The sequence below is a fragment of the Sphingomonas sp. Leaf22 genome (assembly GCF_001421715.1).
In the GTDB taxonomy this organism is placed as follows: domain Bacteria; phylum Pseudomonadota; class Alphaproteobacteria; order Sphingomonadales; family Sphingomonadaceae; genus Sphingomonas.
The window spans coordinates 213199-269887 of sequence record NZ_LMKP01000012.1 but is presented as its reverse complement, the minus strand read 5'-3'; the positions used below and the strand labels follow the sequence as shown (position 1 = coordinate 269887).

Here is a 56689-nt window from a genome sequence, read left to right as displayed (position 1 = left end):
CGTACAAGGACATGGAGGCGCTGCCGTTCCGCGCGCCCGCCGGCATCCGCATGGTCCGCATCGATCGCGCGAGCGGCCGCCCGGTCTATGGCGCGTGGCCGACCACCGATCCCAAGGCGGCGGTGATCTGGGAGGCGTTCAAGCCCGAGACCGAGGCGCGCCGCGCCACCGGGCGCCTCGGCGAAGCGCGCGCGCCGGTGACCCGCGATCCGACCCGCGCCGTGCCCACCCAGCAACAGGCGCAACCGCGCGACAGCGACTTCTTGCAACGCGAAGGGGGAATCTACTAGCGCGCCGCCCATATCGGCGGCATTCCCCCTGATTACGCTTATTCCCGGAGTTTCCCCATGCGCGCCGAAGCGCAAGCCCATGTAGACAAGATCAACGATGCGCTCTCGCTGCTGCGCCGCTTCCTCGACTGGGACCGCGCGCTGCGTCGGCTCGACGAGCTGAACGCGCGCGTCGAGGACCAGGCATTGTGGAACGATCCCAAGGCCGCGCAGGACGTCATGCGCGAACGTCGCCGGCTGGACGAGGCGATCACCGCCACCCGCACCATCGAGCGTGAACTGTCCGACACCGTCGAACTGATCGAGATGGCCGACGAGGAAGGCGATGCCGAGATGGCCGACGAAGGCGTCGCCAATCTCGCCGAACTCGCGAAGCGCGCCGATCACGACAAGGTACAGGCGCTGCTGTCGGGCGAAGCCGATGCCAACGACACCTATATCGAAATCAACGCCGGCGCGGGCGGGACCGAGAGCCAGGACTGGGCCGGCATGCTGCAACGCATGTACACCCGCTGGGCCGAACGACGTGGGCTGAAGGTCGAACTGGTCGACCAGCATACCGGCGAACAGGCCGGCATCAAATCGGCGACGCTGCTGATCAAGGGCGAGAATGCGTACGGCTTCGCCAAGACCGAAGGCGGCGTCCACCGGCTGGTCCGCATCAGCCCGTATGACAGCGCCGCGCGCCGGCACACCTCGTTCGCGTCAATCTGGGTCTATCCGGTGATCGACGACAATATCGAGGTCGACTATAACGAAAGCGACCTGCGCATCGACACCTATCGCGCGTCGGGTGCCGGTGGTCAGCACATCAACACCACCGATTCGGCGGTGCGGATCACCCATATCCCGACCGGCATCGTCGTGCAGTGTCAGAACCAGCGGTCGCAGCACAAGAACAAGGCCGAGGCCTATAACCAGCTGCGCGCCCGCCTGTACGAACGCGAACTGGCGATCCGCGAGGCGGAGGCCAATGCGGAGAACGCGACCAAGACCGATATCGGCTGGGGCCACCAGATCCGGTCCTATGTGTTGCAGCCGTACCAGATGGTGAAGGACCTGCGCACCGGCGTGGTCTCGACCGCGCCGGGCGACGTGCTCGACGGTGCGCTCGATCCGTTCATGGCCGCCGCCCTGTCGCAGCGGGTGACCGGCGAAGCGGTCGAAGTCGAGGATGTCGACTGAGATGCGCCGCGTCCTCCCGGCCCTGCTGTTGCTGCTGGCCGGCTGCGATGCGACGCAGCCGAGCGCGGGTGCCAATGCGCAGCGGGAGGACCGGCACGACTTTCCGAAGGCCGACCGGCCGGTGGCGACGATCGTGTCGGCCCGTTGGTCGACCGAGGAAGCGCGCGACCGGCTGAACGAGGCCGAACTGGTGATGGACCGCGCCGGCATCGCGTCCGGCATGACCGTCGCCGATATCGGCGCGGGCGAGGGCTATTACACCATCCGCATGGCGCAGCGCGTCGGCCCGGACGGGCGGGTGCTGGCCGAGGACATCATTCCGCAGATCCGCGATGCGCTGGCGCAGCGCGTGGCGCGCGAACGGCTCGACAATGTCAGCGTGCGGCTGGGCGAACCCGATGATGCAAAGCTGCCCGCGAACAGTTTCGACCGGGTGCTGATGGTCCACATGTACCACGAGATCGCCGAGCCCTATGCGTTTCTGTGGAATCTGCGCCCGTCGCTGCGCCCCGGCGGACAGGTGGTGGTGGTCGACGCCGACCGTCCGACCCAGGATCACGGCACCCCGCCCGCGCTGCTGAAATGCGAATTCGAAGCAGTCGGATACCGCCAGGTCGAGTTGCAGCGCATGCCCTCGGCCGGCGGCTATATCGCGATGTTCACCCCCGAGGGCGCGCGCCCCGCACCGGACAGGATCGTGCCGTGCCGGGTGCCGGTGCCCACCGCGAGTCCGAGCGGCAACCACAAGGGCTGACGAGCGCTCTTCCCTTACCTCGGCACCCGCACCAAACCCGTTCAGTTCGAGCAGTTTCGAGCTTGTCGAGAAACGTCCGTCGAGAACCCGGCCCGCTTGGGGCACCCCCTTTTCGACGACGGTTCCCGACAGGCTCGAAGCAAACGGAGCGGGAAAGCCAAGCCCGATCGACATTCAGTAGCGAGGTCGGCGAAGTTGCTCCCCTACCTGACAAGGGAGAGGTTAGGGGTGGGTAGGCCCGCGAGGAAAGGCCACGTCCGCCAACGGACCAACCCACCCCCAGCCCCTCCCTTCTCAGGGAGGGGAGAGATCAAATCGGCCCTCGATGGTCGATCGGGCCTAACCGTCACCCCAACAACACCGGTGCCAACAGCAACAGCAACTTCACATCGACCGCCTTCCCCGCCGCCCGCTGGTCCGCCACGAACCCGGCCAGTTCCGCCAGCGCCACCCGGTGGACGATGATGTCCTCCCCCGGCACCCCGCCGCCGTCGCCGACCCGCGTCAATGCGCCCGCGCGGAACAGCGTGAAGCTTTCCGACACCATCCCCGGCGACGAATGATATTCGCCGAGCGCGGTCATGCTGCCCGCGCGATAGCCGGTCTCTTCCTCCAGCTCGCGCGCCGCGGCGACCGCCGCCGCCTCGCCGGCGCTGTCGTCGCCGACCAGCCCGGCGGGCAGTTCGATACACGCCCGGCCCAGCGGCACGCGATATTGCTCGACCAGCAGCACATGGCCGTCGTCGATCGCCACGATCACCGCCGCGCCGATGCCGTTCGCGCGCCCGACATATTCCCATCGCCCGCGTTTCTTGGCGGTGATGAAGCGTCCCGCCCACATCACTTCTTCGGGAGCATCGCTGTCGATCATCGAACGTCCTGTCATGGCCCTTGCGCGTTGCCACCGTATCGAAGCAAAACAGCGGCCTCAACCATGGGGAGATGGTCATGGGAATGATCAAGGAATTCCGAACCTTCGTCGCGCGTGGCAACGTCCTCGACCTCGCGGTCGGCGTCATCATCGGCGCTGCGTTCGGTACGATCACCAAATCGCTGACCGACGACATCATCATGCCGGTGATCGGCTATCTCTTCGGTGGTTTCGATTTTTCCAGCTATTTCGTGCAGCTCGGCCCGATCCCGGCCAGCTATACCGGTTCGCCCGACAACTACGCGGCACTCAAGGCGGCAGGTGTACCGCTGTTCGGCTATGGCGAATTCATCAGCGTAATCATCAACTTCCTGATCCTTGCCTTCATCGTCTTCCTGCTGGTTAAGTTCGTGAACCGCGCGATCGCGGTGGTCCATGAAGAACAGAAGACCGGCGCAGCCGAGCCCGCCGCCGATCCGGTCGACGTCGCGCTGCTCCGCGAAATCCGCGACGAACTGCGCGCGGCGCGGGCGCGGCCGGAAGCCTGACCTTCCTCCCCTCCCTGACAAGGGAGGGGCCGGGGGTGGGTCGGCCCGCGAGGAAACGATCCCGCGCCACAACCGGCCAACCCACCCCAACCCCTCCCCTCCGGGGAGGGGCTAGATCAGGCCGCCGCCAATTCCAGCGCCGCCGCCTGCGCCAGACTCGTGCCGTCCAGAATCCGCGCGGTCTCGTCGCGCACCCGCGCCATCGCGTGGCGGATCGCGCAGCTCGCTTCGTCCTTGCAGTCGCCGCAGGGGCGATAGGCAGTGCGGCTGACGCACGGCACCAGCGCCAGCGGTCCTTCGATCACGCGGATGATCTCGCCCAGCGAAATCAGATGCGCCGCGCGTGCAAGGTGATAGCCACCGGCCTTGCCCCGCGTCGACGACAGAAATCCCGCCTCGCGCAGGTCCGCCAGGATCAGTTCGAGGAATTTGCGCGGCACGTTCGCGGCGGTGGCGATGCGGTGCATCGGCATGGGTGCCTCGCCCGCGGGTTGTTCGGCAAGGAACAGCATCGCGCGCAATGCATAGCGGGAACGCTGGGTCAACATCGTCCCCTGCCCATGCCACTTGCGCTCCGGCAAGGGAAGTACGGTTCTTTTCAAAGCAGGGACAGTCGCCTATATGGGTCGGTGTCGGCTTCCAGCCGGCTATGACGATAAACTGCGGCGTGCAATAGACGCAGCGGACCCGGGGGCAGTACCCGGCGGCTCCACCATAAGGTGGTGTTTCTGGACACCGTTTCTGACGGGGCCGAACCAGGATCGACGTGTGTTGAAAAGCGCTGTTTTCGTTCGGAATGGGACCACCGCAACGGCCCATACACACAAGTGCCAACGATAACGAAGCACTCGCGATTGCGGCGTAACTAAGGGCCTCGCGGCCTGAAGTTACTCCAAAATAGCGCGGTTGGACCGAACCGGGCAACAGAATCGGATTCCAGCGGTACGGGGGGCACCGGGCAACAGAAGCTCCCCACCTGTCCCGAACATCCGATGTCGTTCCCGCGAAGGCGGGAACCCATAACCCATGCCGTCGCGCCCCCATCATTGGCCCCGGCGTCTATGGATTCCCGCCTGCGCGGGAATGACGAAGGGAAAGCGACGGGAGGTTCCCCACCACCAGGATCCCCGCTACCGGCATCGCATGGACATCGACCTCATCGCCCTGCTCATGCTGGTCGCGTTCGGCGCGGCGACGCTCGATGCGATGGCGGGTGGTGGGGGGCTCATCACCCTGCCCGCGCTGCTCGCTGCGGGGGTGCCGCCGGTCGCGGCGCTGGGTACCAACAAGCTGCAAAGCGCGTGCGGCACGGCCGGCGCGACCTTCGCCTTCTGGCGCAAGGGACATATCGACCTGCGCCGCTTCACCTGGCCCGCGCTTGCCTCGTTCACCGGGGCAGCGGGCGGCGCGGCGCTGGTACAGGCGATCGACCCGCATTTCCTGTCGGCGGTGCTCCCGGTCCTGCTGATCGCGATGGCGCTGTATTTCCTGTTCGGGCCGCGCCTGTCCGACGTCGATACCCATGTCCGCCTCGCGCCCGCCGGCCTGCTGCTCGCGATCGCGGCGATCGGGACCTATGACGGATTTTTCGGACCGGGCACCGGATCGTTCTTCACCCTGTTGCTGGTCACCGCCGCCGGCATGGGCGCGACGCGCGCGGTGGCGCATACCAAGCTGCTGAACCTCGCCAGCAATCTGGCCGGAGTCGCCGTGCTGGTCGCGGGTGGCCATGTGTGGTGGACGCTCGGCCTCGCCATGGCGCTCGCCAGCCTGGCGGGTGGGCAGGTCGGTGCGGCGCTCGCCATCCGCTGGGGCGGGCGCGCGATCCAGCCGCTGCTGGTCGTCCTGTCGCTGGCACTGACGGTGAAGCTGCTGGCCGACCCGGCCAATCCGCTGCGGATGTGGCTGGGAATCTGATCTCTACTTTACCCGTTCGGTTCGAGCAGCTTCGAGCCTGTCGAGAAGCGCCCGTCGAGAACGCCCCGTTTGGGGCACCCCTTCTCGACTTCGGTTCTCGACAGGCTCGAACCTGCGCTCGAAGCAAACGGTGGCGGAATGACAGCGAGGTTCAATCCAACCGCCGCCCCGCGATCCGCGTCAGCCGGCACGCCAGATCCGCCTCGCCCGACGCAACGATCCAGTCGTCGCCGTCAGCCACGATGCCGGTCGTGAACACCACCGGCTGCGGCAGATACGCCTGATGCGCGAACGGCGCGATCAGCGCCGGTGCCGCCTCCAGCACCGCGACCAATTCGTCGCGCTCCAGCACCCGTGAAGCATCGGCATCGATCAGCGCGCGATAGGTCCGGTACACCCCGACCGCCCCCTGTTTCTCGACGCCGTGATACAGCAGCATCCACCCGCGCGCCGTCCGCACCGGCGGCGTGCCCCCGCCCAGCTTATACGCCGCCGCGCCCTTCAACGGTCGCAGCGCCGGTTCGGCCAGCGGCCGCCAGTGCAGCATGTCGGGCGAGGTGGCGAGGTTGATGCTCGGCCCGCTGCCCTCCGCGCCCTCGGGCGATGCCACGAACCACGCATCCGACAGCGGCCGGGTCAGCGACACGAACCGATCGCTCACCCGCCCCTCGAACGGGACCATGTCCTTGTTACCATGGTCGAGCACCATGCCCTGCGACTGCCAGCCAAGCCCGTCGTCCGACCGGTACATCACCGTACACAGCCGCCCGCCCGACACCCCGCATACCGTCATCCAGTACACGCCATCGATCGCCACGATCCGCGGGTCCTCGATGCCATATTGTGCGTAGTCGGCGGAGGGTTCGACCGCGCGGTCGTAATGCACCGCCACCACCCGCTGGCCATCGGCCGACAACTCGACCGGCAAGAGCCACGACAACGACGTCAGCCCCAGAAACGAATAGGCCCCGCCGGTCAGCGCAAAGAATCGCGGATCGCGCACATCGGCCGCATCCGCCGCAAACCCGTCGAGCACATAGCCGCCCGGCGTCCAGCGGATCGATCGCACCTGTCCGCCCCGCACCGGCTCGCAGAGCGCCTCGGCGATCCGCACCAGCAGCAGCAGATTGCCGTTCGGCAACCGGGTCAGCGCCGGATTGAACGCCCCCAGCACATAGGTCGGCTCGGATATGCCCCGCCGCAGCGGCGATAGGGTCAAGTCGACATCGTCGGGGGCGAAGACGATCCGGTCGTCGCTCACGCCGCCGAACCGCCGTCCTGCATCGACTGATGGTGGCGGATCACCTCGTCGATGATGAACCGCAGGAACTTCTCCGAAAATTCGGGGTCGAGATCGGCATCGCGGGCCAGCGACCGCAGCCGCGCGATCTGCGCCTCCTCGCGCCCCGGATCGGCGGCGGGCAGGCCCTCGTCCGCCTTGTAGCGGCCGACCGCCTGCGTCACCTTGAACCGCTCGGCCAGCAAAAAGACCAGCGCGGCATCGATATTGTCGATGCTCTGGCGAAAGCGTTGCAGCGTCGCGTCGTGCATGGGCGTCCTTCATGGGCGGTCGGTGCCGGGATATGCCCCTTTCGCGCGACCGGCCGCGTCACGCAACCCCGCCTTTCCCTTGCGTTCGCGTGTCCGAACCGCCACATCGCTGGGACATGACGGCTACCCTGCACCGCCTCGACAAGCGCACCGAACCTTCGCTCGATCCGCTGATGGCGCTCGTCGCCGACGACATGAATCGCGTGAATTCGGTCATCCTCGACCGGATGCAATCGAAGATCCCGTTGATCCCCGAACTCGCCGGCCACCTGATCGCGGGCGGGGGCAAGCGGATGCGGCCGATGCTGACGCTCGCTGCGGCCCGGCTGATCGGCTATGGCGGCACGCGCCACCACCTGCTGTCGGCGGCGGTCGAATTCATCCACACCGCGACGCTGCTCCACGACGACGTGGTCGACGGCTCCGACCTGCGCCGGGGCAAGCGCACCGCCAACATCATCTGGGGCAATCCCGCCAGCGTGCTGGTCGGCGACTTCCTGTTCTCCAAGAGCTTCGAACTGATGGTCGAGGCCGAAAGCCTGAAGGCGTTGCGCGTCCTGTCGGGCGCGTCCGCCGTCATCGCCGAGGGCGAGGTCAACCAGCTGACCGCGATCCGCCGCATCGACACGCCCGAGGACCGCTATCTCGACATCATCGGTGCCAAGACCGCCGCGCTGTTCGCCGCCGCCTGCCGCATCGCCGCGATCGTCGCCGAACGGTCGGACGCCGACGAAGCGGCACTCGACGCCTATGGCCGCAATCTCGGCATCGCGTTCCAGCTGGTCGACGACGCCATCGATTACGTGTCCGACGCCGATACCATGGGCAAGGATGCCGGCGACGATTTCCGCGAGGGCAAGATGACGCTGCCCGTCATCCTCGCTTATGCCCGTGGCGACGAAACCGCGCGCAGCTTCTGGCGCGACGCGGTGTCGGGCAAGCGTGCGGGCGATGCCGATTTCGCCCATGCGATCACGCTGGTCCAGTCGTCGCGCGCCGTCGACGACACGCTCGCCCGCGCCCGCCATTACGGCCAGCGCGCGATCGACGCGATCGGCCGCTTCCCCGATGGCCCGGCCAAGGACGCGATGGTCGAGGCGGTCGAATTCGCGGTTCGCCGCGCCTATTGATCGGACCGGCCACGTCCGGTTGCAACAAAATCGCTTGTGGCGGAATGGGTTACCATGCCTGATTCGCTGACGCTCGACGACGCCGCCTTCACCATCCGCATCGATCCGGCGCGCAAGCTGCTCGACATCGACCTGCGCGGGCTATGGGACCCGGCGATCGTCGTGCGGTTCCGCGATGCGCTGGCGACGATGCTCGCCCGACTGCCGGCATTGGGCTGTCCGCTGGGCCAGCAGGTCACGTTGTTCGACATGATGCAGTTCGCGGTCCAGCCGCGCGAGGTGCTGCCCCTGCTCGAACAGATCGCCGCCAATCCCGGCGTCTCCTCCCGCCGCATCGCGATCGTCGTCAACAGCACGTTGTTGAAGATGCAGGCCAAGCGCCTCGCGCCGAACCTCACCCTGTTCGAAGCACGCGAGCCGGCGCTGGCGTGGTTGGCGGAGGATGGTCCGGCGGGGCGGTGACGCTTCCGGGCATTCGACGTCACCCCGGACTGGATCGGGCCCTCGGCAAAAGTCGCACGCTTGGCCAAAAGCTCATCGTACCCCCGCGCAGGTGGGGGTCCAGAGCAAAGCATAACAACGGTTTGCGCCTGGAACCCTGGACCCCCGCCTGCGCGGGGGTACGGCAGCGGGCAAGAATCAGTACTTTCGCAAAGGTCTCGACGTGATCCGGCGTCCCGCGTCTTCTTGCGCGTCTGATATGGTTCACCCTCACCCTTCCGCGGCTTCGCCGCTCCCTCCCTCTCCCAGCGGGAGAGGGAAGGGGCCCGCCCGGCGCAGCCGGGTGGGAAGGGTGAGGGTGAACCCACGCCACCCGCCACCCGACCCGTACTTTCCTACACCGCAAACCCATGACAGGCTCGCCCAACGCTCTGTCGCATTGTCGCCATTCCAACCCGCACGGCCAAAACCGCGCGCCCGTCAGCGCACCACCGTCACCACCACAAACCGCGTGCAACTGTGACCTTCGTGACCTTTGACCTCAAACCGCCCGCTTCTCCAACGCCTGCGCCGCCTCCGCCATCAGCGTGGCGATGATCTCGGCCGCCGGTTCTTCCTTGGTCACCATGCCGACCGACTGTCCGGCCATCAGGCTGCCATGCTCGACATCGCCGTCGATCACCGCACGGCGCAGCGCACCCGCCCAGTAATGTTCGATCTGCAACTGCGCCTCGGCCATCGCCACGCCGCCCTCGTCGAGCATCTGCGCCACTTCGCGCTGCTTCGCGGTGAACAGCTCGCCCCCGGCATTCTTGAGCGCGCGCACCGGGATGACCGGCAGGCGCGCGTCGATCTGTACGCTGGCCACCGCATCGCGCGCCGATGCGCGCAGGAACGCCTTCTTGAACGCCGGATGGGCGATCGATTCGGTCGCGCAGACGAAGCGCGTGCCGAGTTGAACCCCGGCCGCGCCCATGTCGAGATAGCCGGCGATCGCCTCGCCCCGGCCGATCCCGCCCGCGACGAACACCGGCACCTGTTCGGCGACCTCGGGCAGCATCTCCTGCGCCAGCACGCTGGTCGATACCGGACCGATATGGCCGCCCGCCTCCATCCCCTCGATCACCAGCGCGTCCGCGCCCGACCGGATCAGCTTTTTCGCCAGCGCCAGCGCGGGGGAGAAGGCGATGACCTTGGCCCCCGTCGCCTTGATCGCTTCCAGCGACCCCTTGGGCGGCAGGCCGCCGGCCAGCACGACATGGGTGACGCCGTGCCGCCCGCACACGTCGATCAGGTCGAACAGCGCCGGGTGCATGGTAATCAGGTTCACGCCGAACGGCTTGTCCGTCAGCGCCCTGGTCCCGGCGATCTCTGCATCGAGCAGGTCGGGGGTCATCGCCCCGCATGCGATCACGCCGAACCCGCCGGCGTTGGAGATGGCGGCGACAAGGTTGCGCTCGGACACCCACGACATCGCGCCACACAGGATGGCGGTCTCGGAACCGAGGAAGTCGCGGCCGCGCGCCATGCGGCGCTCAAGGCGCTCGGCGCCGATCGAAGCGTTGGTCATTGCCCCGCCTAGCGCGGGCGGGCGGCTTCGGGCAAGCAGGGACGATGATGCGACAGGAACATGGCGAGCTGGTGGTCACCACCAACGGACAGGGGCTGGTCCTGATGACCGGACAGGTCCGGCACTGGGTCGATGCGACCGGCATCGGCGACGGATTGCTGACGCTGTTCTGCCGCCACACGTCGGCCTCGCTGCTGGTGCAGGAAAATGCCAGCGCCGCCGCGCGCGACGACCTCGAACGCTTCTTCCGCCACATCGCCCCCGAAAGCGACCGCTATGCCCATGACGAGGAAGGGCCCGACGACATGCCCGCGCATCTGCGCACCGCGCTGACCAACACGTCGCTGTCGATCCCCGTCGTCGGCCATCGCCCGGTCCTCGGCATCTGGCAGGGCATCTACCTGTTCGAACACCGCAAGGGCGCGCATCGCCGACGCATCGCCGTCCACCTGCTAGGCGAATAAAATCCTCCCCGGCACGGGGAGGGGGACCAGCGAAGCTGGTGGAGGGAGATTTCCGCACCCGGAACGGTAGTCGGGAAGCGCTTTCCTACACCCGCCAACCCTGTCAGCCTCACGAAGTTCTTTCCCTTCGTAAGCCTTCGCCTTCCGCCAGGCCTTGATCCCCCACATCGCAAGGGACCGCGGGTCAAGTCGAGAACGCTGCGAAAGTCGCAAGCTTCGCCGAAAACGCACCGTACCCCCGCGTAGGCGGGGGTCCAGAGCCAGGCAGAACAACGGCTTGCGCCTGGAACCCTGGCCCCCCCGCCTGCGCGGGGGTGCGGCAGGGGACCGGACTAGGTACTTTCGCAGTGGTCTTGCTCAAGTCCGGGGTGACAAACCGACGGTTGCAAGTGCCCCCGTGTCAACTTCCACGCAGCCCTGCCGCCCCGACAAGCCACCAACCCCCTGACCAACCACGAAAAACAAAACGCCGGGGCCGCTGCGCAACCCCGACGTCCCGTCAACTTCGTCAACTTCCGGCCCGCTCGCCGGGACGGAGCGTTACCCCTCGGCGTCCAGCCCATAGGCCGTGTGCAGCACCCGCACCGCCAGTTCAGTATAATCCTCCTCGATCAGCACGCTGACCTTGATCTCCGACGTGGTGATCGCCTGGATGTTGATGCCGCGGTCGCCCAGCGTCTGGAACATGGTCGACGCCACACCCGCATGGCTGCGCATGCCGACGCCGACGATCGAGATCTTGGCGACCCGCGTGTCGTGGAGCAGCTTGGCGAAACCGATATCGCCGCTCGCCTTGTCCAGCGTGTCGAGCGCGCGGGCCAGTTCGGCGGCGGGCACGGTGAAGGTCACGTCGGTCGACCCCGCCGAATGCGCGATATTCTGCACGATCATGTCGACATTGATGCCGGCCGCCGCCAGCGGGGCAAAGATCGATCCGACCGAACCCGGACGGTCGGGCACGGCGACCAGAGTGATCTTCGCCTCGTTCTTGTCGTGCGCGATGCCGGTGATGAGCTGCCGTTCCATGTCCGTCACTTCCTCTTCGCCGACGATCAGCGTTCCACGATATCCGTCCTCGTCGCGCGTATCGTCGAACGACGACAGCACGCGGACGCGGACCTGTTCCTTCATCGCCAGCCCGACCGAGCGGGTCTGGAGCACCTTTGCCCCCACCGAGGCGAGTTCGAGCATTTCCTCATACGTCACCCGCGCCAGCTTGCGTGCGCGCGGCACGATGCGCGGGTCGGTGGTATAGACGCCGTCGACATCGGTGTAGATGTCGCAGCGATCGGCGTGCATCGCCGCCGCCATCGCCACCGCCGACGTGTCCGACCCGCCGCGGCCCAGCGTGGTGATGCGCCGGTCGTCGGTCACGCCCTGAAATCCGGGGATCACCGCCACTTCGCCGCGCGCCAGCGATTCGTCGAGCGCGGTCGTGTCGATCGATTCGATCCGCGCGGTCGCATGGGCGTCGCTGGTGCGGATCGGCAATTGCCAGCCCAGCCACGAGCGCGCCGGCACGCCGATCGCCTGCAACGCGATCGCCAGCAGCCCGCTGGTCACCTGTTCGCCCGACGACACCACCGCATCATATTCGCGCGGGTCGTACAGCGCCGATGCCTCGCGACAAAAGCCGACCAGCCGGTCGGTATCGCCGGCCATCGCCGACACGACCACCGCGACCTGATTGCCCGATTCGACCTCGCGCTTCACGCGCTCGGCGACGTTGCGAATGCGTTCGATCCCCGCCATCGAGGTGCCACCGAACTTCATCACGATCCGCGCCATGCGTTTGCCATTCATCCTTGGGGGGAATGGCGGCGGCTGATAGGAGAGCGCCATGACGAACGCAAGCGAAGCAATCTTTATGTCCGAAAAAGCCTTGGGCACGCAATCAAGCGTCGTTGCGCGCGAAGCCGCCCATTTCGGGGAGATGGCCGCCGACTGGTGGAACCCGCATGGCAGCTCGGCGATGCTCCACCGGCTGAACCCGGTACGCCTCGCGTTCCTGCGCACCGCGATCGATTCGCATTGGGGCGGCGATGGCGGCGGCTTCACGCCGTTGGCGGGCAAGACGGTGCTCGACGTCGGCTGTGGCGCGGGGCTGCTCGCCGAACCGCTCGCCCGGCTTGGCGGACAGGTCACCGGCGTCGATGCCGCGCCCGAAAATATCGGCGCGGCCCGTGCCCATGCAGCGATGAGCGGCCTGTCGATCGACTATCTGTCGGGCGGCGTTGAAGCCGTCGCCGGCCGCCGGTTCGACCTAGTCACCTCGCTCGAGGTGATCGAACACGTCGCCGATCCCGCCGCCTTCGTCCATGCGCTGACACAGGCGGTGGCACCGGGCGGGCTGCTGGTCGTGTCGACGCCCAACCGCACCCCGCTCTCGCGCCTCGCGATGATCTCGGTCGGCGAAGGGATCGGCCTGATCCCGCGCGGCACCCATGACTGGGACCGGTTCCTGACCCCTGACGAACTGACCGCGCACCTCCGCGCCGGGGGCATGACCGTATCGCCGCCGACCGGCCTCGCCTTCTCGGCGACGCACGGCTTCAAACTGTCCGACGACGTTTCGCTCGACTATTTCCTGACGGCGACGCGGGGCTAGGTCCGCGTCGCCGCCCGCCTCACTTCTTGTCGAGGTTGATGATGAACAGCGGCCCGAATTCGAACGTCTGCTTGCCGGTCGCCAGTTGCAGCGACGCCATCAATTCGCCCGCCGCATAGTCGCGATCGGCCTTGCCCGCTACCTGCTGGAACTCGAACGCCTCACCCGCTTCGATCGGCCCGCCGACGATGGTGGTATAGGGTTCCTTGTTCAGCTGAATGCCCGCACTGGCGATCTTCGCCTTGGTCCCCGCCGGCATCCCCGTCGCACGGACGTGGAAGGCGAGGACGAGGCGGTCGCCCTTCGCCACCGGCGCGGTCGTCGGCGACTGGAGCTGGATGTTCCACGGATTCTTGTCGGCACCCGGAATCGACAGCTTCAGCACCTTGCCGCCATCGACATCCTTGCTGCGCGTCAGCGGCGGCTTCGGAATGCCATAGACCTGCAAACTGCCCGGCATCGGCGCGTTGATGACCTTTGCGGCAAAATCTTCGGCGGTCTGCGCAGTCGACGGCGCGGCGACCACGGCAACCAGCACGGCTGCCATCCAGCTTTTATGCATATCCCCTCCCAAGGAATGTTGGAGCGACGATGCTAGGCGAATCGTGGTCGACCGATCAACGGTAAACGTTGTCAGGGTCTGTCCGGAAACGCACGGTTAGGCGCGTTGCGGCACCGGCTCGAAACTCGCCCTTTCGCGCGGTTCGCAACAGACCCTCGGCATTGGCTGTCGGGATCGCTCTTCCCATCTTGCGGTGATGGACGACGACCTGCACCGCTTCACCACCTCGCAACGCGACAGCTATGCCGATGCGCTCGCCGAGCTTCGCGCCGGTGCGAAGCGCAGCCACTGGATATGGTTCGTGTTTCCGCAGATCGCCGGCCTCGGCCACAGCACCACCGCACGGCATTTCGCGATTCGCGATCTGGCAGAAGCCCGCGCCTATCTGGCGCATCCCTTGCTCGGTGAACGACTGCGCGAATCGAGCGAGGCCTTGCTCGCGCATCGCGGTCACGACATCGCCCACATCCTCGGCCCGATCGACGCGATCAAGCTGCGCTCGTCGATGACGCTGTTCGACGCGGCAGCGGATGGCGGCGAACCGGTCTTCGCCGCGATCCTCGACGGCTTCTACGGCGGCGAGCGTGATCCGGCCACGCTCGCCCGCCTGTAATCGGCCGCGGGGTATCAACCGCGCGGGGTCAGTTTCAGCAGCTTGGCATTGGCCCCGTCCTGCAAGACCCAGATCGCGCCGTCCTGCCCCTCCTCGACTTCGCGGATACGGGCGTTCATCGGCCACTGGTCGCCCTTGGCGGCGCTGGTGCCGTTCACATCGACCCGGACCAGCGCCTCGCTCGACAGACCGCCGATGAACAGGTCGCCGGCATATTGCGGGAACAGCTTGCCCGAATAGACGATCAGCCCGCCCGGCGAGATCACCGGGTTCCACGCGACCTTCGGCGCTTCCAGATCGGGGCGGGTGCTGTGGCGCGGGATCGGACGGCCGTCATAATGATCGCCCTCCGACACCAGCGGATATCCGTAATTGCGCCCGGCGACGATCAGATTGACCTCGTCGCCGCCTTTCGGTCCCATTTCCTGTTCCCACAAATTGCCCTGCGCATCGAACGCGATGCCGAGCAGATTGCGGTGCCCGTACGACCAGACCGCGGGATGGAAGCCGTTCGCGGTCAGCCCCGGATCGCCCGCCGGTTGTCCGTCGAGCGTCAGGCGCAGCACCTTGCCCAGCGTCGCCTTGGGGTCCTGCGCTGGATCGAATTTCTGCCGCTCGCCATTGGTGAAGAACAGGTGCTGCCCATCGGGGGCGAACGCGATCCGGCCCGAATAATGGCCGTCGCCACTGACGAACGGTGTCGCGCGGAACAATTCGGTCATGCCGGTCAGCCGGTTGCCGTCGAGCACCCCGCGCGCCAGCACGACGCCCTTGCCGCCGTCCCCGGCCACCGAATAGCTGAGATACACCCGGCGGCTGTTGGCGAAATCGGGGGCGAGCACCACGTCCATCAGCCCGCCCTGCCCCGCCGAATCGACCGGGATGGTCGCGGCGGTGGTGCGCTGGCTCCCATCGGTGCTGACCAGCAGCAGCGTGCCGCCCTTTTCGGTCACCAGCATCCGCCCGTCGGGCAGGAAGGTCATCGCCCATGGCGCGTTGAACGTCGCCACTTCCCGCGCTGCGAACGGCAGGCCGCCGGTGGTCGGGCCGGGTGCGGGGGCCGGAGTCGTGGTGGCGCTCGGGGCCGGGGCGACGATGGCGGGGGCCGCGTCCACGTCGCTGCCGGCGTTGCACGCCGCCAGCAATGCGGCGGCGGGAATCAGCGAACGGAATGACGGCATCGGCGGAATCCTCTCGAAACAACATTGTTGCCGTTGGCAACGCGGTGCCGGCGGGCACGATCCGGTGCCCCTTGCCGAGACATGCAATTTTACATATAGGGACGTTGCTTCCTCGACATCGCCAACGTGCCGAGGCCGGTTCCAGCAGGGACCGGCGGCGAAGCGGCGTAGCTGATGGAGACGGCATGGCGGATATCGCCGAACTGACGCGATTGATCGAACCGGAAGCACAGGCACTGGGCTTTGCGCTCGTGCGGGTGAAGATGATCGGTGGCAAGTCGGACCCGACGTTGCAGGTCATGGCCGAACGGCCCGACACGCGGCAGCTGACCATCGACGACTGCGCCGAACTGTCGCGTCGCATTTCCGACCTGATGGACGAGAACGATCCGATCGAGGAGGCGTATCGTCTGGAGGTGTCGTCGCCCGGTATCGACCGGCCGCTGACGCGCCTTGCCGATTATGACGACTGGAAGGGGTTCGAGGCGCGCGTGACGCTCGATGCCCCGATCGACAGTCGCAAGCAGTTGACGGGGATCCTGATGGGAACCGAAGGCGATCAGGTCACTGTCGACGTGCGCAAGCACAAGCCGATGACCGTCCCCTTCGCCGCGATCATCGATGCGAAACTGGTCATTACCGATGCCCTGCTGAAGGCGACCGCGCCGCTTTCGACCGCGGGTGCCGACGAGTATGAAGACGAACCGGCCGACGACGAACCGGCTGACGCAGAAGGACAGAACTGACATGGCCACCGCCGTCACCGCCAACCGGGCGGAACTGATCGCGATCGCGAATGCGGTCGCATCGGAAAAGATGATCGACAAGGCCATCGTGATCGAGGCGATGGAAGACGCGATCCAGCGCGCCGCCAAGACGCGCTACGGGTCGGAAAACGACATCCGCGCCAAGCTCGATCCGAACACCGGCGACCTTCGCCTGTGGCGCGTGCTAGAAGTCACCGAGCTGGTCGACGACCATTTCAAGCAGATCGGCGAGAAGGACGCGCAGAAGCTGCAAAAGGGTGCGGCGATCGGCGACTATATCGTCGACCCGCTGCCCCCGATCGAATTCGGCCGCATTCAGGCGCAGGCATCGAAGCAGGTCATCCTGCAAAAAGTCCGCGACGCCGAGCGCGAACGCCAGTTCGAGGAATTCAAGGATCGGCAGGGTGAGATCATCACCGGCGTCGTCAAGCGCGTCGAATTCGGCCATGTCGTCGTCGATCTGGGTCGCGCCGAAGGCGTCATCCGCCGCGACCAGCAGATTCCGCGAGAAGCGGTCCGTGTCGGCGACCGCGTCCGCTCGCTGATCCTGAACGTGCGCCGCGAGAACCGCGGGCCGCAAATCTTCCTCAGCCGCGCGCATCCCGACTTCATGAAAAAGCTGTTCGCACAGGAAGTGCCCGAAATCTACGACGGCATCATCGAGATCAAGGCCGCTGCCCGCGATCCGGGGTCGCGCGCCAAGATCGGCGTCATTTCGCATGACGGCTCGATCGATCCGGTCGGCGCGTGCGTCGGCATGAAGGGCAGCCGCGTGCAGGCCGTCGTGCAGGAAATGCAGGGCGAAAAGATCGACATCATCCCGTGGTCGCCCGACACCGCGACCTTCGTCGTCAACGCGTTGCAGCCGGCCAATGTCGCGCGCGTCGTGCTCGACGAGGAAGAGGACCGCATCGAAGTCGTCGTTCCCGACGATCAGCTGTCGCTCGCCATCGGCCGTCGCGGCCAGAATGTCCGCCTCGCCAGCCAGTTGACCGGCAAGGCGATCGACATCCTGACCGAAGCCGATGCGTCGGAAAAGCGTCAGAAGGAATTCATCGAACGCTCGGGCATGTTCGAGAAGGAACTCGACGTCGACGAGACGCTGGCACAGCTGCTGGTCGCCGAAGGGTTCGGCGAGCTGGAAGAAGTCGCCTATGTCGAGATCGAGGAACTGGCGGGCATCGAAGGCTTCGACGAAGACCTTGCGCAGGAGCTGCAAAGCCGTGCGCAGGAAGCACTCGAACGCCGCGAACAGGCCGCCCGCGAAGAGCGCACTGCGCTTGGTGTCGAGGATGCGCTGGCCGAGCTGCCCTATCTGACCGAAGCGATGCTGGTGACGCTGGGCAAGGCGGGCATCAAGACGCTCGACGACCTCGCCGACCTCGCCACCGACGAACTGGTCGAAAAGAAGAAGGCGGAACCGCGTCGTCGCGGCGACGATGCACCGAAGCGCGAAGCGCCCAAGGGCGGCATTCTCGCGGAATATGGCCTGACCGACGAACAGGGTAACGAGATCATCATGGCCGCCCGCGCCCATTGGTTCGCCGATGAGGACGTCGCGGTCGAAGAGTCGGAGGACGCAGTTGCGGAATCCGAACAATGACACCGCGCGGCTAACCGACAGCCCCGAGCGCAGCTGCATCCTGTCACGCGAACACGGTTTGCGTGACGGGCTGGTGCGACTCGCCCTCTCCCCCGACGGTAACGTACTTCCCGATGTCCGCGCCAAGGCTCCCGGCCGTGGTGCGTGGATCGGGGTGACCCGGGCCGAGCTGGAAACGGCGATGGCCAAGGGGAAGTTGAAGGGGGCGTTGGCGCGTGCGTTCAAGGGCGCGACGCTGACGATCCCCGCCGACCTTCCGCAGTTGATCGAGGATGCGCTGCGGCGTCATGCGCTCGACCGGCTGGGACTGGAGGCCAAGTCGGGGTTCGTCGTCGTCGGCGGCACCGCGATCGACAAGGCGGCACGCAGCGGCAAGCTGTACGCCCTGTACCATGCGTCCGACGCCGCGCCCGATGGTGCCGGCAAACTGGCGCAGGCATGGCGCGTCGGCAGCGACGACGAAGGATCGGGTCGCAAGGGATTGGCATTGCCGGTCCCACGCACCATATTGTCATTGGCGCTTGGGCGCGAAAATGTGGTACATGTCGGCCTGACCGACGCACGGGCGGCACAGCGGGCCAATGACGCGCTGTCCCGCTGGCTGCATTTTATCGGACCCGAACCTATCCCTGCGGCTTGCGAAACATCTTCGCAGGGCGCATCGACGGCGCAATTTTCCGGCACGGACGTTGTCGGTCACATTGGCGTCGACCAATTGAAGCAGGAACCTGAGTAACCGGATGAGCGACATCGACAACGACAAGCCGAAGCTGGGCACACGCGCGCCGCTCGGCCTCAAGCGCACCGTGGAAACCGGCCAGGTGAAGCAGAGCTTCAGCCACGGCCGCTCCAATACGGTGGTCGTGGAGGTGAAGCGCCGCCGTGTGCTTGGCCGTCCCGGCGAAGAACAGCAGCCTGTCGAACAGGCCGCACCCGAAGCGACGCCCGCACAGCAGCGTCCGGCCCCCACGCCGGCGGCCCCTGCCCCGCGTCCGGCGGCCAGCAATGCCGGTCTGTCGCGTCACGAACTGCAGGCCAAGCTGCTGCGCGAGGCCGAAGAAGCGCGGATGAACGCGGCCGAGGAACATCGTCGTCGCGACGAACGCCTCGCCCGCGAAGCCGTCGAGGCCGAGCGTGCCCGCGTCGAGGAAAAGGCGCGCGCCGCCGCCGATCCGACGCCTGCTCCGGAACCGACCGCGGCACCTGCACCGGAACCGACGCCCGCGCCGGTTGCCGAACCAGCCCCGGAACCGACGCCGGCTCCCGAGCCGACGCCTGCCCCGGCCCCGGTCGAGGCAGCACCTGCGCCCGTAGCGGAGCCGACCCCGGCGCCGGAACCGGTCGCGGAGACGCCTGCGCCCAAGCCGATGCCAGCACCCGCGCCGGTTGCGGCCAAGCCCGCACCGGCACGTCCTGCCCCGCGTCCGGCCGCTGCGCCTGCCCCGGCACCGCAGCCGATCGTCCTCACCGCCGACCCCAACCGGCCGGCACCGCGTCGCTTCACCCCGGTGCAGCGTCCGGAAATCCCGAAGCCGCAGCCCAAGCCCGAGCCGGCCCCCGCGCCCGTCGCCGCTGCGGCAGCGACGCCCGCCGCCCGTCCGGCGGCTGGTGGTCAACCCGCGCGCCCCGGTCCGTCGGGCTCGGGTCAGGCGACCCCGCGTCGCAACGAACCGGCGCGTCCCGCGCCGTCGCGTGACCGCAAGGGTGATGATCGCCGCCAGTCGGGCAAACTGACCGTCACGCGCGCTTTGGGCGACGATGGTGCCCGCTCGCGCAGCCTCGCTGCGTTGAAGCGTGCGCGCGAGAAGGAAAAGCGTGGCTTTGGCGGCCCGCGCGAGCCGCAGATCAAGCAGGTCCGCGACGTGCAGGTTCCCGAAACCATCACGGTGCAGGAACTCGCCAACCGCATGGCCGAAAAGGGTGCGGATCTGGTCAAGATGCTGTTCAAGATGGGTTCGCCCGTCACGATGACGCAGACGATCGATCAGGACACCGCCGAACTGCTGGTGACCGAATTCGGCCACAACATCGTTCGCGTCAGTGATTCGGACATCGACCTCGCGCTCGACACGGTCGAGGACGCGGTCGAATCGCTGCGTCCGCGTCCGCCGGTCGTCACGATCATGGGTCACGTCGATCACGGCAAGACGTCGCTGCTCGACGCGCTGCGCGGTACCGACGTGGTCCGCGGCGAGGCCGGTGGCATCACCCAGCACATCGGTGCCTATCAGGTGACGATGAAGGACAAGTCGCGGATCACCTTCCTCGATACGCCGGGCCACGAAGCGTTCAGCGAGATGCGCGCACGCGGTGCCGACGTGACCGACATCGTAATCCTGGCGGTGGCAGCGGACGACGGACTGATGCCGCAGACGATCGAGGCGATCCATCACACGCGTGCCGCGGGCAAGCCGATGATCGTCGCGATCAACAAGGTCGACAAGCACGAGGCGAACCCGCAGCGTATCCGCGAACGCCTGCTCGAACATGATGTGCAGGTCGAGGAAATGGGCGGCGAAACCCAGGACGTCGAGGTCTCGGCACTGAAGAAGACCGGCCTCGAACAGCTGATCGAGAAGATCCAGCTCCAGGCCGAACTGCTCGAACTGCAAGCCAACCCCGATCGTCCGGCCGAAGCCAGCGTGATCGAGGCCAAGCTCGACAAGGGCCGTGGTCCGGTCGCGACCGTGTTGGTCCGTCGAGGCACCCTGCGCGTCGGTGACGTGTTCGTCGTCGGTGCGGAGAGCGGCAAGGTCCGTGCGCTGATCGATGACAAAGGACGTCAGGTGAAGGAAGCCGGTCCGTCGACCCCGGTCGAGGTGCTGGGCCTGTCGGGCGTGCCGATGGCGGGGGATCCGTTGCAGGTCGTCGAGAGCGAGGCGCGTGCCCGCGAGGTCGCCGAATATCGCCAGAGCGTGCTGCTTCAGAAGCGCACGACCCAGGCACCGGCGAGCCTCGAAAGCATGTTCTCGGCGCTCAAGTCGAAGCAGGCGATCGAATATCCGCTGGTGGTCAAGGCCGATACCCAGGGTTCGGTCGAAGCCATTGTCGGGGCGCTCAACAAGATCTCGACCGACGATATCCGTGTGCGCATCCTGCATTCGGGCGTCGGCGGCATCACCGAGAGCGACGTGACGCTGGCGGCGGCATCGGGTGCGCCGATCATCGGCTTCAATACCCGTCCCAATGCCAAGGCGCGCGAAATCGCCGAACGGAACAAGGTGGCGTTCAAATATTACGACGTCATCTATACGCTGACCGACGATATTCGTGCGGGCATGGCGGGTACGCTGGGTCCGGAAGCGTTCGAAACCGTCGTCGGCCGTGCCGAAATCCGCGAAGTCTTCTCGGCGGGCAAACATGGTCGGGCCGCCGGTCTGCTTGTGGTCGAAGGGATCATCCGCAAGGCGCTCAAGGCACGCATCACGCGCAACGACGTCATCATCTACCAGGGTGAAATCGCGTCGCTGCGTCGCTTCAAGGACGATGTTCCCGAAGTGCGCGCGGGCCTCGAATGCGGTGTCACGTTCACGCAGAACTTCACCGACATCAAGGCGGGCGACTATCTTGAAACCTACGAAGTCGAACTGCGCGATCGCACGCTGTGATTGACGGGCGGCAAGGGGCAACCCTTGCCGCCACCCTACGGCCCCGGCTGCGCCTTGCCACGGCATGGGTGACCGGCGGGGCGGCGGTGTTGTTTGTCGCCAACCTGCTGTCCTATTGGGCGATACCGGTCGTCACGGCGCTGCTGGCGCTGTGCTGGCTGGCGCTGTGGATCGACGGACTGGTACGAAGCTGGCAGCTGCGCGCGACGGGATTGCCGGCGTCGTTGCCGGCCTTCCTCCCGCTCATCGCCCTGCCCTTTGCTGCGTTTTGTGCGAACCACGCGCTGTACTGGTCGCACGTCGCGCCATCTTGGTGGCGGCTGCGGTCTGAACAAGGTTCGTTCGATCGGGCGCTTGCCGGTGGTCCCATACCGAAGGGTGTCGCCGATGTTGTGCGTTCCGGTCCGCGCATGGTGTTTCGAACCGTGAACGGCGTGTCGGGAAACCGGGCCGGCATCGTTTACGATCCCACCGACCGCATGGCCACCGCGCGCGGTTGGAACGGCGGACCGGTCGCCGCCGACATTCGAAACGTCTTCGGCAATTCCACCATCTGGTGCCAGCGACTCGACAGTCATTGGTTCCACTGTCAATTCGGTTGAGTCATGTCAGAAACCACGCCCGAAACCCGCTCCGTCCGCCTGCTGCGCGTTGGCGAACAGGTCCGCCATATCCTGTCCGAAATCCTTGCACGCGGCGATGTGCATGACCCGGTGCTCGAAAAGCATCTGGTGTCGGTCACCGAAGTCCGCATGTCGCCCGACCTGCGCCATGCGACGGTTTTCGTGAAGCCGCTGCTTGGCAAGGACGAGGAGCTGGTGCTCAAGGCGCTGCGCACCAACACCGCCTATCTCCAGTCGGAGGTCGCACGGCGGGTGAACCTGAAATACGCCGCCAAGCTCAAATTCCTGATCGACGAAAGTTTCGACGAAGGCACTCGCATCGAACAGTTGCTGCGCGATCCCAAGGTCGCGCGCGATCTGGAAAGCGACGATAGCGAGGGCGGGGCCGAGGACTGAGTGGCCAAGCTGTATTTCTATTATGCGTCGATGAACGCGGGCAAATCGACGACGCTGCTGCAAGCCGATTTCAATTATCGCGAGCGCGGGCTGACCACGTTGCTGTTCACCGCCGCGATCGACACCCGCGAAGGCACCGGGACGATTGGGTCGCGCATCGGCCTGTCTGCGCCGGCGACGCCGTTCGACGCGGACACCGATCTGCTCGAAAGCGTCGCTGCGCAGCATCGGCAGCACGCCGTCGGCTGCGTGTTGGTGGACGAAGCGCAGTTCCTGTCGGCGGATCAGGTCGACCAACTGGCGAAGGTTGCCGACGACCTCGGCGTACCCGTCCTTGCCTATGGCCTGCGCACCGATTTTCGGGGAAGCCTCTTCCCCGGTTCGGCCCGACTGCTGGCGATCGCGGATGCGCTGATCGAACTCAAATCGGTTTGCACCTGCGGCCGGAAGGCGACGATGAACCTGCGCGTCGATGCGCAAGGCCGCGCCGTCCGCGACGGGCAACAGACCGAGATCGGCGGCAACGATCGCTATGTCGCGCTGTGCCGCCGCCATTTCTGTGAGGCGATGCGCTGATGCACGGTTGGATCATCATCGACAAACCGCTCGGCCCCGGATCGACGCAGATCGTCTCGGCGGTGAAGCGCGCCCTGCGCGAAGGCGGCTATGGCAAGCACAAGGTCGGCCATGGCGGGACGCTCGATCCGCTGGCGACGGGCGTGCTGCCGGTCGCGATCGGCGAAGCGACGAAGCTGGCCGGGCGGATGCTCGATGCCTCGAAACGCTATGATTTCACGATTCGCTTCGGCGCACAGACCGATACGCTCGATCTGGAGGGGAAGGTCATTGCCGAGTCGCCGGTTCGACCGACGCTTGCCGACATCGAATCGGTGCTGGCGCGGTTTAGGGGCCCGATCGAACAGGTACCGCCCGCCTATTCGGCGCTGAAGGTCGATGGCGAGAGGGCCTATGACCTTGCGCGCAAGGGGGAAGAGGTCGTCCTCGCGACGCGGAAGGTGACGGTGTTCTCTCTGCAAATCCTCCCCGGCACGGGGAGTGGGACCAGCGAAGCTGGTGGAGGGGGCTCGCCGCCGGACGCAACCGCTGTGGATGCGGCTACCCCCCTCCACCATCCTGCGGATGGTCCCCCTCCCAATGCTGGGGAGGAGCTAAACGAAATCACCCTCACCGCCTTCGTTTCCAAGGGCACCTACATCCGCTCCCTCGCGCGCGACATCGCGCTGGCGCTCGGCACGGTCGGCCACGTCACCATGCTCCGCCGCACCAAAGCCGGCCCGTTTACCCTCCAATCGGCCATTTCGCTGGACAAACTGGCGGAATTGGGTAAGGGCCACGCGCTTGAAGAAACGCTCCTGCCACTGGGGGCGGGGCTGGACGACATCCCGGCTCTGTCCCTGAACCCCGATCAGGCAGGGCGGCTCCGCAAGGGGCTTCGACTGATCGGGTTTGCAGCGGACGACGGTCTGGGCTTCGCGACACTGGACGATGTGCCGGTGGCGCTGGTCGAGACACTCGACGGGGAAACCCGTGTCGTACGCGGCTTCAACCTCGAATAGAAAGGACGACGATGTCGATTACCGCTGAGAACCGTCAGGCCCTCATCCAGGAACATGCCCGCGCCGAAGGCGACACCGGCAGCCCTGAAGTGCAGGTCGCGATCCTGACCACCCGCATCCAGAACCTGACCGAGCACTTCAAGACCCATGCGAAGGACAATCATTCGCGTCGCGGTCTGCTGATGCTGGTCAACAAGCGGCGTTCGCTGCTCGATTATCTGAAGAAGAAGGACGCGGAGCGTTATACGACGCTGATCGCGAAGCTCGGCCTTCGGAAGTAACGAAGAAAGGGCGGTCCGACGGGCCGCCCTTTTTTCATGTGGGGCGGCACGAACTCCGTCACCCAATTCCCCGCAAAACGGGGTATAGGCTTTGCGACCGGATCTCCGGCCAAGCCGTCCCGCCGCAATCCGGCGATGCGGGACACCGGGCCTAACGGTCCGACACTCGGGGTGGACCTCCACCCAAGCTGCCCCGGCGCGCATCCGGCCGCCGGCGTAAAGGAAACGACATGTTCGATATCAAGAAAAGCACCATGGACCTGGGCGGCAAGACGCTGACCCTCGAAACGGGCCGCGTTGCCCGTCAGGCCGACGGCGCGGTCATCGCGACGTTGGGTGAAACCGTGGTGCTGTGCGCGGTCACCGCCGCACGCTCGGTCAAGGAAGGGCAGGACTTCTTCCCGCTGACCGTCCATTATCAGGAAAAATATTCCGCTGCCGGCCGCATCCCCGGCGGCTTCTTCAAGCGCGAACGCGGCGCGACCGAAAAGGAAACGCTGACCAGCCGCCTGATCGACCGTCCGATCCGCCCGCTGTTTCCCGAAGGCTTCTACAACGAAATCAACGTCATCGCCCAGGTGCTGAGCTATGACGGCGAAAACGAGCCGGACATCGTCGCGATGATCGCGGCATCGGCGGCGCTGACCATTTCGGGCGTGCCGTTCATGGGTCCGATCGGTGCGGCGCGCGTCGGCTATGTCGATGGCGACTATATCCTGAACCCGACGCTGGATCAGGTGAAGGAAGGCGATCTCGATCTGGTCGTCGCCGCCACCGGCGACGCGGTGATGATGGTCGAATCGGAGGCCAAGGAGCTTTCGGAAGAGATCATGCTGGGTGCCGTCGTTTTCGCGCACGACGCGTCGAAGAAGATCGTGAACTGCATCATCGATCTCGCCGAACAGGCTGCCAAGGAGCCGTGGGAGCTGACGCCGGTCGCCGACCAGTCGGCCGCGAAGAAGAAGCTGAAGACGCTGATCGGCAAGGACCTGACGGCAGCCTACAAGCTGACCGACAAGCAGGCCCGCCAGAACGCGATCAACGACGCCCGCACCAAGGCGCGTGAAGCCCTTGCCGACCTGAAGGAAAGCGATCCGGCGCAGTATCTCGGCACGCTCAAGCTCGTGAAGAAGCTGGAAGCCGAGATCGTCCGCACCGCCATCCTGAAGGACGGCCGCCGCATCGACGGTCGCGACACGAAGACGGTCCGCCCGATCGAGTCGATGGTCCATTTCCTGCCGCGCGCGCATGGTTCGGCGCTGTTCACCCGCGGTGAGACGCAGGCGATCTGCACCACCACGCTGGGCACCAAGGACGCCGAGCAGATGATCGACGGCCTGAACGGCCTGCACTATGAACGCTTCATGCTGCACTATAACTTCCCGCCCTATTCGGTCGGCGAAGTCGGTCGCTTCGGTGCGCCGGGCCGCCGCGAAGTCGGTCACGGCAAGCTCGCATGGCGCGCGCTGAACCCGGTGCTGCCGTCGAAGGACGAGTTCCCGTACACGATCCGCGTCCTGTCGGACATTACCGAGTCGAACGGCTCGTCGTCGATGGCGACGGTGTGCGGCGGTTCGCTGTCGATGATGGATGCGGGCGTACCGCTCAAGCGTCCGGTGTCGGGCATCGCGATGGGCCTGATCCTTGAGGGCAAGGATTACGCGGTCATCAGCGACATCCTCGGCGACGAGGATCACCTTGGCGACATGGATTTCAAGGTGGCGGGCACCAGCGAGGGCATCACCAGCCTGCAGATGGACATCAAGATCGCCGGCATCACCGAAGAGATCATGAAGGTCGCGCTGGCACAGGCCAGTGAAGGCCGCGCGCACATCCTCGGCGAAATGGCCAAGGCGCTGGGCGAGACCCGCACCGAGCTGTCGGCACATGCCCCGCGCATCGAGACCTTCACGATCGACAAGTCGAAGATCCGGGAAGTCATCGGCACCGGCGGCAAGGTAATCCGTGAGATCGTCGCGACCACGGGTGCGAAGGTCGACATCGATGACGAGGGCGTCATCAAGGTGTCGTCGTCCGATCCGGCGCAGATCGAAGCCGCGATCAACTGGATCAAGGGCCTGGTCGAAGAGGCCGAGGTCGGCAAGATCTACAACGGCAAGGTCGTCAACCTCGTCGATTTCGGTGCGTTCGTGAACTTCATGGGCGGCAAGGACGGTCTCGTCCACGTTTCGGAAATCCGCAACGAGCGGGTCGAAAAGGTCGCCGACGTCCTGTCCGAAGGCCAGGAAGTGAAGGTCAAGGTTCTGGAAGTCGATCCGCGCGGCAAGGTTCGCCTGTCGATGCGCGTCGTCGATCAGGAAACCGGCGCAGAACTGGAAGACTCGCGTCCGGCGCGCGAACCGCGCGAAGGCGGCGACCGTGGTCCGCGTGGTCCGCGCCGTGACGGCAGCGGCCGTGATGGTGGCGATCGTGGTCCTCGTGGCGAAGGCGGCGATCGTGGCCCGCGCCGCGACGGCGGCGATCGCGGCCCACGCCGTGACCGTGGCGACCGTCCGCGTCGCGAAGAGGGCAAGGACGAAGGCGGCAATGCCGGCCTGCCGTCGTTCATCACCGACAACTGATCGTTCGCGATCCGGTTAAGGAAGGGCTCGCGGCAACGCGGGCCCTTTTTTGTTGGGCGGCATGGGGTAAGTGGCGGGCACACCGTCGCACAGGGCTTGTGCCCCCCCGCCCGGAAGCGGTATCCGGCGCATCTTCATGGCACGCTCTTCCCAACGTCCGCAAAAGCGGCCCGCCGCCGCTCCGTCCCGCTGGCGGCGCATCCTGCGCTGGACGTTGGGGATCGGCTTCGGCCTTGCGCTGATGGCGGTGATCGCGCTGGTCGTCGCGGTCTATAATGCCAGGTCGAGCATACCGAGCTTCAGCCAGCTCAAATCATCTCCTAACGGACAGATGATCCGCGTGCGGGCCGCCGACGGGTCGATCCTCGTTTCGCTGGGGCCGAGCTATGGCGAATGGATCCCCTATTCGCAGATCCCAGCCCCGATGCGCGAAGCAATGGTCGCGGTCGAGGACCGCCGCTTCCGCTCGCACTGGGGCGTCGATCCGGTGGCACTCGCGCGCATCACCAAATTCGCGATCGAGACCCGCGGCACCGGCCGGCGGTTGCAGGGCGCATCGACGATCACGCAACAGGTCGCGCGCACCATCTTCCTGTCGAACAGCTATACGGTCGGGCGCAAGTTCCGCGAGATCATTCTGGCACTGGCACTCGAACGGAAGTTTACCAAGAACCAGATCCTCGAACTGTACCTGAACAAGGTCTATTTCGGCGGTGGTGCATACGGCATCGATGCGGCGTCGCGGCGCTTCTTCAACCACCCCGGCACCGAATTGTCGCTGTCCGAAGCGGCGGTGATCGCCGGGCTGGTCAAGGCACCGTCGCGCTATTCGCCGACCGCCGATGCCGAGGCGGCGGTCGGTCGCGCTGGCGTGGTCCTGAAGCTGATGCAGGAGACCGGCGCGATCACCGCGAGCCAGGCAATGGACGCCGATCCGAAGGCGATCAAGCTGGCCCCCGAACCGCAGCAGAACAGCGTCCGCTATTTCACCGACTGGGCGCTGCCGCAGCTCGAAACGCTGATCGACGAGACCGAAGCGCCGCTCGACGTGTGGACCACGCTCGACCCTTCGATGCAGCAGAGCGCTGATACCGCGATCCGCGCCAACGCCCCCGCCGGGGTACAGGGCGCGCTGGTCGCGCTCGACCGCGACGGTGCGGTGCGGGCGATGGTTGGCGGCAAGGACTATGTGTCGTCGATCTACAACCGCGCGACGCAGGCGACGCGCCAGCCGGGGTCGGCGTGGAAGCTGTTCGTCTACCTTTCGGCGCTCGAAGCGGGCATGAACCCCGACAGCCAGGTCAACGACGCGCCGATCACCATCGACGGGTGGAGCCCGCGCAACGCGTCGCGGCGGTATAGCGGGCAGGTATCGCTGCGCACCGCCTTTGCCTATTCGCTCAACACCGTATCGGCACGGCTGGGGCAGGAGGTCGGCTTTGCGACCGTTGCCGACATGGCGCGGCGGTTCGGCATCACCACCCCGGTCAACACCAAACCGGCGATGGTGCTCGGCACGTCCGACGTGCGGCTGATCGACCTGACCCGCGCCTATGCCTCGGTCGCGAGCGGCGGGACGGCGGTCGTCCCCTATGGCATTACCCGGGTCACCGCCAACGGATCGGTGATCTATCAGCATCAGGTCGATAGTTCGCGCGTGCTGGTCGCACCCTATGTCGCACAACAGATGACCGACCTGCTCCAGACGGCGGTCAATACCGGCACCGGTCGCGCGGCGCAGATCGGACGCCCCGTCGCGGGCAAGACCGGCACGACCAGTTCGTACAAGGACGGCTGGTTCATGGGCTTCTCGTCGGGAATCACCACCGGCGTGTGGATGGGCCGCGACGATGCGAAGGCGGTCGGCGGGCTGCAGGGCGGCACCGCCCCCGCGCGCGCCTTTGCTGCGTTCATGCGACAGGCAGTGGCGAACCGCCCGGTCGAGGAGTTCAATACCAAGGTGACGCTGCCCGAATGGCAGGAAGAGCCCGACGCGGAGAGCTATTACGGTGCGCCCGACGACCGGGTCTATGTCGATCCCGACGGCAACCCGATCGAACAGCCGCGCCCCGGCGATAGCAACCCGCAGGCCGAACCGGACGACGACGAAACACCGGTGCAGCCGCGCGTACCCGACGAACAGCTCGATCAGGACTGGATCGACCGCGCGCTCGGCCGGGGGCAGCAGCGTCCCGAGCAGCCCGTGCCGGCACAACGTCGACCGTTGCCCGATCGTCGTCAGCCGCCGCCCGGCTATTCCGAAGAAGACGCCCGCCCGAACCAGTGAAGCGCCGCCCCGTCCGCGCGCAGCCAGCGGCGGGCGGTATCGGGATCGCCCTCGAACAGGTCGGCGACCAGTGCGTGGAAGGCGGGACCGTGATGCATGTGTACGCGGTGCGCGACCTCATGCGCGACGGTCGCCCGCCGGACGAAGCCGGGGGCGAGCAACAGCCGCCAGCTATAGCGGATCGTGCCGGTCGAACTGCAACTGCCCCAGCGGGCTTTCGGGTCGCCGATCGCGACCTGCGCCACGGTGACGCCGGCCTTTGTGGCATAGTGCGCGGTGTCTTCGGCGAGCAGGCGTAGCGCCTCGCGCTTGAGCCAGCGTTCGATGCGGGCGGGGAATTGTTCGATCGGGCCGCCGCAGGTGAGGATGGCGTCGTCTCCTTCGCCACCGACGTCACCCCAGCGCAGGCTGGGGTCTTCCGGTAAAGGAGCGTCGCGCCTCGCCGCGGAAGACCCCAGCCTGCGCTGGGGTGACGGATGCGGTTGGTCACCGGACACAAACTGCACCGTCCGTGAGCCGCCTTCGACCCACCGCAACCGCACCGCCCGATCCGCCACCGGCACCGTCGCGCCGTCGATGAACGGCCGCCCCTGCGGCAGCCTTGCCCGCTGTGCCGCGATCCATTCGGCCTTCTCGCCCGCCCATGCCACGGCCTTGGCCAGCGCCATCCGCTTCGGCACGGTCAGGCGTACCCGACCGGTCGCCGGGTCGACCGACAGCCGCGCGACACGCGCGCGCGGATGGCGGACGACCTCGACCCCTTCGATCACAGGATGCGGTCGGTCAGGTGGTTCTCGAGATCGCCAACATCGTTTTCCGAGACGGTCCAGCCGCGCGTCGACTGACCGGCGGCATGGACGCTCTCGCGGTCGCCGCTGTTCAGATAATGCCAGTCGGGCAGCGGCTTGCCCTCGTTTCGCAGGCGATAGGCACAGGTCGAGGGCAGCCATTCGATATCCCCGACATTGCGCGCGTTCAGCCGCACGCATTCGGGAACATAGGCATGGCGGTGGCGATAGTCGCTGCACTGGCCCATGCGCCGGTCGAGCAGTTTGCACGCGACGTTGGTCGCATGGATTTCGCCGGTATCCTCATCCTCCAGCTTGTGGAGGCAGCATTTGCCGCAACCGTCGCACAAGGCTTCCCATTGCGCGCGGTCGAGTGCCGCCAGCGGCAGCTCTTCCCAGAAGCGCCCGCTCACCGGACCCACTTCTTCAGCTCGGCGGCGACGGCCGGGCCGCCTTCTTCCTGTGGCAGCAGCGCGACCGGGCGACCCTGCGGGTCCATCAGGATCGCGGTGCGGCTATGGTCCATCAGATATTCGGTGGCACCGGGCGGCTGCGACTTGGCATAGGTGACGCCATAGGCACGCGCCGCATCGGCGATCGCCTGCGCACTGCCGGTTAGGCCAACCATGCGCGGGTGAAAGGCGGAGACGAACTTGCCGACTACTGCCGGGGTATCGCGTTCGGGATCGACGGTGATGAAGATCGGCACGACCTTCGCGCCCAATTCGGGCGCTTCGTCCTCGAACGCCTTCAGACCCGCCGCGATATTCTGGACATCGACCGGGCAGACATCGGGGCAATAGGTATAGCCGAAATACATGATCCGCCATTTGCCGGCGAAGTCGGTGTCGCGCACCACCTTGCCCGCAGGATCGGTCAGGACGAACGGCCCGCCAATGCGCGCACCGGCCAGCGGCGGGGCACCCGGCGATTCGGCCTGCCCGCCGCAGGCGGCAAGGGCCAGCGCGAACGCTGGCGCGAGGGTACGGACGATGCTGTTCATGGTGTTGCCAGCCATGATCTGATAGGCGACGCCTTGCAAGCCGCGTAACGTCCTTTCGGAGCCTGTTCCCATGTCCGCCATCCGCCTTCTCCTCGCCGCCGCGCTGATGCTGCCCGCCGCCGCCGGAGCGCAGCAGATGTCGCCGGGCTATGTGTTCCTGAAAGCGGTTCGCGACGAGGACGGGAACAAGGTCAACGACATCCTCGGCCAGCCGGGCCAGACGATCATCAATACCAAGGATCGTTCGACCGGCGAAAGCGCGCTGCACATCGTCGCGAAGAACGGCAACCTGACCTATTTGCGCTTCCTGCTCGCCAAGGGCGCGAACCCCAATATCCAGGACAATCGCGGCAACACCCCCGCGCTGCTGGCGGTCGAGGCCGGATCGGTCGAGGCGATCAACGCGCTCGTCGCGCGCAAGGCGAACCTGAACCTCGGCAACAGCAGCGGTGAGACGCCGCTGATCCGCGCGGTGCAGCTGCGCAACGTCGACATGGTGCGCACCCTGATCGCCGCCGGGGCCAATCCCGATCAGCCCGACGTGATGGCCGGCCTGTCGGCGCGCGACTATGCCAAGCGCGATACGCGCTCGCCGGTGCTGCTCAAGACGATCGACGACAAGCCGGCCAAGGCGGAAAAGGGCGCGGTCGCCGGCCCGAATCTGTAACGCGGTTCAGCCGGCCAGCGCGACGTCGGCGGGCGCGGACCGATCGGCCAGCAATCCCTCGCGCTTGGCGACGATCAGCGGGACCAGCATCTGCCCGGCGACGTTGACCGCGGTTCGCCCCATGTCGAGGATCGGGTCGATCGCCAGCAACAGCCCCGCCCCTTCCAATGGCAGGCCGAGCGTGGTCAGTGTCAGCGTGAGCATGACGGTTGCGCCGGTCAGCCCGGCGGTCGCCGCCGATCCCAGCACCGACACCATCACGATCAGCGCGTAATCGCCGGCGTGCAGCGTCAGCCCGAAGAATTGCGCGACGAAGATCGCCGCGACCGCCGGATAGATGGCGGCGCATCCGTCCATCTTGGTCGTCGATCCGAGCGGTACGGCGAACGCGGTATAGGCGGAGGGTACCCCCAGCGCGCGCTCGGTCAGTTCCTGCGTCACCGGTAGCGTCCCGACCGACGACCGGGTGACGAAGCCGATCTGGATCGCGGGCCATGCCCGGCGGAAGAACCAGAGCGGGTCGATGCGATGCACCGCCAGCAGCAGCGGGTAAACGACCAGCAGGACGATGCCGAGACCCAGATAGACCGTCGCCGCGAACGCGCCGAGCGACGACAGGGTGCTCCAGCCATAGCGGACGATCGCATCACCGATCAGCGCCGCCGATCCGATCGGGGTCAGCGCGATCACCCACCGCAGCAACCGGCGCAGGATCATCAGGGCCGAGGTGTTGAACGCCAGAAACGGCTCCCCCGCCGCCCCGACCCGGACGGCGGCAGCCCCGACCGCGATGGCGACGACGATGATCTGCAACACGTTGAAGCCCAGCGTGGTCGTCGCCGCGCCATCGGCGAGTTTCGTCACCGCGGTCAGACCGAGCAGATTGGCGGGAACTAGCCCTTTCAGGAAATCGAGCCAACTGCCGACGGCGGTCGGCGTAGCGGCGGTGGCGATGGGCGCGCTGCTATGCAGGCCCGGCTGCATCACCAATCCCAGCACGATGCCGATCGACACCGCGATCAGCGCAGTGATCGCGAACCACAACAACGTCTGCCCGACCAACCGCGCGGCATTGGGCAGGTCGCGCAATGCCGCGATCGATCCGACGATGGCGGTGAACACCAAGGCCGGGACCAGCGTCTTCAGCAACTGGACGAAGATCTGCCCGACCGTGTGCAGCGTCGTACCAAGCGCACCGTCCGCACCGCCCGCCTCCGCCGCGACGAAACCCAGGCCAATGCCGACCGCCATGCCGATCGCGACCTGCACGCCGAACGACGGCCAATATCTGGAAAGCTGCATCGAAGATATGTCGGGGGAACGGGCCACCGCGACAACCAAGCAAAACTAGGCTTGCTGCAACGCGGTATTACAGGCCCTCCCCGCCGACCCAATGTGCGTTCGACAGATAGCGTGCGACATCCCACACCTGTCGCCGCAAATCGGGCACGGCGACGATTTCCCAGAAGGCTCCCCGCGTCATCGGGCCGATCGCGAACAATTGCTCGTCCGCCGTGCCATCGGCCCGCAGCACGCGACCGGTCGATTCGACCTCGATCCCCAGATGTTCGGGATCGGGCCGGATGCGCCCGGCATCATGCAGCCGGGCGAGCAGCGGGTCGTCGGTCCGGGTCAGGTCGCCCTGCGGGCCGGTGCACGCGATGATGCGGGTGACGTGCAGGGTCTGGACGGTATCGTCCCCGCGCGGACGCCACCGCACGTCGACGCTGTCCCCCACCGGCATCGCATCGCATGTCTTGCCCGCCAGCACGGTCAGCCGCCCGCCATCGATCAGCGCCGCGATCCGGTCGGCGACGGCGGGGGCCAGCCGGTGGCGATGGATATCCCACCATGGCCGCAAATGGCGCAGGAAGCGGCGGCGTTCACCGTGGTCGGCCGCTGCCCAGATACCCTGGGTGAAGGGTCGCAATTCGTCGATCGCGCTGCGCCAGCCGATCGCCTGCCCGCGCGCCCGCACCGCTTGCACCAGCGCCGACAGCGGCGGGGTCGGGCGTTCGGCCAATGGCGGTTCGCCGGGCGTGGCGGGGGCATGGCGATGCGGCAGCAGCCCGCGCCGCGACAGGGCGACGATCTTCCCACCAAAGCCCCGCGCCTCCAGCGTCAGCACGACATCGACCATGGTCAGCCCGGTACCGATCAACAGTACGCGGTCGTCGTCGCACAGCCCGGCGGTCCCGCGCGCATCCCACGGATTGCCGACATAGGCGGGCGATCCCGTCACCGCGTCCAGTCCCGGCGGCACTTGCGGTGCGAGATTGCCGACCGCCAGCACCACCGCATCGGCGGCGATCGTTCGTCCGTCGCGCAGCGTCACCTTGCCGCCGTCGCAATCGACCGCCTCGCCCGCGACGATCGTCAGCCGGTCGGGCGCCGCTGCCTGCGCGCCGGCCAGCAATTCGCGCAGATATGCGCCATAGGTCGCACGCGGCACGAAATCGCCGCCGCCCTGCGCATCACCCTGTTCGGCGAGCCAGCGGACGAAATGGTCGGGCCGATCGGGAAAGGCGCTCATGTTCGCGGCACGCACGTTCAGCAGATGGTCGGGCTGCGCCATGCCGTACGCCACGCCCTGCCCGGCCGCGTCGCCGCGTTCGATCAGCGTGGCGCGCGGCCCGTCATGGCGCAGCAGGTTGATGGCGAGCAGCGTTCCCGAAAAGCCGGCACCGACGATCGCGACATGGCCGATCATGCCGCATCCCCCTCGCGACGGCGAAAACTGCTGGCGTCGATGCCGTGGCGCTGCAACCGGTCGTACAGGCTGCGACGCGGCAGCCGCAGCACCTCGGCCGTCGCGGCCACATCGCCGCCGGCCTGTTGCAATGCCTCCGCGATCATCGCCGCTTCCAGCCGGGCGAGCCGTTCGGTCAGCGACAGGCTCCCCCCGTCCTCATCGTCGCGGGCCAGCGCCAGCACGGTCTGCACGGCGAAGTTGCGGAGCGCCCGGACGTTGCCGCGCCACGGATCGGTCATCAGCCGCGCCTCTACTTCGGCGGTGATCGCGGGCACCGGCCGGTCGTACTGCGTCGCCGCGTCGCGCAGGAACCACGCGAACAGCATCGGCACGTCGGCGCGGCGTTCGCGTAACGGCGGGATGCGCAGCCGGATCGTTTCCAGCCGATAGAGCAGGTCCTCGCGGAACCGCCCGCTTGCCACCTCATCGGCCAGATTGGACTTGGCGGCGGCGATGACGCGCAGGTTGACGACGCGCGGCGGTTCGCGCCCATTGGCGGGCAGTTCGCGCTCCTCGATCACGCGCAGCAGCTTGCCCTGCATCGCGCTCGACATGCTGTCGATCTCGTCGAGGAACAGCGTGCCGCGATCGGCCTCGGCGATCCGCCCGCCGCTGCCGCGCGTGCCGAACAGGATTTCGTCGACCAGATGGTCGGGCAGCGCCGCGCAATCGACCGACACGAAGCCATGATTGCGCCGCTTGCTCCAGCGATGCAGCTGGCGCGCGGCCAGTTCCTTGCCGGTGCCCGTCTCCCCCTCGATCAGCAGATCGACGTCGATCTGCGCCAGCTGCCGCAGCTTGTCGCGCAGCGCATCCATGGCCGGCGTCGTACCGATCAGCGGATAATCCTCCTCTGCCGCCTCGACCGACGCCCGCAATCGCCGGTTTTCGAGCACCAGCCGCCGGGTTTCCAGCGCGCGCCGGACGCTGGCGATCAGATGGTCGGCGGCAAAGGGCTTGGCGATGAAGTCGAACGCACCACTGCGCATCGCCGCCACCGCCATCGCGACATCGCCATGGCCGGTCATCAGCAGCACCGGAATCTCGCCGTCGCGCGCACTGACCGCTTCGAACACGGCATGGCCGTCCATCCTGGGCATGCGGATATCGGTGACGACAATGCCGGGAAAATCCGGTCGTACTCGGGCCAGCGCGCTGGCGGCATCGGCGAACGCCTCCACCTCCAGCCCGGCAATGGCGAAGGAATCGACCAGCGCCGCCCGCAGCGCGTCGTCGTCATCGATCAGCAGGATCATCGCCGGCTTCCTTCTGTAATGTCACGCGGAACGTTGCGCCTGCACAGGATGGCACGACCGCAACCGTCCCGCCGAATTCGGTGACGATATCGCGGACGATGCCCAGTCCCAGCCCGAGGCCATCGGCCTTGCCGGTGACGAAGGGTTGGAAGATGTCGTCGGCGATGGCCGGGTCGATGCCGGGACCGTTATCGGCGACGGTCAGCAACACCTGCTGCCCGACGGGATCGACGCGCACCTCTACCCGTGGATCGGGCGTGTCGCGCACCGCCTCCAGCGCGTTGGTCAGCAGGTTGACCAGCACCTGTTCCAGTCGCACCCGACCGGCGCGCACCACCGGCTGTCCGGTCGGCGGCAGCACGAGCGCGACCCCGGCCCCGCGAAACCCGTCCCCGACCAGCAACAGCGCGCCCGCAATCACCGCGTCGAGCGGCACCGGACCGATCGTCCCCTTCCCCCGCCGGGCGAAGCGTCGCATCTCCTGCGTGATCGCACCGATCCGTGCGGTCAGGTCGACCGTCGTCGACAGGTTCGCCGCCACCCGGTCGATCCGGCCGCTGGCCAGATGATGTTGCGCATTTTCCGCCAGAGTGCGGATCGTCGCAACCGGCTGGTTGATTTCATGCGCCAGCCCGGCGGTGATCGATCCCAGCGATCCCAGTCGATTGGCCTGCGCCAGTTCCTCCCGCGCCGCGCGGAAGCGACGGTCGATCTCGGTCCGCTCGGCGATCTCCGCGCGCAGCGCCGCGGTCCGTTCGGCCACTGCCGTCTCCAGCGACGCGCGATAGCGTGCCGCCTGTGCCGCCCGCGCCGATCGCCACACGAACAGCGCGAGCAACGCGGCGATCGCCAGCGACGCGGCGATCGTCGTCAATCGCGCCAGCGCGGCGGCGTCGCGAAGCGTCCGCTGCGTCGGCACGACATGCAGCAACTGCCAGCCGGCCAGCGGCATGGCGGCACGGGCGAGCAGCATGTCCTCGCCCCCCGGCCCCTGCGCCGTATCGCTGCCGAAGCGATAGCGGCTGGACGACAGCGGCGCGTCGCCGAACTGGCCGCTGTGGGCGATGTCGGCGCGAACCGCGGCAGACAACGGCCGGGTGATGCGGAACCGCTCTGCGGCATCGGTCGCGAACAACAGGATGCCGCGCCCATCGGCGACCAGCGTCTGTCCCGGATCGCTCGACCATGCCCGGGTCAGGTCGTCGAACTCAACCTTGACGATGATGACGCCGGCCGGGTCGCTGGCCGTGCCGATCCGGCGCGCGAGGAACAGTCCGGGCCGGCCGCTGACATTGCCGACCGCATAATATTCGGCCGCCCCCCGCTGCATCGCCCGGATGAAATAGGGCCGGAAACGATAGTCGCGCCCGACGAAGCTCTCCGCCGTCCCGGCGTTCGAGGCGGCCACCGTCCTGCCGCGCCGGTCGAGCAGGTACAGCACCGGTGCCCCGGTCCGCTGCGCCAGCAACGCCAGCTTGCCGTTCATCCGCCGGGTCGCATCGGGATCGCCCCGCCGCAGCGTGTCGAACAGATCGGTATATTCGCCGAGCACGATCGGCAGCAGCCGAAATCGGGCAAGATCGCTGGCGAACAACCGCGCCTGTTGTCGGGCGGTGCGGGCGGTATCATCACGCAACCGGTCGATTCCGGCGCGTTCGAACCCGGTCAGCGAGGCCAGCCAGATCAGCCCGACCATCGCCATCGCCGCGATCAGCCCGGCCAGCAGCGTCATCCGGCGATGGATCCACCCCATGCGTGCAGAATATCGCAATGCTCGCAGCCATACCATGCGGAATTTCGCGCCGGATGCTCTAACCGGAGCGTCGGCCTACTATTTTATGATTGTATAACAGTTACTTGTTCGGATTCGCGATATCGTTTTGCGGGCAGCATGCGATCCTGCATTCTCTCCCCATCGGGCGGAACATGATTCCGTACCTAACCTGCAATCTTGGGAGAGATGCCTTGACCTCCATACCGCACCCGTCGGTCGCGACCGGTCCGTCGACCAATTCGCGGCTGAAATCGATCATCGGCGGATCGACCGGCAATCTGGTCGAATGGTTCGACTGGTATGTCTATTCGGCGTTCACCCTGTATTTCGCGCCGCACTTCTTTCCGTCGACCAGCCAGACCGCACAGCTGCTGAGCGCCGCCGCCGTCTTTGCGATCGGTTTCGTCATGCGGCCGATCGGTGCGTGGATCATGGGCATCTACGCCGATCGGCACGGGCGCAAGGCGGGTCTGACGCTGTCGGTGACGCTGATGTGCGCCGGATCGCTCATCATCGCCTGTACGCCCGACTATGAAGCGATCGGCCTGCTCGCACCGTCCCTGCTGGTCCTCGCACGGTTGATGCAGGGCTTGTCGGTCGGCGGCGAATATGGTGCCAGCGCGACCTATCTGTCGGAAATGGCGGGCAAGGACCGGCGCGGTTTCTTCTCGTCCTTCCAGTACGTCACGCTGATCTCGGGCCAGTTGCTGGCGATCCTGCTCCTGCTGTTGCTGCAATCGGTGCTGCCGAAGGCCGAACTGGAAGCATGGGGCTGGCGCATTCCGTTCTTCGTCGGTGCGGTGCTTGCCGTCGTCGTCTTCTATCTGCGGCGCGGCCTTGCCGAGACCGAAAGCTTCAAGAATACGAAGAAGACCGATGCGCCCAAGTCGGGCTTCCTCATGCTGCTGCGAAATCACCCGAAGGAAACCGCTCTGGTCATGCTGCTGACCGCCGGCGGTACGCTCGCCTTCTACGCCTATTCGATCTACATGCAGAAGTTCCTGGTCAACACGTCGGGCTTCACCAAGGAAACCGCGACCCAGATCAACGCGATCACCCTGTTCGTGTTCATGCTGTTGCAGCCGATCGCCGGCGGCCTGTCGGACAAGATCGGGCGCAAGCCGTTGATGATCGCCTTCGGCATCGCCGGGGTGCTGTTCACCTACCCGATCTTCAGCGCGCTGGAACAGACCCGCGACGCCATGACCGCCGGCCTGCTGGTGATGGCGGCGCTCATCATCGTCACCGGCTACACCTCGATCAACGCGGTCGTGAAGGCCGAGCTGTTCCCGGCGCATATCCGCGCACTCGGCGTGGCGCTGCCCTATGCACTCGCCAACACGATCTTTGGCGGCACGGCGGAATATGTCGCGCTGAGTTTCAAGGATGCCGGGTGGGAGCGCGGCTTCTACTGGTACGTCACCGCGATGATCGGCATCTCGCTGGTCGTGTATCTGCGGATGCGGGACTCGTCGAAGAACAGCCTGATCCAGGAGGATTGATCCGCCTACGCCGATCTCCTTCCACCTCTGACGGGCGGCGAGATACCTCGCCGCCCTTCTTGTATGGCAGCCACGACCGCCGACATGGAAGCGATGCGTGCGCTGCTCCCCTGTCTGTTGTTCCTGACCGCTGCCTGTGACGGCGGTGCCACACCCCAGCCGCAACCCGAAGCAAGCGCCGCGACCCGCGGGCTGAACGCCGACACGATGCAGGCGGCCATGGCCGATGCGCAACGCCTGCCGCGATTACGATCGCTGCTGGTGCTGCGCGACGGCCAGACGCTCGCCGAACGCGTCTTCAACGGCGGTCCGGCGCTCGACCGACCGGTCAACATCAAATCGGCCTCGAAATCGGTGATGTCGGCGCTGGTCGGCATCGCCGTCGCGCGTGGCGTATTCACCGGCGTCGATCAGCCGGTGCTGCCGATCCTGCGCGCCGATGCGCCGGCCAACCCCGACCCGCGCCTCGCCCGCGTGACGATCGGCAACCTGCTGTCGATGCAGGCCGGGCTGGAGCGGACCTCGGGTGAATATTATGGTCGCTGGGTTTCCAGCCCCAATTGGGTCCGCTTCGCATTGTCGCGGCCGTTCGTCGCCGATCCGGGCACGGACATGCTCTATTCAACCGGATCGACGCACCTGCTGTCGGCGGCGCTGACCCGGGCGAGCGGTCGCAGCACGCTGGCCAATGCCCGCGACTGGCTGGGCGAACCGTTGGGTATTACGATTCCCGTCTGGCCCGCCGACCCCCAGGGCATCTATTTCGGCGGCAACGAGATGCGGCTGTCGCCGCGCGCGCTCGCCCGGTTCGGCGAACTCTATCGGCTGGACGGCATGGTCGACGGCAAACGCATCCTGCCGGCCGGTTGGGTTCAGACCAGCTGGACGCCGCGCGCGACATCGCCATGGAGCGGGCAGGACTATGGCTATGGCTGGTTCCTGACCACGATGCGCGGCCATCCGGTACGCTTCGCATGGGGCTATGGCGGGCAGATGGTCTATGTTGTCCCCGACCTGCGGCTGACGATCGTCATGACCTCCGCCGCCGACGCCCCGCGCAACACCGGCCATATCGACGCCTTGCACCGGCTGGTGGCGGACGGGGTCATCCCGGCGGCGGAGGCGGGCGCTACAGGCTGACGATCGCCTTCAGCACACTATCCGCCTCCTCGATCAACTGCGGCATCCGGACCGGCGCTTCGTCGATCGACAGATGATGCGTGGCGATACGATCGGTGGCGATCCGACCGCTGCGGATGCTGGCGATGACGTGGTCGAAATCGACCGACAGTGCGTTGCGGCTGGCGCGCAAGGTCGTCTCGCGCTTGTGGAATTCGGGATCGGCGAAGACCAGATCGTCCTTGCACACCCCGACCAGCGTATAGTCGCCGCCATGCGCGACATAGGCCAGACCCGCGCGCATCGCCGCGATATTGCCGGTGGCGTCGAACACCTGATCGAACATTTCGCCTTCGGTCATCGCCGCCAGCGTGTCGGTCAGCATCGCGTCGGCGACCACGGTCTCGCCGAACCCGAATTGCGCGGTGGCATAGTCCAGCCGCTGCGCGCGCGTATCGGCCAGGACGATGCGTTCCGCTCCCGCAATCCGCGCGAACAGGGCGGTGCCGACGCCGATCGGCCCCGCCCCGACGACGAGCACGCGATCGCCGGGAGCGACCGCTGCCCGCCGGACCGCATGCGCGCCGATCGCGAGGAATTCGACCATCGCCGCCTGTTCGAGGCTGAGGCCAGTCGCGTCGACCACCGCCGCCTCCGGCACGGTCAGCCATTCGCACAGGCCGCCGTCGACATGCACGCCCAGCACGCGAATTGCTGCGCAGCAATTGGGTTTGCTGCGCCGACATGCGCGGCAGGTGCTGCACGAAAGATAGGGATTTACCGTCACCACCTGCCCGACCGCGAACCGGCTGCCGGTGGGTGCCTCGACCACCTCGCCGGCCAGTTCATGACCGATCAACCGGGGATATTCGAGGAACGGATGCTTGCCGGCATAGATATGATAGTCGGTGCCGCACAGCCCGACCCGCCGCATCCGCAGCAGCACCTCCCCCGCCGTCGGTCGCGGCGGTTCACGGGTTTGGAGGCGCAGGTCGAACGGTTCGGCACAGACCAGCGCCTTCACGCGGTCAGCCCCCGCCCCGACAGCACCAGCGCCAGCCCGATCGAATGGCGCGCCGCTGCGGGCAGCGTCACCTCCAGCGCGTTGCCGGTGCGCCGGAACGACAGCGGCGTGGTATCGCCGGGCATCGTCACGCGGCGCACCTCCCCGGTCAGCGTCGGATCGTTGCTGCCCAGTAGGGTCAGCCGCACGACGTTATCGTCGGGCCAGCCGAGCACCAGCGCGTGCAGATCGTCGCCGCGCACCACATAGCGCACGTCGCGCGCGCCATAGGGCGAGTTGGGACCACCTTCCGAAAACAGCCCCTGTCCGGCGCGGGTCGGCCCTTCGCCGAACCGCTTCCACGGCCGGGTCGCATAGATGGCGGCACCGAAGCGCTGCATCCAGCCGCCAATCTCTCCGACGATCCGTTCTTCCTTCGCGTCGATCGTCCCGTCGCCGCGCATCGGCACCGACAGCATCAGATTGCCGTTTTTCGACACGACGTCGCACAGGGTATGGATGACGGTGGCGGCGGACTTGTAACCGTCGCGCGCCGCCAGATCGGCATCGTAATGCCAGTTGCCGAGACAGGTATCGGTCTGCCACGGAAAGCGTTCGATATAGCTCTTGCCGCCGCGTTCGACGTCGTCGACGATCCCCATCCGCCGCTGCGGCGGCGTCGTCTTGCTGGTGACCACCGCCTCCAGCCGCCCGCCATGCCACGCCATCGACTGGTTGTAATACCATGCCGTCACGTCGAGCCCGTGCTGTTCGAGCGGAAGGTCGAAATTGTCGAAATAGATCATGTCGGGACGATGTTGTTCAATCAGGTCGCGGCACCGCAATTCCCAATTGCGGGCGAAGTCGCTGTTCGCGGGCACCCCTTCGGTCCATAACCGGTCGGTCGCGTCGTGCCACAGATCGGCTTCACCCCGCGTGCGGATGCCGTCGGGCATCGGCATGTGCCGCCCGGTATAGAGTTGCTGCGGGTCGAGCCCGTCCCACCATCTGCCGCGCCCCTGTGCCGCGGTCAGCGTGTACGCGTCATACCGCTGTCCCGCGCGCGGCCCGTCGGGATCGTACCCATAGGCCGCCTGGTTCCAGTGCCACGCATGCGCCGAATGGTTCGACACCCCGAACCGGAGCCCGCGTTCGCGCGCCAGTTTCGCCCAGGTACCAACGATATCGCGCTTCGGCCCGACCCGCGTCGTGTTCCACGCGTGATGCCGCGACGCATAGGCATCGAGATTGTCGTGATGATTGGCCAGCGCCATGAAATAGCGCGCGCCAGCCTTCTGATACAGGTCGAGCAACCGCGCCGGGTCCCAGCGATCGGCCGTCCACAGATTCTGGATTTCGATGAAGCCGCGATCGGCGGGATGACCATAATGCTTGAGGTGATGGTCGTAAGCGCGGCTGCCCGGCAGATACATGTCGCGCGCATACCAGTCGCCCGCCTCCGGCACACATTGCGCGGTCCAGTGCGCCCAGATGCCGAACTTCGCATCGCGGAACCAGTCGGGCGCGCTGTAGCCGGCGGTCAGCGACGCCCAGTCGGGGGTGAAGCGTGCCGGCGGCGACACCTTCAACGCGCGCCCCGCCCCCATCGGCGTCGGCTGGGTCGGCATCGCCGATGCCACCGCCGGTGCCATTGCCGCCGCAGCCAGCCCGCCCCCGATCATCTCGCGCCGTGTCGCGTCCATACCAACCCTCCTACAGATCCAAGCCCAGCCGATAGAAGCGATCGGCGCTCCGCCCCCACACCGCCCGCTGTTCGTCGTCGGACAGGCCCGACAGCAGCGTGGCATAGGTCGACAGCGTCGCATCGAGCCCCGCTGCCAGCCGGTCGGTCGGGAAATTGGTGGCGATCATCACCCGGTGGGCACCGAACCGGTCGATCACCTCGTCCACGATCGGTGCCAGCACCGTCGGGTCGAGCGCCGGGTCGATGAACCCCGCCCCCGACAGCTTGATCGCCGCATGGGGCAGTTCGGCCAACGCGATCAGCCCGCTGCGCCATTCGTCCAGCCCGTCGGACAGGATCGGCAGCGCGAGATGGTTCAGCACCACGGGCACATCGGGGTGGGCACGCGCCAGGTCGGCCAGTCCCGCCAGTTGCGGAGGAAAGCCATGAAAATCGAAGCTGAGGCCATAGTCGGCGAGCAGCGCGAACCCGCGTGCCCATGCCGAATCGCGCGTCAGATCGCGGTCATAGGCACATCGTGATGCGTCGCGCGGATGCCAGCTGATCAGGTGGCGGATACCGCGCACGCCCGGTTGCGCCGCCTGCCACGCCAGTTCGTCCTCGACATCCGCCCGGTCAAGCGCGACGCGGGCGACGATCGCGCCGGGCAGGCGATTGGCTGCGGCGACGCCGGTCAGCCAGTCCGTCTCCGCCCGCCCCTGATCGGGGTGCGCCCCGGCATCGACATGCACCGCCCCGACAGGATGCCATGCCGCCGTTTCGCGCCGGTAATCGTCAATCCGGTAATCGGGGGCGATCGCCGCCTGCGCCGGATCGGCCAACCACGGATAGCGCAGCACGCCATGGTCCCACAGGTGGAAATGCGCATCGACGAACGGCGGGCGATGGGTGTCGCCTGTGGTCACCACCGTCCCCGTCGCTGCCGCCGCATCGTCACTATCTCACCCACGGGCCGCTTGTCGATGCGCGACCTTTTTATGGGTGCGATCCTAGGTCGGAAAATGCAACGCTGGCAAGGGGATCAGTCGCTTTCCGGCGGCAGCGCCGCAGCGCGATCCTCATAGAGACGCTGGAACCTCGCATGGAGCGACCGGCTGACCGGGTCGCATCGTTCGCCCTGCCGGCGATGCTGATCGGCCCGCTTGAGCAGATAGTCGCGGTCCTCGGAGTCGGAAACGGCGATCGGAGCGGGTGTGAACTCGTTGGGCATGGCCGATCCTACCCCCGCCACCCGATCCGCCATATCGTGCAGAACTACCTTTTATTGGGTAGATTTGCGTCAACGGTCCGGTCGAAGGCACCGTCGATATCGCCGTCCCGGGCTTGACCCGGGATCCCGCTGTTCTTCGATGATGGCGGCCAAGAAGCGGGACCCCGGATCAAGTGAAGATCTCTGCGAACGTTGCAAGCTGGGCCAGAAACGCACCGTACCCCCGCGCAGGCGGGGGTCCAGAGCCGAGCAGAACAACGGCTTGCGCCTGGAACCCTGGCCCCCCGCCTGCGCGGGGGTACGGCAGGGGACGGGAACCGGTACTGTCGCAAAGGTCTCGCTCAAGCCCGGCGTGACGATGATGAAACACACTTCGATTGCGTCATCCTAGGCGGGATCGACATTCGATTCGCTGGGGTCAGGAATAGCGTTCGATCCCCCTTCGTCACTCCCGCGCAGGCGGGAGTCCATATGCGCCAGCGTCGCGAATCCAGCCAAACCGTTGGCGTCCATGGATTCCCGCCTGCGCGGGAATGACGAAATTCCGTGGGTGCCGCTGAATGTCGATCGGTCCGAGCTTCCGAAGGATAACGTCCGCGCGTTGAGGCCGACGGGTCGCCCCCTACCGCAGCGTCCATTCCCAGACACCGGCATCGGCGGGAACCCGCAACCGCAGATAGCGGACGCGGGCTGGGTGGTGCAGGTCGATCGGCGATCCGGTCGCGGCATCGGCCGTTGCCAGCTTTTGCCAGACACGACCGTCGCGCGATCCTTCGACCGACAGGGCGTAATAATGGGTGGGGAAGCGCATTCGCACGGCGCTGTCGCGCACCGGACGGATCGCGCCCAGATCGGCGGTCAGCAACGGCGCTGCCCCTGCCGCCGGGGTCCACCACGTCGCATAATTATCGTCCGCCGCCCGCGCCGGTCCGTGCAGCGCGTCGCTGCCCTGTCCGCTCGCCCGCCAGCGCAAGCCGGGGTCGCGATGCGCCGTGAAGCCGTTCACCGCGCCGCCATGGCTCGGCACCACCTTGGCGATACTGCCATCGGGCCGGATCGTCAGCAGATCGACCGCGACCTGTCGCAGCACCGCGTCGCCCGGCGGCGGAAAGGGCAGGCCCTGCCGGTGATACAGGATATAGGGCTGGCCGCCCGAGCGGAACACCGCGTGATGGCCGGGGCTGATGACCGATCGCGCGGCATCGGTCGACAGGATCGGACTGTCCGGTCCCTCACGAAACGGTCCGAACGGCGTGTCGCCGATCGCATAGCGGACCTTGTAGGTGTCGGTCGTCGTCTTGCCGTCGCTATAGGTCAGCAGATAGTGCTTGCCCTGCCGGACCATGAACGGCCCTTCGAAATAATGGGCCGGGGTGACGTCGCGGGGCGTCCCGTCGAACGTCACCATATCGGGTTTCAGCTTCACGACGAAGCAATGGCCGTTGGTCCAGTTCCAGCCCGATCCCCAATAAAGATAGGCCTGCCCGTCATCGTCGATGAACGCTTCGGCATCGATCATGTGATAGTCGGGGGCGAACGCCTTGGCGATCAGCGGCTTGCCGCCATTGGCATCGGCCCATGGCCCGGCGGGGGAAGCGGCGCTGCCGACCCACACCTCGCTGCCGACCGAGACATACATGTACCAGCGGCCATTGGCGGCCTTCACCACCGATGGTGCCCAGACCTTCGAATCGCCCGAGCTGGGGCTGGTCGCCGCCGCCTTGGTCGGCCAGTTGGGCAGCGAGAAGCGCCAGTCGCGGCCATTGTCCGACGTCCATAGCCCCAGCCGGTCGTCGCCCCATGGATCGATCGTGGCAAAGATATACCAGCGAGCGCCGTCACGGACGATCGACGGATCGGCGAAATAGCCCGGCAGCAGCGGATTGGCCGCGCCGGGACTGTCCCAGCGCGGCGCGGGCGCGGCGGCGGCGACCAGCAGCCCCGCCACTAGCACCGCCGCGACGCTCCCGCCCCGCATCACTGCGCCTCGGTCGCGCGGGCCGGGCGCGCCTTGTCCGGCGTCGTCCCTTCGCCGCCGAACGGTTCGAGGCGGAAGGCGATGCGCGTCGGCACCAGCTTCGTGCGATATTCCATGTGCGGCTGGCCGACATGGCTCCACGTCGTGTCGCCACCCACGCCCCATTGCGCGGCATCGATGTTCAGCGTGACATGATCGTGCGGCACGATATCGCTCGACTTCCACGTACCCGGCGTGCGGCGATCGAGGTCGGTGTAGGGGAAGGCCAGCGCCTGCATCATCAGCGGCGTATCGCCGACGACGCGGACGCCGCGTCCGGTGCCGCTCAATTCCATCCAGCGGACATCGACCTTGTTGCCGGTATCCTGCGGCCGCATATAGTCGTGATTCTGGTCGGCAATGGCACCGCGCCACAAGCCGAGCGCGGCACTGGTCTTGCGGTCGACATAGCTTTCGTGCGGGCCGCGGCCATACCATTCGACCGTCTTCATCGACATCGGCAGCGTATAGGCCATGCCGATCCGGATCGGCGCGGTCAGATCGCTCTTCAGCGGCACGAAGTCGCCGACCACCGCCACCGAACCGTCGCCGGCCATGGTGTATGTCGTGACGAACGACGCCGCGCCCGCGCCCATTTCATAATCGACGCGGACATTGGCCGTTCCGTCCGGCCCACGCTGCGCCGTCACCGACCGCACCTGCCGATTGTCGGCGACCGGTTCCCATGCGGAAGTATCGGCAAGGTTGCCGTTGGCGAGGTCGTTGTCGGTCGGCGCGCGATGGAAATTGGGCGCGCCGCCCTGCACCAGCGTCGTCCCGCCGCTGCGATACCCCTCCAGCAACCCGGTCTTGCGATCGATCGACAGCGACGCACCGTTCGCCGACAGGCGGACCGCATCGGCACTGTCGGCGATCGTCACCGTGCCCTTGCGCACCGCTACCGGCGCGACCGTCTTGCCGAGCGCGAACTGTTCCCAGCCAACGACATAGTTGGCGGGGACCATCGGCACCGCACCCTGCTTCGCCCGCGCGCGCACCGTCACGAAATATTCCGCGCCGGGTTTGCGCGGCACCGACGTCAGCGGCACCGTCACCGCCTCGGTCCCGTGCGCGACGGTGGTGAGCGGCGGCAACGCCCCGGTCGCGACGGCCACCCCGTCCTCCTCGACCACCCAGTCGAACGCGAAGCCCGACAGGTCGCGGAAATCGTGGCGGTTGCGGACGGTCAGCCGGCCGGTTGCGGGATCGAACCCTTCGAACTGGATCGGCGACAGGACCTTCTGCACCTCATAGAGTTGCGGATTGGGGGTGCGATCGGGCTGGTTCAGCCCGTCGCCGAACTCGATATCGCCGCCCGGATTGGGGCCGTACTCGCCGCCATCGCCCCAATAGCGTTTGCCGTCCTTGTTCGCGCGGTACATCGACTGGTCGACCCAATCCCAGATGAAGCCACCCTGCAACTTGTCGGGATAGCGGTAAATGGTGTCCCAATATTCTTTGAAATTGCCGCCCGAATTGCCCTGCATATGGGCATATTCGCACTGGATCATCGGCTGCTTGCGGCTCGGGTCCTTCGCCCAGTCGACCATCTTCTCGACGTCGTCGTACATCGGTGCATAGATATCGACATAGGGGTTGGGCTGGTGATCCCAGTCGAGCGTGCCCCAGCCGAGATAGGAGACCAGCCGGGCGCCGTCGCGCTTGCGGATCGCGGCGGCGGCCTTTTCGAAATTGGGCCCGATGCCGGCTTCGTTGCCGAGCGACCAGAAGATCACCGAGGGGTGATTCTTGTCACGCTCGACCATGTTCATCACCCGGCTGACATGCGCGCCCTCCCATGCCGGATCGAAGCCGATCTGGAGTTTGGGGCGCAGTTCGGGATGCTTGTTCGCGTAATCCATATACGCGTGGCTCTCGATATTGGCCTCGTCCATCACGTACATGCCCATCTCGTCGGCCAGCGCGTACCAGCGCGGGTCGTTGGGATAGTGCGAGGTACGGATCGCGTTGAAGTTGTTGCGCTTCATCAACTCCATGTCGCGACGCATCGATTCGTCGGAAATGACGTGAAACGTCACCGGATCATGTTCGTGGCGGTTGATGCCGCGGATCACGATCGGGCGGCCGTTGACGCTGACCTTGCCGTTCAGCATCCGCACGTCGCGGAACCCGATCCGCTGCGGCGTCGACTGGATCACCCGGCCCTGCGCATCGACCAGTTCGACCAGCAGCGTGTAGAGGTTGGGCGTCTCCGCACTCCACTGCCGCACGCCGGGCACGTCGGCGCTGATCGTGACGCTGCGCGCATCACCCCGCCCGCCGACCGCCGCCTCGCGCGACAGGACCTCGTTTGTGCCGTCGAGCAGGACGATCCGCGCCTTGGCCGGGGCCGCGCCCTTCACCGCGACGTCGACCGCCAGCCGCCCGTCGCGAAACGCCGGGTCCAGCCCGGCATGGACGAAGATATCGGCGATCCGCGTCTTGGGCACCGCCGCGACATAGACTTCGCGCTCGATCCCCGACACCCGCCAGAAATCCTGATCCTCCAGATACGACCCGTCGGACCAGCGGATGACCTGTACCGCCACCGTGTTGCGACCGGGCCGGACCATGCGCGTCACGTCGAATTCGGACGGCAGCTTGCTGTCCTCGGAATAGCCGGCTTCCTGCCCGTTGACCCACACCCGGTACGCCGATCCCGCCGCACCGATATGCAGGATCACGTCGTCGCCGCTCCACGTCGCGGGCACATCGAAGTCGCGGCGATAGGAACCCGTTTCGTTGGTGTCGTGGGGAACGAGCGGACGATTGGCCGGAAACGGATAGGTGATGTTGTTGTATTTGGGCTGGCCGTACCCCTGCGCCTGCCACATCGCCGGCACGGGAATCGTCTTCCACGCCGATACGTCATAGCCCGGGGCCTCGAACCCCTTGGGCGCGCCGTCGACCGACGGGCTGAAGTTGAAGCGCCAGTCGCCGTTGAGCGACAGGAAGCGGCTCGATCGGGTCCGGTCGCCGGCGAGCGCACCCTCGCGGGTTTCGAAGGCGAAGCCGGTCGCCCGCGCCGGCATCTTGCCCCGCGCATAGACCGCCGGATTTTCCCAATCGGGCCGCTTGGGATCGACCTGCACCGGATCGACCTTCGGCGCCTGCGCCACCGCCGGTACCGCCAATGCCATCAGGCCGACCCCGGCCAGCATCCTGCCAAAATTCACACGGCTCTCCCTAGATTAGTTTTGTCAGACAATATACGATTGGAGCGACGATGCAATCGCCGAAGTGCGGTTCGGGTCGGTTCGCCGGGGCGTACCGCGTGGCAAGGGAGGAACGAGAATGGCGGAACGGCGATGGGCGACGGGCATGGTGGCGGCGGCGTTGCTATGGGCCGCCCCGGTGATGCCTGCCATGGCACAAGCGGCACCACCACCTGCGGACCCTGCCAGAGTCGCGATCCCGCTGCGCGTCGCGACCGACCGGCCGGGCACGACCTTCGAAGGCTGGGGCACGGCGCTCGCATGGTTCGCGAACGTGACCGGCGGCTATCCGCCCGAAACGCGCGACCGGCTGGCCGACCTGTTCTACGGCCGCGACGGCCTCGGCTGGACGATCGCGCGCTACAACATCGGCGGGGGCAATGCCGCCGACACGCCGCCCTATCTGCGGACCGGCGCGGCGGTGCCGGGATTCTGGCGCAAGCCGGCGGGCGCGACCGGCAGCGACTGGTGGCGGGCCGACGATCCGGCGATGTGGGACTGGTCGGCCGATGCCGCTCAGCGCTGGTGGCTGGACGCGATCCGAGAGCGCGTCCGCCAGCCGATCTTCGAAGCCTTCTCCAACTCGCCGCCATGGTTCATGACCGTCAGCGGGCGCGTATCGGGCGCGACCAAGGGCACCGACGACAATCTGCGGCCCGGGGCCGAACCGCAGTTCGCGACCTATCTGGCGCGGGTGGTCGACGAGTTGCAGCGCCGCCACCGCATCGCCTTTCGCACGCTGTCGCCGGTCAACGAACCGAACACCGATTACTGGTTCGCCGCCAATACGCAGGAAGGCGCGCATTGGAGCCCGGCGCGACAGGGCATGATGATCGATGCCGCCGACGCCGCGCTGAAGGCACGCGGGCTGAAGACGGTGATCGCCGCGCCCGACGAAACCAATTCGACGCTGTTCGTCGCCGATTGGGCCGGCTGGAACGCAGCAACGCGGGCGCGGGTCGGGCAGTTGAACGTCCACAGCTATGGCAATGTCCACCAGACCGCCGTCCGCGACATCGCACGTGCCGCCAATATCCGCCTGTGGATGAGCGAGCACGACATGAGCGCCGACAAAGACCTCGAGAATTTCGAGAGCATGACGACGCCGCTGGCCTTTGCCGAGCATCTGGTCGGCGATTTCCGGCGGCTGGAACCCGCCGCGTGGGTATTCTGGCAGGCGGTCGAGACGCTGAGCGGGCGCAACGGCAAGCCCGGATCGAATTGGGGTCTTATCAAGATGGACCTGACCGCGCCCGCCCCGGGTCCGCAGTCGATCCACATCACCCGCAAATATTGGACGATGGCCAATTTCAGCCGCTATGTCCGACCCGGATACCGGCTGATCCCGATCGACGATATCGACAGCATCGCCGCGCTGTCACCCGATCGCGCAACGCTGGTCGTGGTGCATGTGAATGCGGGGCCGGTCCGCCGCGACCTGTCGCTGGCCGGTACCGGCTATCACCTTGCCGAAACGGTAGTGACCGACGCGACGCACAATGCCGCGCCGGTCGCGGGGCGCACGATGGTCGCGCAGCCCCGATCGATCACGACCTTCGTCCTTCGCCGGTGATCGCCGGCGGCGGCGGCGATCAGAACGGCACGTCGTCGTCGAGATCGTCGCCGAAGCCGCCGCCGAAATTACCGCCCTTGTTGCCGCCCGAATTGAAGCCGCCGCTGCCACCGCCCCGCGATCCGCCACCCTGGCCACCGCCACCCGAGCCGCCGCCGAAATCGTCGCCACCGCCGAAATCGCCACCGCCACTGCGGCCACCGCCGCCGCCGCCCTGCGCGCCACCGGGACCGTCGAGCATCGTCAGCACGCTATTGAAGCCCTGCAACACGATTTCGGTGCTGTATTTGTCCTGGCCGTTCTGGTCCTGCCACTTCCGGGTTTGCAGCTGGCCTTCGATATAGACTTTCGACCCCTTGCGCAGGAACCGTTCGGCGACGTTGGCGAGCCCTTCGTTGAAGATCGCGACCGAATGCCATTCGGTCTTTTCCTTCTTCTCGCCCGAATTGCGGTCCTTCCACGATTCCGACGTGGCGATGCGCAGGTTCACCACCTTGCCGCCATTCTGGAACGAGCGCGACTCCGGGTCGCGGCCCAGATTGCCCACCAGAATTACCTTGTTCACGCTGCCAGCCATGGCAAAATTCCTCGTTCGAACCCTGATCGTCGCTGTTATGCGACTGCGGTCCTCAATGCCAGTGGATAGGTCAGTCGTCGCAGCTGAAGCGGAAGCGGTTGTCGAGCTCGACCGGCAGCACCAGCGTGCGCAGCCCGTGCACCCGCGACGCGACGCACAACGCATCGCGCGCACCGCCGCTGTTGGTGCGATAGGCCGATTTATACTCCGCCACGAACACCGGCTTGCCGGCGGTCAGGAACGGGGTCAGCCGGTCGCATTCGGCATATTCATGGCATTGTTCGTTGACCGCAAAGTCGAAGGCGGGGGCGAGCACCGCCACCTGATCGAGATCGTTCTTCAACCCGACCGCCAGCCCGCGCGCATGCGCTTGCGTGCCGAGAAACCGGTTATAGTCGAGCTGCTGGTCGGCGGTGATGCCCAGGCCGTTGCGATTGGCGTAACCGTCGACATTGTCCAGCTCGACCGCGTCGCAGCCCTTCGCCTTCGCCAGATCGAGGCGGAGCGCCATCACCCGGCGGACATTCGTCGAGGTGACCGACAGCCACCGCTCCCCCGCCCAGCCGTCGAGCGTCGCACCGCGATCGGCGGCGGTAAATTCCCCGTCGTCGCTGCGCCAGTTTTCGGACGACCCGGCGGAGAAATAACAGATGACCCGCCGCCCGGCAGCGTGGAGCGAGGCGATGGTCGCGGGCGGTGCGTCGAACAGGTCGATGTCATAGGCGTCGACCGCGTAGCGGGTGTCGATCGTCCCGCTCAACTGCCACTGCCACGTCGTTGACGCGGTCGGTCGCCACCAGCCGGCGGCCGTGGTCGGGGCAGGCGTTGGCGTCGGGGTCGGCGAAGCTGCGGGTGTGGGCGTCGGGGTGGGGGCGACGACGGTGCCGCCCTCCGCCTCGCCGCTGCCGCCGCCACAGGCGGTCGCCGATAGCGCGAGCGCCAGCGCCCATGTCCTGCCCGTTCCCGTCCGATACCGCATACTGCCCCTGTTCCGTCGCCATGCCCGCTACGCCGGTCGGGCCATGGCCGCAAATGCGTTTCGGACTGGTCAATCGCGTGGTGCCACGGCAGATTTCGTCGCAGGAGGAGCAGCCATGGGCGACGTCATCAACCTCAACCGTTTCCGCAAGGCCCGCGCCAAGGCGGACCGGGCGCAGGAAGCCGATGCCAATCGCGCGAAATTCGGCCGGACCGCCGCCGACAAGGCACGCGACGACGCCGATGCCGCGCGGCGCAAGGCGTTGCTCGATGGGGCGAAGCTGGAGGAGTAGGGATCGAAGTAGGACGAAACGCCTATCCCAGCCCGAAGGCAACCGCCGTCCAATAGGTCGCACCCGCCGCGATATAGGCCAGCGCGAACAGATAGACGATCATCACCAGCGGCCATTTCCAGCCATTGGTCTCGCGCCGCGCCACCGCGATCGTAGACAGGCATTGCGGCGCGAACACGAACCAAGCGAGGAAGGCGAGGGCGGTGGCGAGACTCCATCGCCCGGCGAGGCGCCCACCCAGCTCCTGCGCGCCCTGTTCCTCATCCGCCGCGTCGATCGCATAGACGGTCTGCAACGCCGACACCGCGACCTCGCGCGCCGCCATCGCCGGGATCACTGCCAGCGACATTTCGTGATTGAAGCCGATCGGCCGCAACACGACCTCCAGCCCCGATGCGATCCGGCCCGCGATCGAATATTCCGACTGCTTCACGCCCGCCGGCGCGACCGGATAGGAGGTCAGCAGCCACAGCGCGACGGTTACCTGCAAAATGATCGTGCCGGCGCGACGCAGGAAGACATAGGCGCGCTGCCACAGGCCGATCGCGATGTCGCGGATCGATGGCAGCTGATAGCGCGGCATTTCCATCAGAAATCCGCCACCCACGCCCTTGGTCGCGGTCCGGCGCAGTACGAACGCGGCGATCACCGCGCCGAAGATGCCGGTCAGGTACAGCACCAGCAGCACCAGCCCCTGCAACCCCACGCCCGGCAGCACTGCCCGAGCCGGAATGAACGCGCCGATGACGACCGCATAGACCGGCAGGCGCGCAGAGCAGGTCATCAGCGGCGCGATCAGGATCGTGGTCAGCCGTTCCTTGGGATCGTCGATCGATCGCGTCGCCATGATGCCGGGAATCGCACAGGCAAACGACGACAGCAGCGGGATGAAGGCCCGCCCCGACAAGCCGACGCCGCTCATCAACCGGTCCATCAGGAACGCGGCGCGGACCATGTAGCCCGACGCTTCGAGCAGCAGGATGAACACGAACAGGATCAGGATCTGCGGCAGGAACACCACGACCGATCCGACGCCGTTGATGACCCCTTCGACCAGCAGGCTGCGCAGGAAACCGGCGGGCAGGTTCGCCATGGCGGTATCGGCCAGCCAGCCCTGCCCCCCCTCGATCCAGCCGATCGGCGCTTCGGACCAGCTGAACACCGCCTGGAACATGATGAACAGGATGGCGAACAGCAGGATAGGGCCGGCGACCGGGTGCAGCGCGATGCGATCGACGCTGCGGGTGACGGCGCGCGACCGGGGTTGTTCGACCACGGCGGTGCGCGCGATCCGGCGCGCCTCACGCTGGAAATGGCGGATATCGGCCTCGACCCGGTCGATCGCCGCCGAACGGGGGGCGCGCGACAGCGCATCGGCCAGCGCCGCGCGCAATTCGTCGAGACCGCGTTTGCGCACCGCGACCGTCGCCACCACCGGCAGGTCGAGTTCGGCGGACAGGACGGCCAGATCGATCTTCAGCCCGTCCCGCGTCGCCATGTCGATCATGTTGAGCGCCAGCACCATCGGCCGCCCGAGCGATTTCAGTTGCAGGACGAAGCGCAGGTGATTGTCGAGATTGGTCGCGTCGGCGACGACGATCATCGCATCGGGCACCCGCTCGCCCGCCTGCCGCCCGAGGACCACGTCGCGGGTGACCGCTTCGTCGGGGCTGGACGGATCGAGGCTGTAGGTGCCGGGCAGGTCGACCAGTTCGATCGGACGCCCGTCGTCGAGCGCGAGGCGACCCGAATGCCGTTCGACGGTCACGCCGGGGTAATTGCCGACCTTTTGCCGGGCACCGGTGAGCGCGTTGAACAGCGCGGTCTTGCCGGCATTGGGATTGCCGACAAGTGCTACCAGAGGTGCGGGGTTCACGTCGGGTCCGGTCGATCAGCCCGCCAGCGGCGCGACACGGATCGCGCCCGCGACATGCGCGCGCAGCGCCACGGTCATCCGACCGATCCGACAGGCCAGCGGCCCACCGGCCAGCATCGCGCGGTGGAGCAGTTCGATATCGACGCCTTCGTCCAGCCCGAATTCGCGCAGACGCCGTGCCTCGGTCGGCGACATCCGTTCCCATTCGATCGACGCGACCGTGGCCTGCTGGGTCCGCGGCAACTGGGCGAGGTTCAGATTGGGAGCGAGCATTGCGACTAATTAGCAATAAGCCCGCGCCAATGAAAGCGGATTCTTTAGGGGTTCAGACCGCGGGATAGCGCAATCGCCCGATGAAGCGCGACAGGCTCAACCGCCGTTCGGGATCGCGCGACGCCAGCATCCGCCCCTTGAACTTTTCGAAGCGCATGATGCCGTCGATCCGCCGCGCGAGGAACGCGCGGGTATCGGCATGGCCACCGCTTTCGTCGTCGAGGAACACGGTGATGGTCGCGGCATAGACCGCGCCGAGCATCGTCCGCTTGGTATAATGATTGTAATCGGTCGCGGTATCACCGGCCAGCCGCCACATCAGGTCGACCGTCCGCCAGCCGAGTCTGGCCGCCCGCGCGACATTCTGCGGCATGGCGAGGATCGCCAGCGCGCGGCGCAACGCTTCGCGCTCACCCGCAACCGCCGCCAGCCGCGCCTCGACCAACGCGGTGATGCGCTCGCGGATCTTCATCGCGGACAGGCGATCGGCGGGCAGCGCCTCGATCATCCGCCGGTCGATCTCGCCGAACCACGCATCGATCATGTCAACCGCGCCACCTGCGAAGGCCAGCCGCGCGACATCGCCATCGGCACCGAAGGTCTGTGCCGCCGCCGCCACCGCCTTGTCGTTCCAGCCGTCGAACGCGGCATTGGCCGCGACCAGCGGCGCAAGCGCCGCGCGCAGTTCGTCGAGCGTCAGGTCGGCAGGTGCCAGCGGGGCCATCGCATCCTCCATCATCCGCCTTAGCTAGGATGTGGCGGCGCAAACGGCAACGGCGGAACCGGCGCATCGTCCGGGCGCTGTGGCGGGGACCGACTGCAGCAAAAGGAATGCATCATGGCCGACACGCGGAACGCCACCCTCTATCGCATGGTCCTGCCCGACCACACCTGTCCGTTCGGCGTCCATGCCAAGCAGCTGCTGCAATCCGCCGGCTATACCGTCGACGACCATATCCTGCGGTCGCGCGAAGAAGTCGACGCCTACAAGGCTGAACAGGGCGTCGACACCACCCCCCAAGTCTTCATTGATGGCGAGCGCATCGGCGGCAGCGACGATCTCGAACGCTTCCTCGCCGGGCATCGCGACGAATAGGGTATCGTCCGAAAGCGGTACGCGTTTTTCCTGCCTTCGCCGCATCGATCGGCCTATAGGCGCGGACGTTACCGCCATTTCGGGGATGTTCATGCCGTTTCGTTCGCTGGTCGCCCAGCCCGCCGACTCCTTGCTGCGCCTGATCGGTGCGTTCCGCGCCGATCCGCGCGCGCACAAGATCGATCTGGGTGTCGGCGTGTTTCGCGACGATCACGGCCATACCCCGGTGATGCACGCAGTGAAGCAGGCCGAGATGCGCCTGATCGCGACGCAGGACAGCAAGGCGTATCTGGGACCGGAGGGCGACAAGGGCTTCGTCGCGCTGCTCGAACCGCTGGTGTTCGGCACGGCCCCCGCCGCCGATCGCCGCTGCGGGTTGCAGACGCCGGGCGGGACCGGTGCGCTTCGGCTGGGCGCGGAACTGCTGGCCAAGGCGGGGGTGCGCCGCATCCTGATCGGGCAGCCGAGCTGGGCCAACCACGCGCCGGTCTTCGCCGCCGCCGGCATCGTCGTCGTGCCCCATGCCATGTTCGACATGGATGCGCAGACCATCGACCTGCCCGCGATCCGCGCCGCGATCGGTCAGGCGGAGGCGGGCGACGC

54 protein-coding genes and 1 other RNA gene (2 of these 55 running past the window's edge) are annotated in these 56689 nt (G+C 66.7%); 29 read left to right on the top strand and 26 right to left on the bottom strand.

The window, feature by feature from the left end; genetic code table 11:
• The 3 genes in view from ASE70_RS07940 to ASE70_RS07930 are tightly spaced (at most 57 nt apart) and all read left to right on the top strand, a layout consistent with a single transcriptional unit that may run on beyond the window.
• A protein-coding gene (locus tag ASE70_RS07940; protein WP_056503207.1) for a penicillin-binding protein 1A crosses the window boundary here: on the top strand, positions 1-290 show its 3' portion. It extends 2221 nt beyond the left edge of the window; the window shows 290 of its 2511 coding nt (coding positions 2222-2511); the start codon falls outside the window, past its left edge; its stop codon occupies positions 288-290.
• Positions 291-347: 57 nt separating this feature from the next.
• Complete coding sequence (gene prfB / locus ASE70_RS07935) at positions 348-1475, top strand: peptide chain release factor 2 (RefSeq protein ID WP_056395911.1); 1128 nt, start codon at positions 348-350, stop codon at positions 1473-1475.
• A gap of 1 nt (position 1476) precedes the next feature.
• On the top strand, positions 1477-2229 hold the full coding sequence (locus ASE70_RS07930; RefSeq protein WP_082450856.1) for a class I SAM-dependent methyltransferase: 753 nt from the start codon (positions 1477-1479) through the stop codon (positions 2227-2229).
• Between the two features lie 346 nt (positions 2230-2575).
• On the opposite strand, the gene ASE70_RS07925 is transcribed toward ASE70_RS07930, so the two are convergent.
• Entirely contained in the window at positions 2576-3100 is a 525-nt protein-coding gene (locus tag ASE70_RS07925) for an NUDIX hydrolase (protein WP_056503201.1), read from the bottom strand.
• Between the two features lie 77 nt (positions 3101-3177).
• Between ASE70_RS07925 and mscL the strand changes: the two genes are divergently transcribed.
• Positions 3178-3648 (top strand): large conductance mechanosensitive channel protein MscL, encoded by a 471-nt coding sequence (mscL, locus tag ASE70_RS07920; protein ID WP_056396088.1) that lies wholly within the window; start codon positions 3178-3180, stop codon positions 3646-3648.
• Between the two features lie 116 nt (positions 3649-3764).
• Here mscL and ASE70_RS07915 read toward each other — a convergent pair whose 3' ends face one another.
• Positions 3765-4196 (bottom strand): RrF2 family transcriptional regulator, encoded by a 432-nt coding sequence (locus ASE70_RS07915; protein ID WP_055998905.1) that lies wholly within the window; start codon positions 4194-4196, stop codon positions 3765-3767.
• A 43-nt stretch (positions 4197-4239) separates the two neighbouring features.
• Here ASE70_RS07915 and ssrA point away from each other — a divergent pair.
• Together ssrA and ASE70_RS07910 are read left to right on the top strand one after the other, a co-directional pair.
• Positions 4240-4586, top strand: a transfer-messenger RNA (tmRNA) gene (ssrA, locus tag ASE70_RS19115).
• 205 nt (positions 4587-4791) lie between these two features.
• Complete coding sequence (locus ASE70_RS07910) at positions 4792-5565, top strand: TSUP family transporter (RefSeq protein ID WP_056503198.1); 774 nt, start codon at positions 4792-4794, stop codon at positions 5563-5565.
• A 151-nt stretch (positions 5566-5716) separates the two neighbouring features.
• Here ASE70_RS07910 and ASE70_RS07905 read toward each other — a convergent pair whose 3' ends face one another.
• The gene (locus ASE70_RS07905) at positions 5717-6826 is read right to left on the bottom strand and encodes a glycosidase (protein ID WP_056503196.1); all 1110 of its coding nucleotides are present in this window, start codon (positions 6824-6826) and stop codon (positions 5717-5719) included.
• Entirely contained in the window at positions 6823-7116 is a 294-nt protein-coding gene (locus tag ASE70_RS07900) for a chorismate mutase (protein ID WP_055998902.1), read from the bottom strand. The genes ASE70_RS07905 and ASE70_RS07900 overlap by 4 nt, the downstream gene beginning before the upstream one ends.
• 116 nt (positions 7117-7232) lie before the next feature.
• Between ASE70_RS07900 and ASE70_RS07895 the strand changes: the two genes are divergently transcribed.
• Together ASE70_RS07895 and ASE70_RS07890 are read left to right on the top strand one after the other, a co-directional pair.
• Positions 7233-8246 (top strand): polyprenyl synthetase family protein, encoded by a 1014-nt coding sequence (locus ASE70_RS07895; RefSeq protein WP_056503194.1) that lies wholly within the window; start codon positions 7233-7235, stop codon positions 8244-8246.
• 54 nt (positions 8247-8300) lie between these two features.
• Positions 8301-8708 carry a hypothetical protein gene (locus ASE70_RS07890; protein WP_056503191.1) on the top strand — a complete coding sequence of 136 codons (408 nt, stop codon included), beginning with the start codon at positions 8301-8303 and terminating at the stop codon, positions 8706-8708.
• A gap of 520 nt (positions 8709-9228) precedes the next feature.
• Here the strand turns inward: ASE70_RS07890 and ASE70_RS07885 are convergent.
• Positions 9229-10215, bottom strand: a complete 987-nt coding sequence (locus tag ASE70_RS07885; protein WP_056503189.1) for an NAD(P)H-dependent flavin oxidoreductase — start codon at positions 10213-10215, stop codon at positions 9229-9231.
• A gap of 89 nt (positions 10216-10304) precedes the next feature.
• On the opposite strand from ASE70_RS07885, the gene ASE70_RS07880 reads away from it, so the two are divergent.
• Entirely contained in the window at positions 10305-10721 is a 417-nt protein-coding gene (locus ASE70_RS07880; protein WP_056503578.1) for a secondary thiamine-phosphate synthase enzyme YjbQ, read from the top strand.
• A 540-nt stretch (positions 10722-11261) separates the two neighbouring features.
• Here ASE70_RS07880 and ASE70_RS07875 read toward each other — a convergent pair.
• Positions 11262-12509, bottom strand: a complete 1248-nt coding sequence (locus tag ASE70_RS07875) for an aspartate kinase (RefSeq protein WP_056503575.1) — start codon at positions 12507-12509, stop codon at positions 11262-11264.
• 79 nt (positions 12510-12588) lie between these two features.
• On the opposite strand from ASE70_RS07875, the gene ubiG reads away from it, so the two are divergent.
• Positions 12589-13329 (top strand): bifunctional 2-polyprenyl-6-hydroxyphenol methylase/3-demethylubiquinol 3-O-methyltransferase UbiG, encoded by a 741-nt coding sequence (gene ubiG, locus ASE70_RS07870; protein WP_235519673.1) that lies wholly within the window; start codon positions 12589-12591, stop codon positions 13327-13329.
• Positions 13330-13348: 19 nt separating this feature from the next.
• Here the strand turns inward: ubiG and ASE70_RS07865 are convergent, their stop codons facing one another.
• The gene (locus ASE70_RS07865; protein WP_056503185.1) at positions 13349-13891 is read right to left on the bottom strand and encodes a hypothetical protein; all 543 of its coding nucleotides are present in this window, start codon (positions 13889-13891) and stop codon (positions 13349-13351) included.
• A 196-nt stretch (positions 13892-14087) separates the two neighbouring features.
• On the opposite strand from ASE70_RS07865, the gene ASE70_RS07860 reads away from it, so the two are divergent.
• Positions 14088-14504: a DUF1810 domain-containing protein gene (locus ASE70_RS07860; protein WP_056395883.1), complete on the top strand. Its 417-nt coding sequence runs from the start codon at positions 14088-14090 to the stop codon at positions 14502-14504.
• A 14-nt stretch (positions 14505-14518) separates the two neighbouring features.
• Here the strand turns inward: ASE70_RS07860 and ASE70_RS07855 are convergent, their stop codons facing one another.
• Positions 14519-15685, bottom strand: coding sequence for a PQQ-dependent sugar dehydrogenase (locus ASE70_RS07855; RefSeq protein ID WP_056503182.1), 1167 nt, complete (start codon positions 15683-15685; stop codon positions 14519-14521).
• Positions 15686-15870: 185 nt separating this feature from the next.
• On the opposite strand from ASE70_RS07855, the gene rimP reads away from it, so the two are divergent.
• The 11 genes from rimP to ASE70_RS07800 all read left to right on the top strand — a co-directional run bounded on the left by rimP (position 15871) and on the right by ASE70_RS07800 (position 29409).
• Complete coding sequence (rimP, locus tag ASE70_RS07850) at positions 15871-16431, top strand: ribosome maturation protein RimP (RefSeq protein WP_056395879.1); 561 nt, start codon at positions 15871-15873, stop codon at positions 16429-16431.
• Position 16432: 1 nt separating this feature from the next.
• Positions 16433-18055 carry a transcription termination factor NusA gene (gene nusA / locus ASE70_RS07845; RefSeq protein WP_056395876.1) on the top strand — a complete coding sequence of 541 codons (1623 nt, stop codon included), beginning with the start codon at positions 16433-16435 and terminating at the stop codon, positions 18053-18055.
• A complete protein-coding gene (locus ASE70_RS07840; protein ID WP_082450852.1) occupies positions 18000-18791 on the top strand; it encodes a DUF448 domain-containing protein in 792 nt (263 codons plus the stop codon). Before nusA ends, ASE70_RS07840 begins: the two co-directional genes overlap by 56 nt.
• A gap of 4 nt (positions 18792-18795) precedes the next feature.
• Complete coding sequence (infB, locus tag ASE70_RS07835) at positions 18796-21663, top strand: translation initiation factor IF-2 (protein ID WP_056503177.1); 2868 nt, start codon at positions 18796-18798, stop codon at positions 21661-21663.
• A 68-nt stretch (positions 21664-21731) separates the two neighbouring features.
• Positions 21732-22265 carry a hypothetical protein gene (locus ASE70_RS07830; RefSeq protein WP_056395867.1) on the top strand — a complete coding sequence of 178 codons (534 nt, stop codon included), beginning with the start codon at positions 21732-21734 and terminating at the stop codon, positions 22263-22265.
• A 3-nt stretch (positions 22266-22268) separates the two neighbouring features.
• The gene (gene rbfA, locus ASE70_RS07825) at positions 22269-22682 is read left to right on the top strand and encodes a 30S ribosome-binding factor RbfA (RefSeq protein ID WP_056395865.1); all 414 of its coding nucleotides are present in this window, start codon (positions 22269-22271) and stop codon (positions 22680-22682) included.
• Positions 22683-23258, top strand: a complete 576-nt coding sequence (locus ASE70_RS07820; protein ID WP_056395862.1) for a thymidine kinase — start codon at positions 22683-22685, stop codon at positions 23256-23258. It abuts the gene before it with no gap.
• The gene (gene truB, locus ASE70_RS07815) at positions 23258-24259 is read left to right on the top strand and encodes a tRNA pseudouridine(55) synthase TruB (protein ID WP_056503174.1); all 1002 of its coding nucleotides are present in this window, start codon (positions 23258-23260) and stop codon (positions 24257-24259) included. The genes ASE70_RS07820 and truB overlap by 1 nt, the downstream gene beginning before the upstream one ends.
• Before the next feature lie 11 nt (positions 24260-24270).
• On the top strand, positions 24271-24540 hold the full coding sequence (rpsO, locus tag ASE70_RS07810) for a 30S ribosomal protein S15 (protein ID WP_055757416.1): 270 nt from the start codon (positions 24271-24273) through the stop codon (positions 24538-24540).
• Between the two features lie 230 nt (positions 24541-24770).
• Positions 24771-27122, top strand: a complete 2352-nt coding sequence (pnp, locus tag ASE70_RS07805) for a polyribonucleotide nucleotidyltransferase (RefSeq protein ID WP_056503171.1) — start codon at positions 24771-24773, stop codon at positions 27120-27122.
• Positions 27123-27258: 136 nt separating this feature from the next.
• Complete coding sequence (locus ASE70_RS07800; RefSeq protein WP_082450850.1) at positions 27259-29409, top strand: PBP1A family penicillin-binding protein; 2151 nt, start codon at positions 27259-27261, stop codon at positions 29407-29409.
• Here the strand turns inward: ASE70_RS07800 and ASE70_RS07795 are convergent.
• Genes ASE70_RS07795 through ASE70_RS07785 form a run of 3 tightly spaced genes read right to left on the bottom strand, consistent with a single transcriptional unit; the run spans position 29376 to position 31215 of the window.
• A complete protein-coding gene (locus ASE70_RS07795) occupies positions 29376-30179 on the bottom strand; it encodes a M48 family metallopeptidase (protein ID WP_056503169.1) in 804 nt (267 codons plus the stop codon). The genes ASE70_RS07800 and ASE70_RS07795 overlap by 34 nt on opposite strands.
• Positions 30176-30610 carry a YcgN family cysteine cluster protein gene (locus ASE70_RS07790; protein ID WP_443024852.1) on the bottom strand — a complete coding sequence of 145 codons (435 nt, stop codon included), beginning with the start codon at positions 30608-30610 and terminating at the stop codon, positions 30176-30178. Before ASE70_RS07790 ends, ASE70_RS07795 begins: the two co-directional genes overlap by 4 nt.
• Positions 30607-31215, bottom strand: a complete 609-nt coding sequence (locus ASE70_RS07785; RefSeq protein ID WP_056503567.1) for an SCO family protein — start codon at positions 31213-31215, stop codon at positions 30607-30609. Before ASE70_RS07785 ends, ASE70_RS07790 begins: the two co-directional genes overlap by 4 nt.
• 55 nt (positions 31216-31270) lie before the next feature.
• Between ASE70_RS07785 and ASE70_RS07780 the strand changes: the two genes are divergently transcribed.
• The gene (locus tag ASE70_RS07780; protein ID WP_056395844.1) at positions 31271-31867 is read left to right on the top strand and encodes an ankyrin repeat domain-containing protein; all 597 of its coding nucleotides are present in this window, start codon (positions 31271-31273) and stop codon (positions 31865-31867) included.
• A gap of 6 nt (positions 31868-31873) precedes the next feature.
• Here the strand turns inward: ASE70_RS07780 and ASE70_RS07775 are convergent, their stop codons facing one another.
• The 4 genes from ASE70_RS07775 to ASE70_RS07760 form a co-directional block, all read right to left on the bottom strand.
• Positions 31874-33169 carry a dicarboxylate/amino acid:cation symporter gene (locus ASE70_RS07775; RefSeq protein WP_056503160.1) on the bottom strand — a complete coding sequence of 432 codons (1296 nt, stop codon included), beginning with the start codon at positions 33167-33169 and terminating at the stop codon, positions 31874-31876.
• A gap of 67 nt (positions 33170-33236) precedes the next feature.
• The gene (locus tag ASE70_RS07770; RefSeq protein WP_056503157.1) at positions 33237-34577 is read right to left on the bottom strand and encodes an FAD/NAD(P)-binding protein; all 1341 of its coding nucleotides are present in this window, start codon (positions 34575-34577) and stop codon (positions 33237-33239) included.
• Positions 34574-35875 carry a sigma-54-dependent transcriptional regulator gene (locus ASE70_RS07765; RefSeq protein ID WP_056503155.1) on the bottom strand — a complete coding sequence of 434 codons (1302 nt, stop codon included), beginning with the start codon at positions 35873-35875 and terminating at the stop codon, positions 34574-34576. Before ASE70_RS07765 ends, ASE70_RS07770 begins: the two co-directional genes overlap by 4 nt.
• Positions 35856-37628, bottom strand: coding sequence for a sensor histidine kinase (locus tag ASE70_RS07760; RefSeq protein ID WP_056503152.1), 1773 nt, complete (start codon positions 37626-37628; stop codon positions 35856-35858). Before ASE70_RS07760 ends, ASE70_RS07765 begins: the two co-directional genes overlap by 20 nt.
• 221 nt (positions 37629-37849) lie before the next feature.
• On the opposite strand from ASE70_RS07760, the gene ASE70_RS07755 reads away from it, so the two are divergent.
• Together ASE70_RS07755 and ASE70_RS07750 are read left to right on the top strand one after the other, a co-directional pair.
• Positions 37850-39151, top strand: coding sequence for an MFS transporter (locus tag ASE70_RS07755; RefSeq protein WP_056503564.1), 1302 nt, complete (start codon positions 37850-37852; stop codon positions 39149-39151).
• A gap of 63 nt (positions 39152-39214) precedes the next feature.
• Positions 39215-40291, top strand: coding sequence for a serine hydrolase domain-containing protein (locus tag ASE70_RS07750; RefSeq protein WP_235519671.1), 1077 nt, complete (start codon positions 39215-39217; stop codon positions 40289-40291).
• Here the strand turns inward: ASE70_RS07750 and ASE70_RS07745 are convergent.
• From ASE70_RS07745 to ASE70_RS07720, 6 genes are all read right to left on the bottom strand, one after another.
• Positions 40281-41294 carry a zinc-binding alcohol dehydrogenase family protein gene (locus ASE70_RS07745; RefSeq protein WP_056503148.1) on the bottom strand — a complete coding sequence of 338 codons (1014 nt, stop codon included), beginning with the start codon at positions 41292-41294 and terminating at the stop codon, positions 40281-40283. The two genes, ASE70_RS07750 and ASE70_RS07745, sit on opposite strands and share 11 nt — an antisense overlap.
• The gene (locus ASE70_RS07740) at positions 41291-42976 is read right to left on the bottom strand and encodes an alpha-L-fucosidase (RefSeq protein ID WP_056503143.1); all 1686 of its coding nucleotides are present in this window, start codon (positions 42974-42976) and stop codon (positions 41291-41293) included. The genes ASE70_RS07745 and ASE70_RS07740 overlap by 4 nt, the downstream gene beginning before the upstream one ends.
• Positions 42977-42986: 10 nt before the next feature.
• On the bottom strand, positions 42987-43883 hold the full coding sequence (locus ASE70_RS07735; protein WP_200925605.1) for an amidohydrolase family protein: 897 nt from the start codon (positions 43881-43883) through the stop codon (positions 42987-42989).
• A 116-nt stretch (positions 43884-43999) separates the two neighbouring features.
• Positions 44000-44188 (bottom strand): hypothetical protein, encoded by a 189-nt coding sequence (locus ASE70_RS07730; protein ID WP_056503139.1) that lies wholly within the window; start codon positions 44186-44188, stop codon positions 44000-44002.
• A 622-nt stretch (positions 44189-44810) separates the two neighbouring features.
• Positions 44811-46166, bottom strand: a complete 1356-nt coding sequence (locus ASE70_RS07725) for a family 43 glycosylhydrolase (protein ID WP_056503136.1) — start codon at positions 46164-46166, stop codon at positions 44811-44813.
• Complete coding sequence (locus ASE70_RS07720; RefSeq protein ID WP_056503133.1) at positions 46166-49366, bottom strand: glycoside hydrolase family 2 TIM barrel-domain containing protein; 3201 nt, start codon at positions 49364-49366, stop codon at positions 46166-46168. Before ASE70_RS07720 ends, ASE70_RS07725 begins: the two co-directional genes overlap by 1 nt.
• Before the next feature lie 133 nt (positions 49367-49499).
• Here ASE70_RS07720 and ASE70_RS07715 point away from each other — a divergent pair, with 133 nt between their 5' ends.
• Entirely contained in the window at positions 49500-50993 is a 1494-nt protein-coding gene (locus tag ASE70_RS07715) for a glycoside hydrolase (RefSeq protein WP_235519669.1), read from the top strand.
• A 19-nt stretch (positions 50994-51012) separates the two neighbouring features.
• On the opposite strand, the gene ssb is transcribed toward ASE70_RS07715, so the two are convergent.
• The gene (gene ssb, locus ASE70_RS07710; RefSeq protein ID WP_056503131.1) at positions 51013-51570 is read right to left on the bottom strand and encodes a single-stranded DNA-binding protein; all 558 of its coding nucleotides are present in this window, start codon (positions 51568-51570) and stop codon (positions 51013-51015) included.
• 70 nt (positions 51571-51640) lie between these two features.
• Positions 51641-52549 carry an endo alpha-1,4 polygalactosaminidase gene (locus ASE70_RS07705; RefSeq protein WP_056503128.1) on the bottom strand — a complete coding sequence of 303 codons (909 nt, stop codon included), beginning with the start codon at positions 52547-52549 and terminating at the stop codon, positions 51641-51643.
• Positions 52550-52664: 115 nt separating this feature from the next.
• Between ASE70_RS07705 and ASE70_RS19110 the strand changes: the two genes are divergently transcribed.
• Positions 52665-52841 carry a DUF4169 family protein gene (locus ASE70_RS19110; protein WP_082438776.1) on the top strand — a complete coding sequence of 59 codons (177 nt, stop codon included), beginning with the start codon at positions 52665-52667 and terminating at the stop codon, positions 52839-52841.
• A 22-nt stretch (positions 52842-52863) separates the two neighbouring features.
• On the opposite strand, the gene feoB is transcribed toward ASE70_RS19110, so the two are convergent.
• From feoB to ASE70_RS07690, 3 genes are read right to left on the bottom strand one after another with little or no spacing between them, the layout of a single operon-like run.
• On the bottom strand, positions 52864-54717 hold the full coding sequence (gene feoB, locus ASE70_RS07700; RefSeq protein WP_056503125.1) for a ferrous iron transporter B: 1854 nt from the start codon (positions 54715-54717) through the stop codon (positions 52864-52866).
• Between the two features lie 15 nt (positions 54718-54732).
• Entirely contained in the window at positions 54733-54990 is a 258-nt protein-coding gene (locus ASE70_RS07695) for a FeoA family protein (RefSeq protein ID WP_055998842.1), read from the bottom strand.
• Positions 54991-55042: 52 nt separating this feature from the next.
• Entirely contained in the window at positions 55043-55714 is a 672-nt protein-coding gene (locus ASE70_RS07690) for a COQ9 family protein (protein ID WP_235512142.1), read from the bottom strand.
• 114 nt (positions 55715-55828) lie between these two features.
• On the opposite strand from ASE70_RS07690, the gene ASE70_RS07685 reads away from it, so the two are divergent.
• Positions 55829-56086 carry a glutaredoxin domain-containing protein gene (locus tag ASE70_RS07685; protein WP_056395802.1) on the top strand — a complete coding sequence of 86 codons (258 nt, stop codon included), beginning with the start codon at positions 55829-55831 and terminating at the stop codon, positions 56084-56086.
• Positions 56087-56177: 91 nt separating this feature from the next.
• A protein-coding gene (locus ASE70_RS07680) for an aromatic amino acid transaminase (RefSeq protein WP_056503555.1) crosses the window boundary here: on the top strand, positions 56178-56689 show its beginning. The gene runs 676 nt beyond the window's last position; the window shows 512 of its 1188 coding nt (coding positions 1-512); it begins with the start codon at positions 56178-56180; its stop codon lies beyond the right edge, outside the window.

Coding starts and splice junctions, on each gene's coding strand:
- ASE70_RS07880 (WP_056503578.1), top strand. CDS start 10,305: ATGCGACAGGAACATGGCGAGCTGGTGGTCACCACCAACGGACAGGGG.
- ubiG (WP_235519673.1), top strand. CDS start 12,589: ATGTCCGAAAAAGCCTTGGGCACGCAATCAAGCGTCGTTGCGCGCGAA.
- ssb (WP_056503131.1), bottom strand. CDS start 51,570: ATGGCTGGCAGCGTGAACAAGGTAATTCTGGTGGGCAATCTGGGCCGC.
- ASE70_RS19110 (WP_082438776.1), top strand. CDS start 52,665: ATGGGCGACGTCATCAACCTCAACCGTTTCCGCAAGGCCCGCGCCAAG.
- ASE70_RS07765 (WP_056503155.1), bottom strand. CDS start 35,875: ATGATCCTGCTGATCGATGACGACGACGCGCTGCGGGCGGCGCTGGTC.
- ASE70_RS07930 (WP_082450856.1), top strand. CDS start 1,477: ATGCGCCGCGTCCTCCCGGCCCTGCTGTTGCTGCTGGCCGGCTGCGAT.
- ASE70_RS07780 (WP_056395844.1), top strand. CDS start 31,271: ATGTCCGCCATCCGCCTTCTCCTCGCCGCCGCGCTGATGCTGCCCGCC.
- rimP (WP_056395879.1), top strand. CDS start 15,871: ATGGCGGATATCGCCGAACTGACGCGATTGATCGAACCGGAAGCACAG.
- nusA (WP_056395876.1), top strand. CDS start 16,433: ATGGCCACCGCCGTCACCGCCAACCGGGCGGAACTGATCGCGATCGCG.
- ASE70_RS07750 (WP_235519671.1), top strand. CDS start 39,215: ATGGCAGCCACGACCGCCGACATGGAAGCGATGCGTGCGCTGCTCCCC.
- ASE70_RS07910 (WP_056503198.1), top strand. CDS start 4,792: ATGGACATCGACCTCATCGCCCTGCTCATGCTGGTCGCGTTCGGCGCG.
- ASE70_RS07840 (WP_082450852.1), top strand. CDS start 18,000: ATGAGGACGTCGCGGTCGAAGAGTCGGAGGACGCAGTTGCGGAATCCG.
- ASE70_RS07915 (WP_055998905.1), bottom strand. CDS start 4,196: ATGTTGACCCAGCGTTCCCGCTATGCATTGCGCGCGATGCTGTTCCTT.
- ASE70_RS07860 (WP_056395883.1), top strand. CDS start 14,088: ATGGACGACGACCTGCACCGCTTCACCACCTCGCAACGCGACAGCTAT.
- ASE70_RS07885 (WP_056503189.1), bottom strand. CDS start 10,215: ATGGCGCGCGGCCGCGACTTCCTCGGTTCCGAGACCGCCATCCTGTGT.
- ASE70_RS07715 (WP_235519669.1), top strand. CDS start 49,500: ATGGCGGAACGGCGATGGGCGACGGGCATGGTGGCGGCGGCGTTGCTA.
- ASE70_RS07690 (WP_235512142.1), bottom strand. CDS start 55,714: ATGGCCCCGCTGGCACCTGCCGACCTGACGCTCGACGAACTGCGCGCG.
- ASE70_RS07890 (WP_056503191.1), top strand. CDS start 8,301: ATGCCTGATTCGCTGACGCTCGACGACGCCGCCTTCACCATCCGCATC.
- ASE70_RS07770 (WP_056503157.1), bottom strand. CDS start 34,577: ATGATCGGCCATGTCGCGATCGTCGGTGCCGGCTTTTCGGGAACGCTG.
- ASE70_RS07720 (WP_056503133.1), bottom strand. CDS start 49,366: ATGCTGGCCGGGGTCGGCCTGATGGCATTGGCGGTACCGGCGGTGGCG.
- ASE70_RS07695 (WP_055998842.1), bottom strand. CDS start 54,990: ATGCTCGCTCCCAATCTGAACCTCGCCCAGTTGCCGCGGACCCAGCAG.
- rpsO (WP_055757416.1), top strand. CDS start 24,271: ATGTCGATTACCGCTGAGAACCGTCAGGCCCTCATCCAGGAACATGCC.
- ASE70_RS07785 (WP_056503567.1), bottom strand. CDS start 31,215: ATGGCTGGCAACACCATGAACAGCATCGTCCGTACCCTCGCGCCAGCG.
- ASE70_RS07740 (WP_056503143.1), bottom strand. CDS start 42,976: ATGGACGCGACACGGCGCGAGATGATCGGGGGCGGGCTGGCTGCGGCG.
- ASE70_RS07730 (WP_056503139.1), bottom strand. CDS start 44,188: ATGCCCAACGAGTTCACACCCGCTCCGATCGCCGTTTCCGACTCCGAG.
- ASE70_RS07865 (WP_056503185.1), bottom strand. CDS start 13,891: ATGCATAAAAGCTGGATGGCAGCCGTGCTGGTTGCCGTGGTCGCCGCG.
- ASE70_RS07855 (WP_056503182.1), bottom strand. CDS start 15,685: ATGCCGTCATTCCGTTCGCTGATTCCCGCCGCCGCATTGCTGGCGGCG.
- ASE70_RS07895 (WP_056503194.1), top strand. CDS start 7,233: ATGACGGCTACCCTGCACCGCCTCGACAAGCGCACCGAACCTTCGCTC.
- ASE70_RS07900 (WP_055998902.1), bottom strand. CDS start 7,116: ATGCACGACGCGACGCTGCAACGCTTTCGCCAGAGCATCGACAATATC.
- ASE70_RS07685 (WP_056395802.1), top strand. CDS start 55,829: ATGGCCGACACGCGGAACGCCACCCTCTATCGCATGGTCCTGCCCGAC.
- mscL (WP_056396088.1), top strand. CDS start 3,178: ATGGGAATGATCAAGGAATTCCGAACCTTCGTCGCGCGTGGCAACGTC.
- ASE70_RS07705 (WP_056503128.1), bottom strand. CDS start 52,549: ATGCGGTATCGGACGGGAACGGGCAGGACATGGGCGCTGGCGCTCGCG.
- ASE70_RS07775 (WP_056503160.1), bottom strand. CDS start 33,169: ATGCAGCTTTCCAGATATTGGCCGTCGTTCGGCGTGCAGGTCGCGATC.
- ASE70_RS07875 (WP_056503575.1), bottom strand. CDS start 12,509: ATGGCGCGGATCGTGATGAAGTTCGGTGGCACCTCGATGGCGGGGATC.
- infB (WP_056503177.1), top strand. CDS start 18,796: ATGAGCGACATCGACAACGACAAGCCGAAGCTGGGCACACGCGCGCCG.
- ASE70_RS07725 (WP_056503136.1), bottom strand. CDS start 46,166: ATGCGGGGCGGGAGCGTCGCGGCGGTGCTAGTGGCGGGGCTGCTGGTC.
- ASE70_RS07760 (WP_056503152.1), bottom strand. CDS start 37,628: ATGGGGTGGATCCATCGCCGGATGACGCTGCTGGCCGGGCTGATCGCG.
- truB (WP_056503174.1), top strand. CDS start 23,258: ATGCACGGTTGGATCATCATCGACAAACCGCTCGGCCCCGGATCGACG.
- prfB (WP_056395911.1), top strand. CDS start 348: ATGCGCGCCGAAGCGCAAGCCCATGTAGACAAGATCAACGATGCGCTC.
- ASE70_RS07800 (WP_082450850.1), top strand. CDS start 27,259: ATGGCACGCTCTTCCCAACGTCCGCAAAAGCGGCCCGCCGCCGCTCCG.
- pnp (WP_056503171.1), top strand. CDS start 24,771: ATGTTCGATATCAAGAAAAGCACCATGGACCTGGGCGGCAAGACGCTG.
- ASE70_RS07925 (WP_056503201.1), bottom strand. CDS start 3,100: ATGATCGACAGCGATGCTCCCGAAGAAGTGATGTGGGCGGGACGCTTC.
- rbfA (WP_056395865.1), top strand. CDS start 22,269: ATGTCAGAAACCACGCCCGAAACCCGCTCCGTCCGCCTGCTGCGCGTT.